55 protein-coding genes (1 of these 55 only partly in view) are annotated in these 56,664 nt (G+C 62.8%); 39 read left to right on the top strand and 16 right to left on the bottom strand.

Features of this window, described 5'->3' with window-relative positions; genetic code table 11:
* From L0U81_RS31985 to L0U81_RS31895, 19 genes are all read left to right on the top strand, one after another.
* A protein-coding gene (locus tag L0U81_RS31985) for an acyl-CoA dehydrogenase family protein (protein ID WP_233809912.1) crosses the window boundary here: on the top strand, window positions 1-1,082 show its 3' portion. Its footprint begins 49 nt before the window's first position; 1,082 of the gene's 1,131 nt are visible here — the last part of the coding sequence; its start codon lies off the left edge, out of view; the stop codon is at window positions 1,080-1,082.
* Between the two features lie 33 nt (window positions 1,083-1,115).
* Complete coding sequence (locus L0U81_RS31980) at window positions 1,116-1,871, top strand: SDR family NAD(P)-dependent oxidoreductase (protein WP_233809910.1); 756 nt, start codon at window positions 1,116-1,118, stop codon at window positions 1,869-1,871.
* 35 nt (window positions 1,872-1,906) lie between these two features.
* Window positions 1,907-4,057, top strand: a complete 2,151-nt coding sequence (locus L0U81_RS31975) for an acetate--CoA ligase family protein (RefSeq protein WP_233809908.1) — start codon at window positions 1,907-1,909, stop codon at window positions 4,055-4,057.
* A gap of 10 nt (window positions 4,058-4,067) precedes the next feature.
* Entirely contained in the window at window positions 4,068-4,502 is a 435-nt protein-coding gene (locus L0U81_RS31970) for an FAS1-like dehydratase domain-containing protein (RefSeq protein WP_233809906.1), read from the top strand.
* Entirely contained in the window at window positions 4,499-4,945 is a 447-nt protein-coding gene (locus L0U81_RS31965) for a MaoC/PaaZ C-terminal domain-containing protein (RefSeq protein WP_233809904.1), read from the top strand. The genes L0U81_RS31970 and L0U81_RS31965 overlap by 4 nt, the downstream gene beginning before the upstream one ends.
* Window positions 4,945-5,322, top strand: a complete 378-nt coding sequence (locus L0U81_RS31960; RefSeq protein ID WP_233809902.1) for a Zn-ribbon domain-containing OB-fold protein — start codon at window positions 4,945-4,947, stop codon at window positions 5,320-5,322. The genes L0U81_RS31965 and L0U81_RS31960 overlap by 1 nt, the downstream gene beginning before the upstream one ends.
* Entirely contained in the window at window positions 5,319-6,485 is a 1,167-nt protein-coding gene (locus L0U81_RS31955) for an acetyl-CoA acetyltransferase (protein WP_233809900.1), read from the top strand. The genes L0U81_RS31960 and L0U81_RS31955 overlap by 4 nt, the downstream gene beginning before the upstream one ends.
* A 23-nt stretch (window positions 6,486-6,508) precedes the next feature.
* The gene (locus L0U81_RS31950; RefSeq protein WP_233809898.1) at window positions 6,509-7,309 is read left to right on the top strand and encodes an enoyl-CoA hydratase/isomerase family protein; all 801 of its coding nucleotides are present in this window, start codon (window positions 6,509-6,511) and stop codon (window positions 7,307-7,309) included.
* Between the two features lie 13 nt (window positions 7,310-7,322).
* Window positions 7,323-8,156: an enoyl-CoA hydratase/isomerase family protein gene (locus L0U81_RS31945; protein WP_233809896.1), complete on the top strand. Its 834-nt coding sequence runs from the start codon at window positions 7,323-7,325 to the stop codon at window positions 8,154-8,156.
* A 141-nt stretch (window positions 8,157-8,297) separates the two neighbouring features.
* Window positions 8,298-9,476: a Rieske 2Fe-2S domain-containing protein gene (locus L0U81_RS31940; RefSeq protein ID WP_233809894.1), complete on the top strand. Its 1,179-nt coding sequence runs from the start codon at window positions 8,298-8,300 to the stop codon at window positions 9,474-9,476.
* A 142-nt stretch (window positions 9,477-9,618) separates the two neighbouring features.
* Window positions 9,619-11,142: an MFS transporter gene (locus L0U81_RS31935; protein ID WP_233809892.1), complete on the top strand. Its 1,524-nt coding sequence runs from the start codon at window positions 9,619-9,621 to the stop codon at window positions 11,140-11,142.
* Between the two features lie 168 nt (window positions 11,143-11,310).
* Window positions 11,311-12,153: an alpha/beta fold hydrolase gene (locus L0U81_RS31930; protein WP_233809890.1), complete on the top strand. Its 843-nt coding sequence runs from the start codon at window positions 11,311-11,313 to the stop codon at window positions 12,151-12,153.
* Between the two features lie 25 nt (window positions 12,154-12,178).
* Window positions 12,179-13,219 (top strand): ferredoxin--NADP reductase, encoded by a 1,041-nt coding sequence (locus L0U81_RS31925; protein WP_233809888.1) that lies wholly within the window; start codon window positions 12,179-12,181, stop codon window positions 13,217-13,219.
* Window positions 13,220-13,293: 74 nt separating this feature from the next.
* Window positions 13,294-14,181, top strand: coding sequence for a VOC family protein (locus tag L0U81_RS31920; RefSeq protein WP_233809886.1), 888 nt, complete (start codon window positions 13,294-13,296; stop codon window positions 14,179-14,181).
* Window positions 14,182-14,231: 50 nt separating this feature from the next.
* Entirely contained in the window at window positions 14,232-15,434 is a 1,203-nt protein-coding gene (locus tag L0U81_RS31915; protein ID WP_233809884.1) for a flavin-dependent monooxygenase, read from the top strand.
* A 16-nt stretch (window positions 15,435-15,450) separates the two neighbouring features.
* Window positions 15,451-16,368, top strand: a complete 918-nt coding sequence (locus L0U81_RS31910; protein ID WP_233809882.1) for an acetaldehyde dehydrogenase (acetylating) — start codon at window positions 15,451-15,453, stop codon at window positions 16,366-16,368.
* A 17-nt stretch (window positions 16,369-16,385) separates the two neighbouring features.
* Window positions 16,386-17,417, top strand: coding sequence for a 4-hydroxy-2-oxovalerate aldolase (dmpG, locus tag L0U81_RS31905; RefSeq protein ID WP_233809880.1), 1,032 nt, complete (start codon window positions 16,386-16,388; stop codon window positions 17,415-17,417).
* Window positions 17,418-17,486: 69 nt separating this feature from the next.
* Window positions 17,487-18,722, top strand: a complete 1,236-nt coding sequence (locus tag L0U81_RS31900) for an NADH:flavin oxidoreductase (RefSeq protein WP_233809878.1) — start codon at window positions 17,487-17,489, stop codon at window positions 18,720-18,722.
* 300 nt (window positions 18,723-19,022) lie between these two features.
* Complete coding sequence (locus tag L0U81_RS31895) at window positions 19,023-19,484, top strand: hypothetical protein (RefSeq protein WP_233809876.1); 462 nt, start codon at window positions 19,023-19,025, stop codon at window positions 19,482-19,484.
* Between the two features lie 31 nt (window positions 19,485-19,515).
* Here the strand turns inward: L0U81_RS31895 and L0U81_RS31890 are convergent, their stop codons facing one another.
* Entirely contained in the window at window positions 19,516-20,235 is a 720-nt protein-coding gene (locus L0U81_RS31890) for a CerR family C-terminal domain-containing protein (protein ID WP_233809874.1), read from the bottom strand.
* A gap of 115 nt (window positions 20,236-20,350) precedes the next feature.
* Here L0U81_RS31890 and L0U81_RS31885 point away from each other — a divergent pair, with 115 nt between their 5' ends.
* From L0U81_RS31885 to L0U81_RS31875, 3 genes are all read left to right on the top strand, one after another.
* Window positions 20,351-21,487 (top strand): HlyD family secretion protein, encoded by a 1,137-nt coding sequence (locus L0U81_RS31885; RefSeq protein WP_442793476.1) that lies wholly within the window; start codon window positions 20,351-20,353, stop codon window positions 21,485-21,487.
* Window positions 21,480-23,075: an MDR family MFS transporter gene (locus L0U81_RS31880; protein ID WP_233809872.1), complete on the top strand. Its 1,596-nt coding sequence runs from the start codon at window positions 21,480-21,482 to the stop codon at window positions 23,073-23,075. The genes L0U81_RS31885 and L0U81_RS31880 overlap by 8 nt, the downstream gene beginning before the upstream one ends.
* 220 nt (window positions 23,076-23,295) lie before the next feature.
* Window positions 23,296-25,041, top strand: coding sequence for an FAD-binding protein (locus tag L0U81_RS31875; RefSeq protein WP_233809870.1), 1,746 nt, complete (start codon window positions 23,296-23,298; stop codon window positions 25,039-25,041).
* Between the two features lie 144 nt (window positions 25,042-25,185).
* Here L0U81_RS31875 and L0U81_RS31870 read toward each other — a convergent pair whose 3' ends face one another.
* The 4 genes from L0U81_RS31870 to L0U81_RS31855 form a co-directional block, all read right to left on the bottom strand.
* Window positions 25,186-25,812 (bottom strand): FCD domain-containing protein, encoded by a 627-nt coding sequence (locus L0U81_RS31870; protein ID WP_233810105.1) that lies wholly within the window; start codon window positions 25,810-25,812, stop codon window positions 25,186-25,188.
* Between the two features lie 118 nt (window positions 25,813-25,930).
* Window positions 25,931-26,278, bottom strand: coding sequence for a carboxymuconolactone decarboxylase family protein (locus L0U81_RS31865; protein ID WP_233810103.1), 348 nt, complete (start codon window positions 26,276-26,278; stop codon window positions 25,931-25,933).
* Between the two features lie 143 nt (window positions 26,279-26,421).
* Window positions 26,422-26,646 (bottom strand): hypothetical protein, encoded by a 225-nt coding sequence (locus L0U81_RS31860; RefSeq protein ID WP_233809868.1) that lies wholly within the window; start codon window positions 26,644-26,646, stop codon window positions 26,422-26,424.
* Between the two features lie 31 nt (window positions 26,647-26,677).
* On the bottom strand, window positions 26,678-27,202 hold the full coding sequence (locus L0U81_RS31855; protein ID WP_233809866.1) for a hypothetical protein: 525 nt from the start codon (window positions 27,200-27,202) through the stop codon (window positions 26,678-26,680).
* A gap of 237 nt (window positions 27,203-27,439) precedes the next feature.
* Here L0U81_RS31855 and L0U81_RS31850 point away from each other — a divergent pair, with 237 nt between their 5' ends.
* The 12 genes from L0U81_RS31850 (at window position 27,440) to L0U81_RS31795 (ending at window position 42,508) form a co-directional block, all read left to right on the top strand.
* Complete coding sequence (locus L0U81_RS31850) at window positions 27,440-28,327, top strand: helix-turn-helix domain-containing protein (protein ID WP_233809864.1); 888 nt, start codon at window positions 27,440-27,442, stop codon at window positions 28,325-28,327.
* A gap of 185 nt (window positions 28,328-28,512) precedes the next feature.
* The gene (locus L0U81_RS31845) at window positions 28,513-29,142 is read left to right on the top strand and encodes a LemA family protein (protein WP_233809862.1); all 630 of its coding nucleotides are present in this window, start codon (window positions 28,513-28,515) and stop codon (window positions 29,140-29,142) included.
* Between the two features lie 200 nt (window positions 29,143-29,342).
* Complete coding sequence (locus L0U81_RS31840) at window positions 29,343-30,851, top strand: sensor histidine kinase (RefSeq protein ID WP_233809860.1); 1,509 nt, start codon at window positions 29,343-29,345, stop codon at window positions 30,849-30,851.
* Entirely contained in the window at window positions 30,848-31,261 is a 414-nt protein-coding gene (locus L0U81_RS31835) for a response regulator (protein ID WP_233809858.1), read from the top strand. Before L0U81_RS31840 ends, L0U81_RS31835 begins: the two co-directional genes overlap by 4 nt.
* A 31-nt stretch (window positions 31,262-31,292) precedes the next feature.
* Window positions 31,293-32,750 carry a response regulator gene (locus tag L0U81_RS31830; RefSeq protein WP_233809856.1) on the top strand — a complete coding sequence of 486 codons (1,458 nt, stop codon included), beginning with the start codon at window positions 31,293-31,295 and terminating at the stop codon, window positions 32,748-32,750.
* A 4-nt stretch (window positions 32,751-32,754) separates the two neighbouring features.
* Window positions 32,755-33,396 carry a response regulator gene (locus tag L0U81_RS31825; protein ID WP_233809854.1) on the top strand — a complete coding sequence of 214 codons (642 nt, stop codon included), beginning with the start codon at window positions 32,755-32,757 and terminating at the stop codon, window positions 33,394-33,396.
* A 244-nt stretch (window positions 33,397-33,640) separates the two neighbouring features.
* Complete coding sequence (locus L0U81_RS31820) at window positions 33,641-35,155, top strand: efflux transporter outer membrane subunit (protein ID WP_442793475.1); 1,515 nt, start codon at window positions 33,641-33,643, stop codon at window positions 35,153-35,155.
* Window positions 35,152-36,225, top strand: a complete 1,074-nt coding sequence (locus L0U81_RS31815; protein ID WP_233809852.1) for an HlyD family secretion protein — start codon at window positions 35,152-35,154, stop codon at window positions 36,223-36,225. Before L0U81_RS31820 ends, L0U81_RS31815 begins: the two co-directional genes overlap by 4 nt.
* Entirely contained in the window at window positions 36,189-39,002 is a 2,814-nt protein-coding gene (gene rbbA / locus L0U81_RS31810; RefSeq protein ID WP_233809850.1) for a ribosome-associated ATPase/putative transporter RbbA, read from the top strand. The genes L0U81_RS31815 and rbbA overlap by 37 nt, the downstream gene beginning before the upstream one ends.
* Window positions 39,003-39,004: 2 nt before the next feature.
* Window positions 39,005-40,129, top strand: coding sequence for an ABC transporter permease (locus L0U81_RS31805; protein ID WP_233809848.1), 1,125 nt, complete (start codon window positions 39,005-39,007; stop codon window positions 40,127-40,129).
* A gap of 55 nt (window positions 40,130-40,184) precedes the next feature.
* Complete coding sequence (locus tag L0U81_RS31800) at window positions 40,185-41,117, top strand: LOG family protein (RefSeq protein WP_233809846.1); 933 nt, start codon at window positions 40,185-40,187, stop codon at window positions 41,115-41,117.
* Window positions 41,118-41,128: 11 nt separating this feature from the next.
* Entirely contained in the window at window positions 41,129-42,508 is a 1,380-nt protein-coding gene (locus L0U81_RS31795) for an MBL fold metallo-hydrolase RNA specificity domain-containing protein (protein ID WP_233809844.1), read from the top strand.
* Between the two features lie 56 nt (window positions 42,509-42,564).
* On the opposite strand, the gene L0U81_RS31790 is transcribed toward L0U81_RS31795, so the two are convergent.
* The 8 genes from L0U81_RS31790 to L0U81_RS31755 all read right to left on the bottom strand — a co-directional run bounded on the left by L0U81_RS31790 (window position 42,565) and on the right by L0U81_RS31755 (window position 48,097).
* Window positions 42,565-43,506 carry a copper resistance D family protein gene (locus tag L0U81_RS31790; protein ID WP_233810099.1) on the bottom strand — a complete coding sequence of 314 codons (942 nt, stop codon included), beginning with the start codon at window positions 43,504-43,506 and terminating at the stop codon, window positions 42,565-42,567.
* Complete coding sequence (gene copC, locus L0U81_RS31785; RefSeq protein ID WP_233809842.1) at window positions 43,506-43,880, bottom strand: copper homeostasis periplasmic binding protein CopC; 375 nt, start codon at window positions 43,878-43,880, stop codon at window positions 43,506-43,508. The genes L0U81_RS31790 and copC overlap by 1 nt, the downstream gene beginning before the upstream one ends.
* Before the next feature lie 67 nt (window positions 43,881-43,947).
* Complete coding sequence (locus L0U81_RS31780; protein WP_233809840.1) at window positions 43,948-44,295, bottom strand: copper-binding protein; 348 nt, start codon at window positions 44,293-44,295, stop codon at window positions 43,948-43,950.
* A 65-nt stretch (window positions 44,296-44,360) separates the two neighbouring features.
* Window positions 44,361-45,656: a copper oxidase gene (locus L0U81_RS31775; protein ID WP_233809838.1), complete on the bottom strand. Its 1,296-nt coding sequence runs from the start codon at window positions 45,654-45,656 to the stop codon at window positions 44,361-44,363.
* Window positions 45,657-45,658: 2 nt separating this feature from the next.
* A complete protein-coding gene (locus L0U81_RS31770) occupies window positions 45,659-47,095 on the bottom strand; it encodes a TolC family protein (protein ID WP_233809836.1) in 1,437 nt (478 codons plus the stop codon).
* The gene (locus L0U81_RS31765; protein ID WP_233809834.1) at window positions 47,092-47,385 is read right to left on the bottom strand and encodes a hypothetical protein; all 294 of its coding nucleotides are present in this window, start codon (window positions 47,383-47,385) and stop codon (window positions 47,092-47,094) included. The genes L0U81_RS31770 and L0U81_RS31765 overlap by 4 nt, the downstream gene beginning before the upstream one ends.
* Before the next feature lie 87 nt (window positions 47,386-47,472).
* Entirely contained in the window at window positions 47,473-47,787 is a 315-nt protein-coding gene (locus L0U81_RS31760) for a hypothetical protein (protein ID WP_326489892.1), read from the bottom strand.
* Between the two features lie 109 nt (window positions 47,788-47,896).
* Window positions 47,897-48,097 (bottom strand): hypothetical protein, encoded by a 201-nt coding sequence (locus L0U81_RS31755; protein ID WP_233809830.1) that lies wholly within the window; start codon window positions 48,095-48,097, stop codon window positions 47,897-47,899.
* 89 nt (window positions 48,098-48,186) lie between these two features.
* Here L0U81_RS31755 and L0U81_RS31750 point away from each other — a divergent pair, with 89 nt between their 5' ends.
* The 3 genes from L0U81_RS31750 to L0U81_RS31740 all read left to right on the top strand — a co-directional run bounded on the left by L0U81_RS31750 (window position 48,187) and on the right by L0U81_RS31740 (window position 51,630).
* Window positions 48,187-48,939 (top strand): short-chain dehydrogenase/reductase, encoded by a 753-nt coding sequence (locus tag L0U81_RS31750; protein ID WP_233809828.1) that lies wholly within the window; start codon window positions 48,187-48,189, stop codon window positions 48,937-48,939.
* 506 nt (window positions 48,940-49,445) lie between these two features.
* On the top strand, window positions 49,446-50,060 hold the full coding sequence (locus tag L0U81_RS31745) for a c-type cytochrome (protein WP_442793474.1): 615 nt from the start codon (window positions 49,446-49,448) through the stop codon (window positions 50,058-50,060).
* Window positions 50,061-50,244: 184 nt separating this feature from the next.
* Window positions 50,245-51,630 carry a cytochrome C gene (locus L0U81_RS31740; RefSeq protein ID WP_233809826.1) on the top strand — a complete coding sequence of 462 codons (1,386 nt, stop codon included), beginning with the start codon at window positions 50,245-50,247 and terminating at the stop codon, window positions 51,628-51,630.
* A gap of 167 nt (window positions 51,631-51,797) precedes the next feature.
* Here L0U81_RS31740 and L0U81_RS31735 read toward each other — a convergent pair whose 3' ends face one another.
* The gene (locus L0U81_RS31735) at window positions 51,798-53,216 is read right to left on the bottom strand and encodes an aldehyde dehydrogenase family protein (RefSeq protein ID WP_233809824.1); all 1,419 of its coding nucleotides are present in this window, start codon (window positions 53,214-53,216) and stop codon (window positions 51,798-51,800) included.
* Window positions 53,217-53,363: 147 nt separating this feature from the next.
* On the opposite strand from L0U81_RS31735, the gene L0U81_RS31730 reads away from it, so the two are divergent.
* Window positions 53,364-54,287, top strand: a complete 924-nt coding sequence (locus L0U81_RS31730) for a LysR family transcriptional regulator (RefSeq protein ID WP_233809822.1) — start codon at window positions 53,364-53,366, stop codon at window positions 54,285-54,287.
* A 43-nt stretch (window positions 54,288-54,330) separates the two neighbouring features.
* On the opposite strand, the gene L0U81_RS31725 is transcribed toward L0U81_RS31730, so the two are convergent.
* Window positions 54,331-54,936: a DUF1571 domain-containing protein gene (locus L0U81_RS31725; protein WP_233809820.1), complete on the bottom strand. Its 606-nt coding sequence runs from the start codon at window positions 54,934-54,936 to the stop codon at window positions 54,331-54,333.
* Between the two features lie 310 nt (window positions 54,937-55,246).
* Here L0U81_RS31725 and L0U81_RS31720 point away from each other — a divergent pair, with 310 nt between their 5' ends.
* Window positions 55,247-55,726, top strand: a complete 480-nt coding sequence (locus L0U81_RS31720; protein ID WP_233809818.1) for an SRPBCC family protein — start codon at window positions 55,247-55,249, stop codon at window positions 55,724-55,726.
* Between the two features lie 58 nt (window positions 55,727-55,784).
* On the opposite strand, the gene L0U81_RS31715 is transcribed toward L0U81_RS31720, so the two are convergent.
* Complete coding sequence (locus L0U81_RS31715) at window positions 55,785-56,630, bottom strand: GNAT family N-acetyltransferase (protein ID WP_233810095.1); 846 nt, start codon at window positions 56,628-56,630, stop codon at window positions 55,785-55,787.
* Between the last annotated feature and the right edge of the window lie 34 nt (window positions 56,631-56,664).

The following is a 56,664-nucleotide window of genomic DNA, read 5'->3' as shown; positions in this document are numbered from 1 at the left end:
GTGAATGGCTCAAGCACAACATCCCCGAGGGTTGGCAGGACGCCAGCACCATCGAAGAGCAGCGCGCGCTTCGCAAGAGCTGGCACCGTTCGCTCTACAACGCCGGCTATATCGGGCTGAGCTGGCCGACCGAATACGGTGGCCGGGGCCTGTCGCCGCTTTACGACGCGATCCTCAACGACGAGGTCGGCCGTGTGGACGCGCCGTATCTGCCGGCCGTCATCAACTTTCTCGGCCGAGCCATCTTCACATACGGCACGGAGGAGCAGAAGCGCACGCACCTCGCGAGGATGCTGAGCGGTGAGGTTCAGTGGTGCCAGGGGTTCAGCGAGCCCGGCGCGGGTTCGGACCTCGCGTCGTTGCGCACGCGGGCCGAGCTGAATGGCGAGCGCTACGTCATCAACGGACAGAAGATGTGGACGAGCGGCGCGCTGACCGCCGAATGGTGCCTCGTGCTGGTACGCACCGATACGCAGGTGCCGAAGCACAAGGGGATCTCCTGCCTCATCACGCCGATGGATGTCCCCGGTATCGAGACGCGCGCGATCTACCTGGCAAACGGTGAGCCGGAGACCTGCGAGGTGTTCTTCACCGACGTCGAGGTGCCGGTGGAAAACCGCATCGGTGCCGAAGGGCAGGGCTGGAACATCGCGATGACGACAGTCTCGTACGAGCGTGGCGCGTCGGACACCGGCAGCATCGCCAGGTTGCGGCAACAGCTGCGCCAGCTCGAGCAGATCGCCGTGCAGCGCGGGCTGGATCGGCAATCGGACATGCGCCGGCGGCTCGCCCGCGCATACGTGGATGTGGAGGTGCTCGCGCAGAACGCGGCATATCAGTTGTCGCGCCGCATCTCCGGGCATCAGGCGGGACCGGAAGGTTCGATCGGCAAGCTGCTGTGGTCGCGCGCGTCTCAGGAACTGATGCATACGGCGCTGGAATTGACGGGGGCCGATGTATTGACGGGCCTGATGCCGGAATGGCTGTCGGACTATTTCCAGTCGCGGCCGGTCAGCGTATATGGCGGATCTTCGCAGATCCAGAAGAACATTCTTGCGCGCATGCTCGAATTGCCGCGCTGAGCATTCAGATACGGAACATCAGGATATCGAACCATGCTATTGAAAGACAAGGTGGCGGTAGTGACGGGCGCGGCACAAGGTATCGGACGTGCCCTTGTCGAGCGCTTCTCGGCCGAGGGCGCGCGCGTCGCGGTCGTGGACATCGACGAGCGCGGCGCGCAGACGGCCGCGCAGATCGAAGCGCAGGGCGGACGCGCGATGTTCGTGCACTGCGACATCACGAGGCGGGCATCGGTCAACGAAGCCGCTGCGGAGATCAAGTCGAAGCTCGGCCCAATCGACATTCTGGTGAACAACGCGGGCAACATCCAGCCGGCAATGCTGCACAAGATGACGGACGAACAATGGGATTCGGTGATTGCCGTGCATCTGAATGGGAGCTTCTACTGGCTGCAGGCCGTTGTCGCCGACATGATGGAGCGCCGGTGGGGCCGCATCATCTTCTCTTCATCGTCGACGGCCCAGAACGGCTCGATCGGCCAGATCAACTACGCGGCGGCGAAGTCGGGGATGCTCGGCATGGTTCGCACCGCGGCGCGTGAGCTCGGCAAGTACAACATTCTCGTGAACGCGGTCGCGCCCGCCGCTACGACCGACATGACGAAGACGATCCGCGAGGATCCGAAATTCGCCGAGCAATACGCGGCCGCGCTGAAGGCGCACCCGCTGCGTCGCTCGGGCGAGCCCGAAGAAGTGGCGAGGGGTTATCTGTTCCTCGCATCCGATCTTTCATCGTTCGTTACCGGGCAAGTGCTGTCGGTGGATGGCGGCAGCATGCTGGTGCGCTGATTCGCGCGCCGCATTCAATTGTGCCAGGGAGTGTCATGTCTAACTCTGTTGCGGGGCGTGCCCCGCTTGACCGACTGTTTTCGCCGCGCTCGATTGCGATGATCGGCGCATCCAATGCCGCAGGCCGGATTGGCGCGTTGATGTTCGCGAACCTGGCCAGGTTCTATAAAGGCCGCCTTTATCCGATCCATCCACGCGAAGCCGAAATCCAGGGCGTACGTGCGTATGCGAGCGTGGCCGACGTGCCCGACCAGATCGATATGGCGGTCATCGCGGTCTCGGCTGAATCCGCGGTCGGGGTTCTCGAAGAAGTGGCCGCGGCGGGTATTGCGGGTGCGGTCGTCGTGACTTCGGGATTCGCCGAAGCCGGCGACGCGGGCAAAGCGCTGCAGGCCCGGCTGATCGAGGTGGCGGAGCGTACCGGTGTGCGCCTGATCGGGCCGAACTGCATCGGTTATCTCAACGTGGCGGAAGCCGTGGCGGCCAACTTCGCGTTGTTGCCCGGTCAGCCGCTGCCCGTGCCTGGGCGCGTTGCATTGATCTCGCAAAGCGGCGGCTTCGGCTCGTACCTGATGTCCAAGGGCCTGGATGCCGGTCTGCAATTGGGCTGGTTCGTGAGCACAGGCAACGAGGCCGATCTCAACCTGTCGCAGGTGCTGCGCTACCTGGTGGAGCGGCCCGAGGTCGGGGTGCTGCTGATGTTCAGCGAAACGCTGCGCGATCCCGAGATCTTTATCGAGGCCGTCGAGCGAGCCTATGCGCTCGGCAAACCGGTGGTGCTGCTCAAGGCCGGCCGCTCGGATGAAGCGGCGCGCGCGGCGATGAGCCACACCGCGTCGATCGTCGGTTCGGCGGATGTGCTCGACGCCGTGTGCAGCCAGTACGGTGTGCTGGTCGCTGAGACGATGGAAGAGATGCTCGACTACGGCCTGATTTTCCAGGATGGACGTCGGCCTGCTGGCTCGCGCGTCGGCATCGTCACGACGTCGGGCGGCGCGGGCGTGCTGCTGTCGGATGAGGCCGCGCGAGCCGGTCTTTCGCTACCCGAGTTGCCGCGTGACGAGCAGGAGCGCCTGATTGCAGTCCTCCCTCAGCCGTTCTATGGAAACGTGTCGAACCCGATCGACACGACGGCGCAAATCACGGCGAAGCCGGGGGCGACGCGCTCGCTCTATGCCGAGCTATCCGGCTCTGAGTCGCTGGATATGCTGACGACGGTGACATGGGCTTCCACCAGTCCGGCTGCGGCGCCCGCGATGCAGGAGCTGATCGACTTCTACAAAGGCACCGGAAAGCCCGTGGCCGTGCTCTCGACCGCGCTGATACCGATGTTGAGAGACGCCGGTGTGCCCACCTACACGGACCCGCGCCGTGTGATGCGTGCGCTGGCGGCGCTGGCACAGGTCGCGCAACGCGAACCCCTCGCGCACTCTGCGCGGCGAGCGCAAGACGCCGCACGAGCGGACCGGGCACGCAAGCATCTGGAGATCCCGCTGCAGGAGCGCGTCCTGATGGAGCATCAGGGCAAGCGCCTGTTTGCCGAGTATGGCATTCCGGTGACGCGCGAGCGGCTCGTGCACAGCGCCGACGCAGCGATCGACGCGGCTTTGCAACTCGGCGGCAAGGTGGCGCTCAAGGTCATGTCCTATGCGTTGCCGCACAAGTCAGACGTCGGCGCGCTGCGGCTAGGGCTCAGCAGCGCGGACGAGATCCGCGACGCGTTCGAATCGATGATGAGCGAGGTGAAGCAGCGCGCGCCGCGGGCGGCAATCGAAGGCGTTCTGGTGCAGGAGATGGTTCCCGCCCGCATGGAGCTCACTTGTGGCGTGCAGCGCGATCCGGTGTTCGGCCCGATGGTCGCGGTTGGCCTCGGTGGAGTGCTGATCGAGCAGATCGCCGAAACGGCGCTGCTTCGACCGCCATTCGATACCGCGACAGCATTGCGCGCCATTCGCGGTTTGCTCGGAGGCCGCCTTGTGAAGGGTCGCCGTGGTCTTTCAGAGCAGGAGCAGGTCCAGATCGCGGAGGTGATGGTGGGCGTGGGCAACCTGGCGCTCGATCTGCCCGAAGTGGCCGAAGTCGACATCAATCCGATTCGCGTGGGTGACGCTCGCGCAGTCGCAGTCGCAGCCGATGCACTCGTGGTGTTGGCGCGTGATGGTGCGGCTGACGCGAACACGCATTGAGAGGGTTCACATGGCAGACGCGTCCCTGATCGGCTATCGATTCCCCTCGTTCAGCTTCCCCGTCGAGGAGGGCAAGCTGCGAGAGTTTTCCCGTGCGGTGCTGTGGGAGGGCGGCGCGAGGCCAGCGCCGACGTTCAGTGCCGCGGCCAGTTTCTGGACCCCGCCCGATACGGGACCGGGATTGAATCTCGACCTCAAGCGCGTGCTGGCCGGCGGCAACGAATGGGAGTACCTGGGCCTCATCGCGGCCGGCGATGTGCTGACGGTGCATGCAAGCATCACAGACGTACGCCACAAAGCCGGCAAGCGCGGTGTCATGTCCATCATTGTTCGAGAGGCGCGCTTCGTCAATCAACGCGGCGAGGAGGTGCTCGTGCAGCGTAGCGACATCATCGAGTTGCCCCCTCGGAATACCGCCGATGAAAGCGCGAAGGAGGGCGTATGAGCGAATCGGGTCACGCATATTGGCGCGTTGGAGCCGAGGCGCCGACACGGCGCGTCGGTCCCGTCACGCGCAGCCATATCGTGCGCTATGCCGGCGCGGGAGGCGATTTCAATCCGGTCCACCATGACGAGACGTTCGCACAGGCTGCGGGCTACCCCAGCGTCTTCGCACACGGCATGTTGACCGCCGGCATTCTGGGCGGGTATGTCGCGGACTGGCTCGGTGACGATCGACTGCGCAAGTATTGCGTGCGGTATGTGGCCCAGGTCTGGCCGGGCGACGAACTGATCCTGAGCGGTCAAGTCGCTTCCGTGCAGGGCACTGCGTCAGGTCTGATCGTGGATTGCCAACTCGCGGTGCACCGGCAAGTTGAGGCGGGTGAACCACAACTGGTGCTGAGCGGCACGGCGCAGGCCGTCGTGCATGACGCTCAGGAGGACTGATGATGCCAAATCCAACTTTTACCGAGCTTGCGCCTTACCGTGGCTACACCGAGGCGATCGGACGCGGGGTGCTCGCGTACCAGCATTGCGAGGCCTGCGAACGCGCGGTCTTTCCGCCGCGCGTGAATTGCCCGCATTGCGGCGCAACGCAATTGCATTGGCGTGACAGTGCCGGTATCGGCACCGTCTATTCAGCGACCGAGGTCGTCGCGAGAGATGGTGCCTACAACGTGGTGCTGGTGGATCTGGACGAGGGTTTTCGCATGATGAGCACGGTGCCCGGCGTGGCGAGTCCCGCTATCGGGCAGCGGGTTCATGCCCATGTCGAGGCGCAGCAGGGCGAGGCTTCACGCGTGGTCTTCGAGGTGTTGCCATGACGCATCCGTTGCGCGGTGTGGCGAGTATCGTCGGCGTCGCGGAGTCCGATCTCGGAGACGTGGGTGCCGACCGTTACCCCCTCGATCTCGCGGCTCAGGCAGCCGTTCGCGCGCTCGCCGAGGCGGGCCTGACCATGCGCGATGTCGATGGCCTCTATAGCAACATCGGTGGCCGTTTCATGGCCAATCTCGATGTTGGCGAGGCGCTCGGCATACGCCCGCGTCTGAGCGGGACGGCCAATGTGGGCGGCAGCAGCTTCGTCTCCAACGTGCTTCACGCGGCGGCCGCGCTGGCCGCCGGCCTCGCGGACACGGTACTCATCGTCTATGGCAGCACCCCGCGCGCCGATCGCCAACGGAACAATCAATCTGGCTTGCGGGAAGTGCCTTCGTATCAGGCACCCTACAAGCCACTCGATCCGGTCACCGGCTATGCGCTAGCTGCGGCGCGCCATATGCACGCGTTCGGTACGACGCGAGAACAACTGGCCGAGGTCGCCGTCGCGGCGCGGCAATGGGCGTTGCTCAATCCGGCGGCTTTCAATCACGCGAAAGGTCCGTTGACCATTGCCGAGGTGCTGTCGAGCCCGATGGTATCGACGCCGCTCGGCGTGCGCGATTGCTGCCTCGTCACCGATGGCGGCGGCGCTGTCGTGATGACACGCACGGAGCGCGCGCGCGATCTGCCCCAACCGCCAGTGGCCGTGCTGGGTGTGGGCGAGGCGCACTGGCATCGCTCGATCTCGCAGATGCCGGAACTCACCACGACGGCGGCGCGCGACTCGGGTGCTCGCGCCTACGCGATGGCCGGGGTTGGGCCATCGGACATCGACGTTCTGCAGTTGTACGACGCGTTCACGATCAACCCGATTCTCTTCCTCGAGGATCTGGGCTTTTGCGCGAAGGGAGAGGGCGGCGCATTCGTGAGCGGCGGACGCATCGCGCCGGGCGGCGCACTGCCTGTCAATACGAACGGCGGAGGACTGTCGTATTGCCACCCGGGGATGTACGGCATCTTCACCTTGATCGAAGCCGTGCGGCAGTTGCGAGGACAAGCCGGTGCGCGCCAGGTGCAGGGTGCTGAACTGGCCATCGCGCATGGCAATGGCGGGCAGTTGTCGAGCCAGGTCACGGCGGTGCTCGGCACGCTTGCGACCCTTTGAACTCTACCTACGACGCGAACATCATGAATCAGCCTGCCGATAAGCGTGAAGTTGTGGCGCCACCCGTGATTCTCGAAGAACACGGCGATGTACTGCTCGTCAGGCTCAATCGCCCGGACCGACTCAACGCGTTCAATCAGGAGCTGCACGAGCATCTGTCGACCGCGTGGTTCGTGGCGTCCCGTCCCGAGGTCCGCGCCGTCGTGCTCACAGGCGTCGGCCGGGGCTTCTGTGCGGGCGCCGATCTGCGGCAGCCGCCCACGCCGGGCGAATTGGGCTACCGCACGCTGCGCCACACATTCAACGCGCACGTACTGGCGATGAACGCGTTGGCGAAGCCCGTCATCGCGGCCATCAATGGCGCCGCCGCGGGCGCGGGACTGTCGTTGGCCTGCGCCGCCGATATCCGTCTGGCCTCGCGTTCCGCGACCTTCGTGCCGGCCTTCGTGGACATCGGACTGGTGCCGGATGCAGGTGGCAGCTACTACCTGACGCGACTCCTCGGGTATGGGCGCGCGTTTGCGTGGCTGGCAGGCGGGGAACGCTGGAGTGCCGACGAGGCCTTGCGCGCAGGCCTCGTCAACGAGGTGCTGGAAGCCGAAGCGCTGCTGCCGCGTGCGATGGCTTATGCAAGCAACCTCGCTTCGAAACCCGGGCTGAGCGTCGGCTTGACGAAGGATCTCCTCGCGAGGGCTGCACGTTTGAGCCTCGCCGAGCAGCTCGAAGCGGAAGTCCATGCGCAGAAACTGGCGATCGAAGACCCGGGCCGCGCGGAAGCGCGCGCGCGGAAGCTGAACGAAATCGCTGCCGGTCGAACTGAATAGGAGGGACCACGCCGTGTCCGATGTCTTGACCATCACAGAACCTGACCGAGGGCGATTCGAGACCCTGCTCATCGAGCGGAGCGAGTCGCTGCTTGTCTTGACACTCAATCGTCCGGATCGCCTGAATGCGGTCGGAGGCGATATGCACGAGGGCCTGGAGACGGTGTTCTCTGAACTGCGCCATGACCGCAGCGTGCGTGCCGTATTGCTGCGTGGTGCCGGTCGCGCGTTTTGCGTCGGCGGGGACATCAAGTCGTTTGCCGCCGAACCCGATGAGCCGCCGTCCGCCGCGCAACGCATCGAGGAGATCACTCAAGGCGCGGCGCGCCTCGTGGATGCGATGCTCAACGTGCCACAGCCGATTGTCGCCGCGGTGCAAGGCTATGCGATGGGTCTGGGCGCGACGTTGGCCCTGATGTGCGACGTGGTGCTGGCGGCCGACAACGCGCAGCTCGCTGATACCCACGTGCCGGTCGGTCTCGTGGCGGGAGACGGCGGCGCATTGGCCTGGCCCCTGTCGATGAGCATGGGCGCGGCCAAGTACTACCTGATGACGGGCGATCGTTTGAGCGGCGTCGAGGCTGCACGGCTCGGTCTGGTGCTCAAGGCCGTTCCGGAAGCGGAGTTGCAGACTGCGGCGCTGGCGGTTGCGAGCAAGCTCGCCGGACTCCCGCCGCTTGCCGTGCAAGGCACCAAATCCACGCTCAATCGTGTGCTGAGGCACCGCGCCGAGATGTTGATCGATCACGGCCTGTTGCTTGAAGGCGCGACATTCCTCAGCGATGACCACAAGGAAGCCGCGAGCGCGTTCATTGAAAAACGCCGTGGGGTTTTCAGGGGACGATGACCCGGGGGGATCGTCAATGGTCCGCGTTACCCAGGCAGTTTCGATCAAGCATTTTGCTTCGCGTGTATATGGTCCGCCCGGACGATACGCGAACGCCTCGAAAAACTTACTATCGTCACACCGGAGACAAGGAGGTACGACATGAACTTGCGTGAAGACGGCGCTTCGGCCGTTCCATACGTAGTGCAGAGCAATGTGCCGCAACGCATGGCGCGCGGCTGGCACTGCCTGGGATTGGCCGACCAGTACAAGGATGGAAAACCACACGGCGTATTCGCATTCAATACCAAGCTGGTGGTGTTTCAAAACCAGCAGGGCGCACTGTCGGTGCTGGATGCTTATTGCCCCCACATGGGTGGCGATCTTTCGCAGGGCACAGTCAGGGGCGACTCCGTTGCTTGCCCATTTCACGACTGGCGGTGGGGCGACAATGGCCGCTGCACCGCGATCCCGTACGCCAAACACATTCCGGTGCGCGCCCGTACCCGAAAATGGCACGCACTTGAGGAAAACCGGCTGCTGTTCATCTGGCATGACCCTGAGGGTAAGGCACCGCCGCCCGAAGTGGCGATCCCGCGGATCGATGGGCTGTTTGACGACACCTGGTCGCAATGGGACATGAGTGTTCACAAACTGGCGACGACAGGGCGCGAGTTGGTGGATAACCTCGTCGATGCGGCGCATTTTTTCTACGTACATGGCGAAGGCAAGGGCGCCGGCGCGAGCTACTTCAAGAACGTGTTCGACGGCCATGTCGCGTGGCAGTTTCTGGAGATGGGTACCGACCCGGATGCGCCCGCGACCTATCCGAAGGACAAGCCCGGCGTCCCGGCTGAGGAGATCGCCGGGTGGATGCGTGGCGAAACGCGCTACTACGGCCCGGCCTATCTGCATTCCCATCTGATGAACCGGTTTCCCGGCGACACCGTCGAGTTCATCGAGATTCTCGCCCAGGTTCCCGTGACGCCGGAAACCTTCCGGCTGTACATGGGCTTCAGCGTCAAGAAGCGGCCCGATCTGAGCGAAGAGCAAAACGCGGCGCGTACCAGGGCGGTTGCGGAGCGCAACCGCATCGGGACGTTGCAGGACGTCCATATCTGGGAGCACAAGACCCGCGTCGACAACCCGCTACTGTGCGACACCGACGGGCCTGTCTATCAGCTTCGCCGCTGGTACGAGCAATTCTTCGTCGACGTCGCTGACATCAAGCCGGAGATGACGGCCCGGCTCGAGATCGAAACAGACACGCGGCATGCGTTGCCGGTCTGGGATCGTCAAGCCGCCGAGAAGATTGCCGAGGAACAAGGCAACGGCGCCTGATCGCCAGGACCACAGGGTAAGCAACGGGGAGGAAGCGCAAGCATGCGTTGGCGCGACGTGCGCCACGCATGCGAGTGCTTCTATTTTTTTGCCCGGATCCCGGCCCTTCGCAGTGAAACAACATCCAGCCTGTGGGGAAGTGATGGCAACAACCGGCGAACGTGCTAATTCAGATCACCTGCTGCATGAGCGTAACGACACGCGACATCGATGGTTGCTGTTGTTGGCCATCATGGTCGCCCTGGTGGCTGCTGTGATGGCGTCCGTGGACTTCAATGTTGCCGTGCCGGTTTTGAGCCGCCACTTCGAGATCGGTCAGGATCGCGTGCAATGGGTCGTCTCCGGTTTCATGGCGGCAAACACCGCAGCCATGCTGACCACGCCCTGGCTGCTCTCGCGCTTCGGCTACCGCTATGTGTGTTACGGCTGCATGTTGATGCAGGTGGCCGGTGGGGCGTTGGGCGGTCTCGCCTGGAACTTTCCCGTTGTGCTGATCGCGCGCGTGGTGCAAGGCATCGCGGCGGGAGCCGTGATGCCTATCGCGCCCGTGGTCGTCATGCGGGCGTTTCAGCCCCACGAGCAAGGGCGCGTCTCGGCTGTCTACATCGCCGGCACCGTGTTGGTGCCGGCCTTGTCGCCGATCGTCGGCGGGCTGCTGATCCAGGCAATCGGATGGCGTGCGCCGTTTTTCTTCTCGGCCCCTGTCTGCCTGCTCGCCGTCTGGCTGGCACGACGCTACGTACCGGATGTCATGCCAGGCGGCACGGCTTCGGAACTCGACGATGGCTCATCGCTGGATTGGCTGGGGTTGTTGCTCGCTAGCGCGGGCACCGTGCTCATACTCAACGGACTGGTCGCCGTGCAAAGCCGGCAGCTGGCAATGGCCGCTGCACTGCTCGGTGGCGCACTGGCCGTGCTCGCCAGCTTCCTCGCATGGCAAGCGCGTCTGAAACGGCGGATGTCGGCCACGAGCGTCAAGCCGTTGCTGGACCTTGGTCTCTTCCGGTATCGCCAGTTTGCGATGGGTTGCTTCGTCGCATGCACCTATGGCGCTGCGCTATACGGCTCGACCTACCTGCTGCCCGTGTATCTGCAGGTTGCCCTCGGACTCTCGCCATCGTTCACGGGCTCCGTGCTTCTGCCTTCGAGCCTGCTTCTGATGGTGACGCTTGCCGTCGCGGGCCGGATTGCCGATCGCCAGCCGCCATACAGGATGGTCAGCCTGGGACTCCTCGTGATGGCAGCGTCGTTCGCGCTGATGATACGGCTCGATGTCAGCACACCGCTTTGGTGGTTGATCGCCATCACCATGTTCGGGCGAGTCGGATTGGGATTTGTGCTGCCATCGCTGAATCTGGGGGCGATGCGCGAGCTGCCGCCAGAGTCGCTGTCCTACGCGTCGAGCTCGATCAGCTTCCTGACCCTGATGGGCGGCTCGATTGGCGTCAGCCTGTGCGGAGTCGTCCTGCAATGGCGGTTGTCCGCGCACGGCGTGCAGCTCGGCGGTGCCGCGCACTCCGCCGCGCGGCTCGCCTCGTTCAATGACGTGTTCCTCATGGTCTGCGGCTTGTGCCTGTTGGCCATGTGCGCTGCATGGCGATTGCGCCCGCTGGCCGCCGGGTCGACGAGGCAGCGCCCGCGCAGGGGCACAGCGGGCGCGCGCTGATTCTCGGCAACGCGGCTCACGCGCTAGTGCCAGGAGTCGGTACCTCTAGTCTAAGCAGACCATGCGGGTTCGCGGATCACCTGGCATAGTTTGATCCAGCCTCACGCGATTGCGAACTCAACGCCAGCAATGGCCAGCAATAGTCAGGAATATTCAGGAAAACAAGCCATGTCGAACGCAACGCCTATCCCGGTCGGTCACTATGTGACCGTGCGCGGTAACCTGAAACTGCACCTGCACGAGCTTGGCAGCGTACGTGACGATCGCCCGTCGTTGATGTTTCTCCACGGCAGTGGCGTCGGTGCGAGCGGCTACTCGAACTTCAAGCTGAACATCGACTACTTCGCGAGGCAAGGCTGGCACGTTCTCGTGCCTGACTACCTTGGCTATGGGTTATCGGACAAGCCGCGCGACCTCGCCTACACATCGACCCTGCACGTCGAAGTGCTGAATGACCTGCTGATCCAGAAGGAAGTGCGTTCCGTGATCCCTGTCGGAAACTCGCTGGGAGGCGCAATCGCGTTCGAGTTTGCGCTCACCCACCCTGACAAGGTGGACCGGCTCGTCGTGATGGGCCCGGGCGGCGTGGAGGATCCCGCGCTCTGGGCCGCCGACATGCCGGGCCTGAAGGCATTGGGCGGCATGGTGGCTCAGCGCCTCACGGATCGGGACTCCATGCGCAAAGTGCTGCACCTGATCGTTGCCGACCCGGCCACCATCACGGAGGAAGCGATCGACGAGCGCCTGCCGGTATGGATCGAGCAGCCCCCTGAAGTTTTCAGCACGATGCGAGTCGGTGTCTACGCGGATCGCCTGCACGAATTGAAGATGCCTGTGTTGTGCTTCTGGGGCGCGAAAGACCAGTTCCTGCCGGTACGGCATGCGCTGGTGGTTGCGCAGCGCGTGCCCAATGCGCGCGTCGTCATCTCCACCGATGCGGGCCACTGGTTCATGCTCGAGCAGCCAGGGTACTTCAATCGCGAGATTGACGACTTCCTGAGTCACGCGTGACCGATTGCTGAATGGATTGTGCACCATGACTGTTGAAGCCTCCCAATTCCACACGTTGCGCGTGAGTGCTGTAATCGATGAGACAGACGACGCGAAATCCATCGTCTTTGCACGGCCTGACGACGCTGCGCGATTCGATTACCGTCCGGGTCAGTTCCTGACCTTGCGCATACCGGGCGACGGCGGTGAAGTCATGCGCTGTTATTCACTCGCGAGCTCGCCGGCGTTGGGCGAAGCGATGAAGGTGACGGTCAAGCGCGTGAAGGGCGGCGTCGCGTCGAACTGGATCTGCGACAACCTGCGGGCCGGGGATGATGTGCAGGTGCTGCCGCCGGTCGGCGCATTTACGCCGCGCCAGCTTGACGGCGACTTCCTGCTCTTCGCCGGTGGGAGCGGCGTCACGCCGGTCATGTCGATTCTCAAATTGGCCTTGCACGAAGGCACGGGTCGCGTCGTGCTCGTCTATGCCAACCGCGACGAGCGCTCGGTCATTTTCGCGCAGGAACTCCGTACGTTGGCAAGCCAATATGCCGGGCGCTTGGTGGTGTATCACTGGCTGGAAAGCGTGCAGGGCTTGCCGCGTGTCGATTTGCTCACCGCCCTCGCGCGGCCGTATGCCAGCTTCGAGGCATTCATTTGCGGCCCCGAGCCGTATATGGACTGCGCGCTGGCGGCGCTCGCGAGCCTCGGCGTGACGAAGAAACGTGTGCACGTCGAGCGCTTCGTCTCGCTGGCGAGCGCTCCGCAAGACACGCCTCGCCAACCGATCGCGCAAGCATCCGGCGAGCCGGACAGCAAGCTGGAAGTCAGCCTGAATGGGGCGACCTGCACGGTTGATTGGGCACGTGACGAAACGTTGCTCGACGCGATGCTGGGCGCGCGGCTCGCAGCGCCGCATTCGTGTCGCGAAGGCAGGTGCGGCGCCTGTGTTTGCAAAGTGATCGACGGCAAGGTTTCGATGCTCGGCAACTTCCTGCTCGACGACAATGATTTGGCCGAGGGCTATGTCCTTGCCTGCCAGGCGGTACCGGATACGAGCGTGGTTCGCATCAGTTTCGACGGATAGAGCGGCCATCTCATCCAGCCCCGTTGCGCGTACCTGCGTGTTCACGTTTTACGAAACCATCAATAGGAGAGGGCATGAAGATTGACCAACTTGGCTACCTGGTCGTGCAAACGACCGATCTCGGGAAGTGGCGGCACTTCGCCACTCAGGTCGTAGGCATGGCTGCTGCCGATGGCCCGGATGGGTCGTTGTATCTGAAGATCGATGGCCGGGAGCACCGCGTGCTCGTCGTCGAGGGCGATCGCGACGGCCTGGTTGCCTCGGGCTGGGAGATGCGCAGCGAGGCGGACTTTGTCGCGCTGCGCAGCAAGCTCGTCAATGCGAACGTGGAGGTTTCCGCAGGGAATCCGTCGCAGTGCGCACTTCGCAAGGTGACCGACATGTTCACCTGCACCGATCCGTCCGGCAATCGCATCGAGGTGTACTGGGGACCGATCTCCGACTTTACCCGTTTTGTTTCGCCGATCGGGGTGTCTGCCTTCGTGACGGGTTCGATGGGGATGGGGCACGTGGTGTTGCCTAGCCTGAACTTCGACGCAACCAAAGAGTTCTGGACGCAAACGATGGGCTTCGGGATGTCGGATATTCTGCACGTCCCCTTCGGCCCGGACAAAGTCGGGCGTATCCATTTCCTGCACTGCAATCCGCGGCAGCACAGCCTGGCGCTGGCGGAGATGCCGAGCCCGGCGAACTGCATTCACATGATGCTCGAGGTGCCCGACATGGACGAGGTTGGGCGGGCGCTTGACCGTGTCGCGGCTCACCAGGTGCCGCTGGCGGCATCGCTCGGACGACACGTGAACGACGACATGACGTCCTTCTACGTTTGGACCCCGGGCGGCTTCGCGTTGGAATTCGGCTGTGGCGGCCTGGTGAAGGATTGGGAGAAAGAACACACAGTGTTTGAAACGACGCGCGGCAGCCACTGGGGCCATCACTGGCAGGCGCCGCCGAGCGCGTAATCGAGCGCTAACCCATCTTGGCAAGGACGAAATACTATTTAGGAGTCTATATGAACAAACCACTCAGGTTGGATCAAGTCGGTGAGGCCTCTCCTACTCCGGAGGAGCTCGTCGCGCGCGCGAGGGCATTGATTCCGACGCTGCGGGAACGGGCAAAGCTTGGGGAAAGCGGCCGGCAGATCCCCCCCGAGACCATCGCCGACTTCAAGGAGGCGGGACTTTTCCGGGTGCTGCAGCCGAAGCGTTGGGGCGGCTACGAGATGCATCCGAACGTCTTTTTCGACATCGTGATGGCCCTGGGTGAGGGCGACATGTCCTCCGCGTGGGTCTATAGCGTCGTGGCGGTGCACCCCTGGCAGATCGCCTGCTATGACGAACGTGCGCAGCAGGAGGTGTGGGGCGAAGACGACAGCACCCTCGCATCTTCGACATACATGCCCGGAGGCAAGGCGACGCCGGTCGAAGGCGGATTCCGTTTCAGCGGACGCTGGGGTTACTCGAGCGGTTCGGCCCACTGCAAGTGGGTGCTGCTTGGCGGGATGATCCTCAATCCTGACGGTCAGCCGACTCAAGGCACGTTCCTGCTGCCGCGCAGCGACTACGAAATCGTGGACGCCTGGGACACGCCCGGGTTGCGGGGGACGGGAAGCGACGACATCGTCGTCAACGATGTGTTCGTGCCGGACTACCGCGTGATGTCCGGGATGGGCGGGTTCCTGTGTGAGCATCCGGGCCACGCGGTGAACGATGGGGCGCTCTATCGTCTTCCGTACGGACAGGTGTTTTGCCGGGCCGTGTCGACGCCGGCCATCGGTGCGCTGCAAGGGATGATCGACCAGATGCAGGAAACCGCGAAGACGCGCGCCAACCTGTTTGGCATGCGCACCACGCAGGACCCGATCGCGACGCTGGCGATTGCTGAAGCACAAAACGAGGTCGATCAGCTCAAGCTGATCCTGCAGCGCAACTTCGACGTGCTGTGGTCCTATGCCGAGCGTCGTGAATTGCCTCCGGTCGAATTGCGCTCGCAATACCGGTTCCAGGCGAGCCTTCCCCCGGAACGCGTGTCGATTGCCGCCGCGCGCCTTTTCAAGGCCGTGGGCGGCGCGGCGGTCTACAACAAGAACCCCTATGGCCGGATCATGAACGACATCATGGTCGGTCGACAACACATTGCCAACCAGTTCGAAATCTATGGACGGGGGTGGGGCTCCGTGTTGATGGGCCAGGAAAACAAGGACTACTTTCTCTGACTGGAGCGTACTGACCATGGAAAAAATCAGATGCGCGATCATCGGTCCCGGAAACATCGGCACCGATTTGCTGGCCAAGCTAAAGCGCAGCGCAGTGCTGGAGCCGGTCTGGATGGTCGGGATCGATCCGGATTCCGACGGGCTCAGGCGTGCGAGCGAGTTGGGTATCAAGACGAGCGCGGCTGGCGTGGACGGGCTGCTGCCGCATGTGCTGGCCGATGGCGTGCAGATCGCCTTCGACGCTACCAGCGCTTACGTGCATGCCGAGAATTCACGCAAGCTGAATGCGCTAGGCGTGCTGATGATCGACCTCACGCCGGCGGCCATCGGTCCGTATTGCGTGCCGCCGGTCAACCTCTCCGAACATCTGGGCAAGCGTGAGATGAACGTGAACATGGTGACCTGCGGCGGCCAGGCCACCATTCCGATGGTGGCCGCGGTCTCCCGCGTGCAGAAGGTGAAGTATGCGGAGATCGTTGCTTCGGTATCGTCGCGCTCGGTCGGTCCGGGTACGCGCAAGAACATCGATGAATTCACGCGGACCACGGCCAGTGCGATCGAAACCGTGGGCGGCGCGGATGAGGGCAAGGCGATCATCGTCATCAATCCGGCCGAGCCGCCGCTCATCATGCGCGACACGATTTACTGCCTCACCGAGGACGCCCCCCGGGCGGCCGAGATCGAGGCGTCCGTGCACGCGATGATCACCGAGGTGCAGAAGTACGTGCCCGGCTACAAGCTGGTGAATGGCCCTGTCATCGATCCGGAGACACATCGTGTGTCGGTCTTCATGGAGGTCGAGGGTCTGGGCGATTATTTGCCGAAATATGCCGGCAATCTCGACATCATGACGGCAGCAGCGGCGCGTACCGGGGAAATGTTCGCGGAGGAAATCCTCGCCGGGAAACTCACGCTTGAACGCGTTTGCGCCTAAGCCGAAGGAGACAAGACATGAACCTCAAGGGCAAGAAGGTCACCCTCCACGACAACACGCTGCGCGACGGCATGCATCCCAAACGCCATCAGATCACCGTCGAGCAGATGGTCTCGGTGGCGAAGGGACTCGATGAGGCCGGCATGCCGCTCATCGAAGTCACGCATGGCGACGGTCTGGGCGGCGCTTCGTTGAATTACGGCTTTCCGCGCCATACCGACGAGGAGTACCTCAAGGCGGTGGTGCCGGCCATGAAGCGCGCGAAGATTTCCGCGCTGCTGCTGCCGGGAATCGGCACCGTCGATCACCTTCGCATGGCGCGCGATCTCGGGGTGCACACCATCCGTATCTGTACCCACTGCACCGAAGCCGACGTGTCGGAGCAACACGTCACGCTCGCACGCAAGCTCGAGATGGACACGGGCACGTTTCTGATGATGGCGCACATGAATTCGCCCGAGAAGCTGGCGGACCAGGCGAAGCTGATGGAGAGCTATGGCGCGAACTGCGTCTACATTACCGATTCAGCAGGCTATCTGCTGCCCGATGACGTAACGGACCGGGTGCAGGCGTTGCGAGCGGCGCTCAGGCCTGAGACCGAGATTGGCTTTCATGGCCACCACAATCTCGCGATGGGCGTGGCGAACTCGCTTGCCGCGATCGAAGCGGGCGCGACACGCATCGATGGCTCGACCAATGGACTGGGCGCGGGAGCGGGCAACACGCCGCTCGAAGTGTTCGTCGCGGTGGCTAATCGGATGGGCATCGAGACTGGCGTCGATCTATACAAGATCATGGACGTGGCCGAGGATCTGGTGCTGCCGATGATGGACCACCCGGTGCGCATCGACCGCGACGCGCTCACGCTCGGCTATGCCGGCGTGTACTCTTCCTTCCTTCTCTTTGCCAAGCGTGCCGAGAAGAAATACGGCATCCCGGCGCGCGACCTGCTGGTCGATCTGGGCCGCCGGGGCATGGTGGGCGGCCAGGAGGACATGATCGAAGACACCGCGATGACCATGGCGAGGGCGCGCGGGTTGTTGCAGTAGCGTGCCACGCCGCCTCGCAAGCACCCGACGCTGAATTTGCGATTCCATAATTGAAGAGGAGACAACAATATGTCGCAAGTACCGAGCCCTTTCGATCCGATCAAGATCGGCCCGATCACATTGCGTAACCGCTTCGTCAGGTCAGGGGCGAACGAGGCGATGACCGTGGACGGGGCACCGTCGAAGGCGCTGGTGAAGCACCATGGTGACGTGGCTGCCGGTGGCGTCGGCATGACGACTGTCGCATACGGTGCGGTGAGCAAAGTCGGCCGGACGTTGGCCAACCAGCTCGTACTCCAGAAAGAGAATCTGCCGGACCTTCGCGTGCTCGCAGACGCCATTCACGCGGGAGGCGCGAAAGCCTCGATGCAGATCACTCACGGTGGCTCCTTTGTCACGAGCCTGAAGCTGGACCAACGTGCGATGAGCGCATCCGGGGGGATCAACAAGGCAGGGCTGTTCGCCGGCAACTACCTGCGTCGGGCCATGAACGAGGCTGACATGCGCCAGGTCATCCAGGAGTTCGTGCAGGCGGCCAAATTATGTCGCGAGGCAGGCTTCGATGTGGCCGAAATTCATATGGGCCACGGTTATCTGCTGAACCAGTTCATCTCCCCGCTGGACAACAAGCGCACCGACGTCTACGGCGGCAACGCGGTGAACCGCGTGCGCTTTCCCGCGCGGCTGCTTGCAGCTGTCAAGGATGCCGTAGGAAAGGACATGGCGGTGATCGCGAAGATCAACGTGTCCGATGGTGTGCCCAAAGGTGCCACCGCCGAGGACGGCGTGGTCACCGCCCGCGCGCTCGAGCAGGCCGGTGCCGACATGCTGGTGCTGTCCGGTGGCCGCAATGTCGACTCACCTTGGTACATCTTCGGCGGCAACCTGAATCAGAAGGCGATGGAAGAGGTCATGGCGCAGAAGAAGTTCAGCCTCGGGGCTATGGCGTTCAAGCTCGCCGGCCTCGGTGCTCCAAAGATCGACTTCCATGAGATGTATTTTCTGGAGCATTCGCGCAAGATCCGCGCAGCGGTGCGCTTGCCGCTGGCTTTTCTTGGCGGGGTGCATTCGATGGCCAGTGTGGAAAAAGCAATGGCAGAGGGGTTTGACTGCGTGGTGATGGCGCGGCCCTTGATTCACGACCCCGATCTGGTCAACAAGTTCAGGAGCGGGGCGCTCACTCGGTCGGGATGCACGGCTTGCAACTCCTGCGTGGCGTACATTTATCACCCGGCGGGTGTGCGGTGCGTGCTGAATCCACCCAACGACCTGCTTCTGAATCAGCGACGGGCGTCGGAGCAGTGACAAGCGGAGAGATCGGTTGAAGCGTTCATCCAGAACCAGCGACGCCGCTGGTTCTCGGCGACGGTTACCAGTACATCTTCATTTTTTGCGGAGAGCAATAGTGAAGTCTATTGACGAGCGCGCTAAGCGATTCACGAAGACGCTGGAAAAGCGTATTGACGCAAATTAGTCAGAGCCGCGTTGCCAGATAACGGAGTTCCCTCACGTCGCCGGGATTCGTCCATCAGAATCAAGCAATCCTCCAGAAACGGACTATAGTCAAATCCGTCTATGGCGAGTGCTTGATGAAGGAGGTCGGCGATGAAAGGGATATCCTTGCCGACGTTGGCAATCGTTTGCGCGTTGACATCGGGTTGGAGCACGGCAATAGCAAGCCCCCCGAGTGAGCGGATCAGTATTCCGCTCACCGCCACATCGCAAAATGCGGGAAAGATTGCGCAAGCGACATTGGTGCCGGTGGGCGACGCAACGGAAATTGTGCTCTTTGTGGGCGGCGTACCCTCGAACGTGGCACAACCCCCGCATCTCTATACCTACATCTATCCGGGCATGTGTGGCGACCTCGGGCCCAAACCTGTGATTGCAATGAATGACCAGGTTGTCCTCGGCGATCGTCTCCCGCAGCTCAGCAGGTGGATGTCCAAGAGGGTGCCTATTGCACTGAACGAATTGCGTTCAGGAGACTACGCGCTCGTCGTGCGAACCAGCCCCGCCGACGGCTTCGTCAATATCTTCTGCGGCAACCTCAAGAAGACCGCGTAAGTTTGGGCTCGGTATCGAACCGCGGCGGCGCTCACTTCGCGCGCCGCGCGTCGCGCTCATGCGCCCAGTGCTGGAGCATCACCCGGGACTGTTCGCAGATTGCCTTCTTCAGGAAGTCGGCCTTCTTCGCATCGATGTCATCCCAGCGGAGCAAGGTCTGCACCGACCGGCGTGCGAAGTTGAACAGCAGCGACTGCCCGTGCAGGCTGATCATGCGCACGATCGTGAGCGGATCGTCGGCGCGGCGGCCACTGATGCGTGCAAGCAGTGCCGCGTTGACCTCGTTGAGCGGCGCGCGCAGACGCTCGTCCAGAACGTTCGAACCGATCTCGGGCTCGCTGCCGGATTGCTCACGCGCAATGAAGAGCCGTGAGTCCGGGTTGCTGCGCTTCACGATGGTGCGGTCCGCCACGGCTTCGAGGATGCCGATGAACGCATCAATCAACGCCTCGGTGCCGGCATTGCGCGCGAGTGCCTCGCGTGCGCGCAGCACCGCCGGTTCGAAGACCTGCCAGGACTCGTCGGCGAGCGATTCGGCGCAGGCGCGGTACAGCCCCTCCTTGTTCTCGAAGTAGTACTGCAGCGCGGGTGCGTTCACGCCGGCGCGCGCGGCAATGTCGCGCGTGGAAGCGCCGTCGAAGCCATGCTGCCCAAAGAGGTGGATCGCCGCGTCGATGATCTTGCGGCGCGTTTCGTCGCCGCGCGCATAGCCCCCCTCCGGCGGGCGACGCAATGGTTTGCTCTTGCTCATGTGATCCCCCTCAGTGTTGCCGCGTTGCGGTTTCGCCGCCAGAAATATATCACTTGACATATTTGTTCCGGATGGAATAAATATTCCGACTGGAATATTTCTGAGGCAAACAAATATGTCAACGACTGCAGGCGCGCCGACGCGCGACATGCCCGGCGAGACGGCGCGCCCAGCGCGCCGCGGGACCAGGCGCTTCGTGCTGATCGGCATTGTGCTGGCGGCGCTGGTGGCCGCGGCCGCGTTGCTCGCACACTGGTGGCTCGTCGGGCGTTTCATCGAATCGACCGACGACGCGTATCTGCAGACTGACAGCGTGACCGTCGCGCCGAAGGTGAGCGGCTATGTCACGGACGTCTACGTGGACGACAATCAGAGCGTCAAGGCGGGCGATCCGCTCATGAAGCTCGACGCGCGCCAGTACCAGGTCGCGCTCGACGAGGCCAATGCCAATATCGATGCGCGCAACGCCGACATCCAGAACGCGCAGGCGCAGATCGAGCAGCAGCGCGCAAAAATCGCGCAGGCCGAGGCACAGCAGCAGGTGTCACGCGTGAGCCTGCGGCACGCGCGCGACGAGGTGACTCGCTACGCGCCGGTCGTCGCCGCCGGTGCGGAAACGGGCGAGCGCCTTGCCGCTTTGACGAGCACACGCGACGAGGCGCAGGCCACGCTCGCCGCGGACACCGCCGCGCTCGCGGCCGCGCGCACGCAGATCACGGCGCTCACGGCGCAGCTCGCGCAGGCGCGTGCGCAGCTCGAGGCCGCGCGTGCGAGTGCCGCGCAGTCGCAGCTCGATCTGGACCACACGGTAGTGAGGAGCGCGCTCGCGGGGCGTGTGGGCGACCGCACGGTGCGCGTGGGCCAGTACGTGCAACCCGGCACCCGCGTGCTGACCGTCGTGCCGGTGCAGCGCACCTACCTCGAGGCGAACTTCAAGGAAACGCAGATTGGCCGCATGCGCGCGGGCCAGCCCGTGGATATTCGCGTCGATGCACTGCCGGACCACACGTTGCATGGCGTCGTGGAAAGCTTCTCGCCAGGCACCGGCTCGCAATTCGCGCTGCTGCCGCCTGAGAACGCGACCGGCAACTTCACGAAGATCGTGCAGCGCGTGCCCGTGCGCATCCGCATCGACACGGGTCCTGAGACCCGCGGGGTGCTGCTGCCGGGGATGTCGGTGACCGCGGAGGTCGACACGCGCTCGGCGCGCGAGCTCGATCGCCGTATCGACGCCGAGAATCATCGTGAGTGACACAGCAACCCACGCGACGCACATGGCGCCACCCCACGAGGCGCGCGCGAGCACGGCCGACTGGATCGCCGTCGCCGCGGGCGGGCTCGGCGCGCTGATGGCGACGCTCGACATCTCGATCACCAACTCGGCGCTACCGCAGATCCAGGGCGAGATTGGCGCGACCGGCACCGAGGGGACGTGGATTTCGACCGGCTACCTGATGAGCGAGATCGTGATGATCCCGCTCGCCGCGTGGCTCACGCGCGTGTTCGGCGTGCGCAATTTCCTGCTCGCGAACTCGGCGCTTTTCGTTGCGTTCTCGATGATGTGCGGCTGGTCCAACTCGCTCGGCATGATGATCGCGGGACGCATCGGCCAGGGCTTCACCGGCGGCGCGATGATCCCGACGGGGCAGACCATCATCCGCACGCGGCTGCCGCTCTCGCAGCTGCCCGTGGGCATGACCGTGTTCGGCTTGATCGTGTTGCTCGGCCCGCTGCTCGGCCCCGTGGTGGGTGGCTGGCTCGCGGAGAACATCGGCTGGAAGTGGTGCTTCTTCATCAATCTGCCGGTGAGCATTGCGCTCGTCACACTGCTCGTGGTCGGGCTAAAACCCGATCGGCCGCACTGGGAGGCGTTCCTCAAGGCGGACTGGCCCGGCATCGCGGGCCTTGCGATCGGGCTCAGCTCGCTCACGGTGGTGCTCGAGGAGGGCCAGCGCGAGCGCTGGTTCGAGTCGCAGATGATCGTCACGCTGACAGGGGTCTCGCTCGCGGGCATGGCGCTGATCGCGCTCTCACAGTTCACCGCGAAAAGGCCGATCCTGCGCCTCTCGCTGATGCGCAATCCGCGCTATGCGAGTGTGATCATCATTGTGACCGCCGTCGGCGCCGGGATCTATGGCATCTCCTATCTGCTGCCGCAATTCCTCAGTCTGGTCGCGGGCTACAACGCGCTGCAGTCGGGCTCGATCATGTTGTTCTCGGGATTGCCCGCCTTCCTGATGATGCCGATCCTGCCGCGACTGCTCGGCAAGGTGGACTTTCGCATGCTGGTCGTGAGCGGCCTGCTGCTCTTCACGCTGAGCTGCATGCTCGACATTTCGCTGACGGCGCAAAGTGTCGGCCACGACTTCATGGCGTCCCAGCTGATTCGCGGCGCGGCGCAGGTGCTCGCGATGATGCCGCTCAATCAGGCGTCGATGGCAGCCGTCGCGCGCGAGGACTCGGCGGACGCGGCCGGGCTCTACAACATGGCGCGCAATCTCGGTGGCTCGATGGGCCTCGCGATCATCGGCACGCTGATCGAGCGACGCGAAACCTTCCATGCCGCGGTGCTGCGCGAGGCGGTCAGCGCCAACTCGCTGATCGGCCAGGAGCGCATCGCCACCAGCGCGGCCGGCTGGTACGAGCGCACTGGTGACATGGCGTACTCACAGATGCGCGCACTCGGCCAATTCGCTGAACAGATCCAGCAGCAGGCGATGGTCATGACCTTCTCGGAGACGTTCTGGCTGCTCGGCATTGCGCTCGCTTTGTGTGTGCCGCTCGCGCTGCTGCTCAAGAAGCCGCAACCCGGTGCGACTGGGTCCTCCGCGGGCCACTGACGCCGTGTTCGGCTCATCGACGCGCGCGTGACGGCGTTCCGCCGTCCGCGTGTCAGTCTCACGTCGCTCGCCTAGTCCAGGCGGACCATGCGGACCTCGGGTCCGGGCGTCAAAGTCCAGGTATGACCACACCTACAGAGCAGCCGCGAGCAGGACGTGAGCCGCCCGGTGTTGGTTGGAGTGGGATGCCTGCCAATAACTACTTTGACGGAGACACGATATGCCGCACGAATTCGGCCCGGATTCGCCCAACTGGTTCAGTCGCGTGGAAGCGGCCGAGCGCGTTGCTGCGCCCGACCAGGTGGCTTGGGACATTAGCGCTGATTTCGTCGTGGTCGGCTATGGTGGCGCCGGCGTGAGTGCCGCGCTCCAGGCGGCGGAGAACGGCCTGAAAGTATTGGCCGTGGACGCCTTCGGCGGCGGCGGGGCGACGGCGATGAACGGCGGCATCTTCTACTCCGGCGGCGGGACCGTCGTCCAGCGCAAGGCTGGTGTGGAGGACACCGTCGACAACATGTACCGGTACCTGCGCGAGGAGGTCAAGGACGTCGTCAGTCCCAGTACCCTTCAACGCTTCTGCGCGGGGAGCTCGGGCGACCTGGACTGGCTGATCGGCCACGGTGTCCGCTTTGACAGCAGCTACTATCCGCACAAGACTTTCTATCCCCCGTCGGGCTATTTCCTGTACCACCCGGACAGCACCCTGGCGGCCGTCTACCAGAACGTAGCCCGGCCGGCGCCGCGAGGACACAAGTACTGGCATCCTCCGGTCAACCAGGCAGTGGGCTTCGGCATTCATCTGACCGAGCCGCTGCAGCGGCGCGCCGCGAGTCTCGGGGTCGAGTTCTGGCCGCGCACGGAAGCACGTCGGATGATCGTATCGACAGAGGGCGAAATTCTCGGTGTGGCTGTCATGCGCATACCGCCTGATTCCCCATACGCCCGGGAGTTCGCCACCGTGCAGGAAACCGCGCGGACACTCATGCAAAAGCTGCCGAGCTCGATGCCTGGGTACGCCCGACACGAGCGCAAAGCCAACCGCTACTGGCGCAAGGCCGACGAGTTGCTGCGCATGCACGGCGTTCTGCAGCGCATTCGTGCTACGCGAGGCGTGTGCCTGAGTGCCGGCGGATTCATCTGGAACCGCCAGATGGTGGCGAGCTATGCGCCGAAGTATGTCGCCGGTATGGCAATGGGCTCGCCGGGAGGGGATAACGGCAGCGGCATACGTCTGGGCCAGACTGCAGGTGGCAAAGCGGACTTGATGGAAAGGGTCAGCAGTTGGCGCTTCATCAACCCGCCGACTCAATGGCCCAAAGGTATCCTCGTGAATGCAACGGGTCGGCGCTATGTCAATGAGGCGCTGTATGGCGCGACCATTGGACGGGCAATGAACGAGCATAACAACGGCAAGGGCTACATCATTCTCGACCGGGCGCTCTACCGGGGAGCCTGGCGCGAAGCCGCTCTCGAAAACCTCTTTCCCTTCATGCGCATTCCGCTCGTGCTGGCACTGGGGTTCCAGACCCGCAAGGGACGTACCCTGGCGGACCTCGCGAGAAAGTTGAACATCCCCGAGGCCGAGCTTTCAGCGACGGTCGCTCGCTACAACCGCATCGCAGACGGCCTGGAGGACGACGAGTTTGGCAAAGGCCGGGCGGAATGCCACGCGCTGCGTGAAGGGCCTTTCTATGCGGTCGACGTCTCGGTATCGAGCAAGCTGTTTCCCTGCTGTTGCATGTCGGTCGGCGGGCTGCGGGTGAACGAGGACAGCGGACAGGTGTTGCGCGAGGATGGTTCTCCCGTTTCAGGCCTCTACGCAGCAGGCAGAACTGCCATCGGGTTGCCGTCCAACCTTTATGTCAGTGGCTTGTCCGCGGCTGATTGCGTGTTCTCGGGGCGTCGAGCGGCCAACCATGCGAGTCGGCGCAGTTTTGAAGTCAGCGCGGAGGCGACGCTGGGCTGATTCAACCTTTAAGGCGCACGCGGAAACCAGTCCGCGGCCGGCAACGGCTTCAGGCGGCGAGGAGGATCTCAACGCCATGCCGGGGGCAAAGCGTTCGATGGCGCCCCGCGCAAGGGCGGCCCGCCGGCGTCCAATGAGCGACGCCTACGCAGATTTCTTTTTCGATGCCGTTGCTGTGCGGCGCTTTGCCGGTGCCTTGGCGGCGGGGGTGGCCTTGGCAGCGGCAGGCGCCTTGGCCCGGCTGGTGCGCGATCCCGTTGCAGCGCGCTTGGGCGAGGCGGCGGTGGAGGCTTTGGGCACCGCACTGTCCGACAACGCGCGGATGATGCCTTCGGTCGTGCGGTTGATGTGATCGTGCATCAGGCGTGCGGCTGTGGCCACGTCGCGGGCGATTGCGGCTTCGGCGAACTGGCGATGTTCGTTGGCGACGTCACGGTTCCTCTGCGGAACGTTGAGTTCGAGGCGGCGGTAGCGCTCGGTCTGCTCATAGAGCGTGGTGCGGATCTGCATTAGCCGCGGGCTGCCACGAGTACTGACAAGCGCTTCGTGAAAGGCGAAATGCACGTCGATGCGCTGCTGGCTCCTCTCGTCGCTTCGGACAATGACACTCGACGCATCATGCAGATGCTGACGGGCGGCATGCGTCCGGGCGCTTGAGAGATGGCCGCGCAGTTGCGGACGGCCGGATAAGTGGAACGTCCGGGGCCTGAGCCAGCGATGGTGCAGGCAAAGGACGAAGAGAATCCGACAGAGGCACTCAGCGGCGTTCAAAGCGAAGGTGGCGCTGGCAGCGGTCAAAGGCGAGCGGACGCTGGCCGAGCTGGCGCAACAGTTCGATTGGCACCCGAACCAGAAATTGCGGCGCATTGTCGACCACCCGCTTCACCTGTCAGGAGGAGAACTCTTCGAACGCTGCTAGCGCATGGGTGGCGTACATCATCGACGGGCCGCCGCCCATATAGACTGCTGTAGCCATCGCATCTTCGAGTTCCTGCCGTGTCATGCCAAGTTTCACCAGCGTCTGAACGTGGAAGCCAATGCAATCATCGCACCGGCCGGCCACGGCGATACCCAGTGCGATCAGTTCCCGCGTTTTCCTGTCCAGAGCACTGTCCCTCGTGCCAGCAGTCGCGAGCTGACTGAAAGCAGTCATCAGGTCCGGCTGCGTTTCACGCAGGGCTCGCATCTGGTTGGAGACTCCACGTACGACGTCTTTAAATGCGGGAAATCCGCTCATAGCTGTTCCTCCAATTATCAAAGGTGATTGCGTCACGGAGTTCATGCGTTTGCTCCTGGCGCGCTGTCCCGTCGCGTGGCTTGCTATCGCCCGCGATGAAGGTCGCCTCTCTGGAACACCGCACGCACTCGCGTCTTGCTGGCCTAGCTCGACTTCCCGGCATCCGGTTGCGGCCAGTCGACAAATGCAAGCACCCAGAGCCCCAGCAGGTTCAGCAACGGTACCAGTGCCAGAATCGACCAGAGAGGGGACAAGCCGATTCGCCTCAGGATCCGGCCGATCGGGTAAAGCAGCACCACCGCCATGACAAGAAAGGCGATCCAGTGTGCCAGCCCGTATCCGGCCATCCCGGTCCAGTGATACATCATGTTGCATCTCCTCAGTTGTAACGGGGCGCATTTACTGCACGGCGGCCGGCGCTTTCTGTTGCTTGAGCATCTGTTCCATCATCATCTGCATCACGTCCATGCGCTTTTCCATCATGTCGATGCGTTCGTTTACGCCCGATCCGCGCTTGCCGCTCTGAGTCTTGTTGGGGACACCGCCCATGCCTTGCTGTCCCATCATGTCCATCATCATCGGGCCACCCATTGCATGCATCGATTGCATCGTGTCCTGCATGGTGCGCATGTGTTCGTCCATCAGACGCTGCCGTTCGGCCGGATCCTTCGTTTGATGGATCTGGTCCATCTGCGCCAGCATCTTCTGCATCTGTGCACGCGCCTCTTCGAAACGCTCGCTGGACTGCACTGATGGTGCTGCTTGCGTGGCGCTGGCAGGATGCTGCGCGTCGTTGGCCTGAACGTTCGTCCCGGCAACGAGTGCCGCACTCGCAATCAGTAAAGCGATTTTCATTTTCACGCTATCTGCTCCGGTAAAGGGGAGATTCCATTGTGCAGAGTTGCCATCGGGTGCGATTGACAAGGATCAATCGGATGGCGGAGGGGGGCATTGCGAGCCAGCTCCTCTCCCTCTTCGCGTCCTAGGCCTTTCGACGTGCCGACATGTAGGGGATCGCCTACAAGTTCTCGCATCGATCCCCGATAGTTGCCATGATCTCGCCGGCGGAGAATGTGGATATTGGAAGTTTGGCAGCTATCACACGCTTAACTTCCAGGAGCCACCGCTGGTGGTGACCCATCCCTTTGCTGGAGCATGAACATGAACGGCGCCGCGATCGCACAAAGTAGACTAAGTGAACCCCGTATCGGAAATCGACCGGTGCACTTGCTCGTCGATTCGGACCCTCCGACCCTCCGTCAGGAATCGAGAACGCAGGCTACGGTGCCGATTACATGGCACGGCTCGGAACGCGCACCGATGCAGGAAATGATGGCCGCCGCCAGCGGCGCCGGCTGCACAAGTTGCCACGCTCGCCGATTCTGCATGCCCGCAGGTTACGACGCGAAGATGGCGTCGGCGCTGAAAGGGGTGTTTGGACAAAGCCGCAAGGTAAAACGCGGAAGCGCGATATTTCGTACCGGCGAGCGATTCCGGAATCTATATGTCGTCAAGGTTGGGGCGTCGAAGACTGTCGCCGTCAATAACGACGGTCGCGAGCACATCACCGGCTTCCAGATCGCCGGTGAGTTCATCGGAATGGAAGGAATCAGTACGGGGCGGCACGAGCTTGACGCAGTTGCCCTTGAAGACAGTGTCGTCTGTTCCGTGCCGTTCGACGCCCTCTCCAGATTGGGCGAACGCGACTTCGGATTGCGGAACCATCTCCATAAGCTCATGAGCCGCGAGCTCTTGCGTGAGTCCGCTCTGCTGATGCTAATGGGAAGGATGAATGCTGTCGAAAAACTAGTCGCCTTCCTTCTCAATCTGTCGAAGCGGTATGCCGACCGCGGCTACTCTGCTCATGAATTCAACTTGCGCATGACGCGTGAGGAGATCGGGTGCCACTTGGGCCTGACGCTTGAGACTGTCAGCCGCCTGTTTTCCCGGCTGAGTTCCCTGGGGCTGATCCAGTGCTCGGGAAAGCAAATTTCGATCACAGATATGGCCGGGCTCGAACAAATTCACCGGCACTGCATTCCCGAATAAGCCTGCGGTGCAACCTGTTTCCACTATCGCCACATATTGTGGAACGGGCGCCGCATATGTAGTTATGGCCTGGAGGGGTACCACTCGTGACCTTTCTGCGACTAACTCCGCACTTTCATCGGCCGCTGCTCTCGCTCGATAACGGCAGGCGAGCGTGCCGACATTCGACGCCCAGTCCAAACGCCATGAGAGTCCATGCATGGCGTCGCCGTTTGGGGCTTGTTGTCAGGTTTTTGGCCTTCTCTCTGCTGCTAGTGATCGGCGAGGGGTTGACGGCTCGGAAAACCGCAGTCGATAGCGTCGATGCAGCGCTTGCTCGGGCGGTTGCCACCTACTCGCAACGAGCAGCGATCGTCATGGAGTTGAACCAGGTAGTAAAAGACGATGCTCTCAGGACAGGTGACTCACCGTCCAGCGCCCGACCCGCATTCCAGAGTTGCATGACGGTGCCAAACCCTGCAGCAATTGAAGACGCCGCTACGTTCCGTCAATTTGACTCGATGCAGTATCGATGCAGCGCCGAACTGGCGTCTTTTCTGGCTGCCTCTGACCGCTTGCCGCGTGTGAAAGTCGACGCGAGGTATCGCGCACTAAAGCGACGCCTGAAGGATACGATGCTCGCGATCGCGGAGGCACAAGACGACTATGACAATCTCGCCTCCCGCTATGATGCTCAGGTACGATCCGCTCGAATTCTCTTTCTGTCTCGCACGCATGCATTTCGCGAACGGCCGACATTTGCCGACTACTATCACTCAATGCTGGCACCTCACGCCAGGCTTTTCCAGCCCGCCGGTAAAGTGCCCCCTGTTTGATTCGTACTTCACGGAGCCGCCGTCGGGACTCCGATTAGCGCAATTAGAAAAATAGATAATCAACGGGCTCGCTCGAGTCCCGCGAGAGGAAAGGGAGTGTCCGCGGATCTTTTCATCTGCCAGATTGCGGAGATTATGTCCGATAATCTCTTTTTTTGGGATAATTCAAGGTTATCCCTCGTCCCGCCCAACCTCGCCACATGAAAGAGCATATTCTCGAAGGCCAGACGCTCGAATGGCTGCTGGCTTCGGCCGCCGAAGCGATGCTCATTGTTAACCGTGACGGCCGGATCGTGCTCGCCAACCCTCCGGTTGAACAGCTATTCGGCTACACGTCGGCCGAACTGATCGGACAGCCGGTCGAAATCCTGATGCCGGAGGGCATCCGTGCAGCTCACGGCGGCATGCGCGACAGCTTCTTTGCCGATCCGCGCACGCGGCCCATGGGTATTGGGCGAGAGCTTTACGCGCGCCGACGCGACGGCGACGAATTTCCGGTCGAGGTGAGCCTGTCGCCGCTGCGAACCGACGGCGGCCTGAGGCTCGTGATGGCGACGATCCACGACATCACACGGCGCAAGCGGGCCGAAGAAGCGCTACTCGAGAGCGAGGCACGGATGCGTGCGATCGTGGACACGGCCGTCGATGCAATCATCACGATCGACGAAGCGGGGACAATCGATCAGGTGAACCCGCGAGCCGAGGAGCTATTCGGCTACACGGCCGCCGAGATGACTGGCCGCAACGTGTCGATGCTGATGCCGCAGCCGTACCGGGACCAGCACGACAGCTACCTCGCACGCTATCGTGAGACCGACGAGAAACGAATCATCGGCTTGGGGCGTGAGGTGACCGGCCAGCGCAAGGACGGCAGCACTTTCCCCATGGATCTGGCGGTCGCGCAGATGCAGATTGGCCAGCGCCGGATGTTCACCGGCGTCGTCCGCGATATCACCGAGCGGCGCCGAGCCGAAGAGCAGCGTCAGCGGCTGCTGCATGAGGTGAGCGCCGCGAACGAGGAGCTGACGAACTTTGCGTATGTGGTGTCGCATGACCTGAAAGCACCACTGCGTGGAATCGGTTCGCTCGCGAACTGGCTTTCGACCGACTATGCGGACAAAGTCGACGACGAGGGGCGCGAGCACATGCGCTTGCTGATAGGACGCGTGCACCGGATGAGCGCGCTGATTGACGGCATCCTGCAGTACTCCCGCGTCGGTCGCGTCAAAGAGGCGACGGTGAAGATCGACCTGAACGTGATGGTGCCCGAGGTGATCGATTTGCTCGCGCCATCGCCACACATCAAGGTGAGCATCGCGCGGTCGCTGCCGACGCTCGTGGGTGAGCGCACGCGGATTCAGCAAGTTTTCCAGAACCTGATATCCAATGCCATCAAGTACATCGACAAGCCGGCCGGCGACATCCGCGTCGATTGCGTCCGCGAAGATGATCGCTGGAAATTCTCAGTCGCCGACAACGGAGTCGGTATCGAATCCCGGCACTTCGAGCGCATTTTCCAGCTGTTTCAGACGCTCGTGCCGCGCGACCGCGTCGAGAGCACCGGCGTCGGCCTGACGCTTGTGCGCAAGATCGTCGAGATGTATGGCGGCAGAGTCTGGGTCGAATCAACGGTCGGCGTCGGAAGCACGTTTTACTTTACCTTTCCCGTTACCCCCGGTATGCATTCCGGTCAGGAGACTCCCGCATGAAAGTGGCGCACCAGCCGATCCTCGTAGTAGAAGATGACGAGGTTGACGTAATGACCATCCGTCGCGCGTTGAAAGAAATTCACGTGACGAACCCCGTCGTCCAGCAGGAGAATGGCGAGTGCGCGCTGGCCTGGCTACGCGACCCGGCGAACGAGAAGCCGTGCATTATCCTGCTCGACCTGAATATGCCTGTGATGAACGGCATCGAGTTTCTGCAGGCCGCGAAGAACGACGAGCAGCTGCGCCGCTTCCCGATCATCGTGCTCACTACGTCCGAAGAACAGCAGGACAAGGTGGACAGCTTCAATTTCAGCGTCGCGGGCTACATGGCGAAGCCGGTGGACTACCGGCAGTTCGTTGAGGTGATGCGTTCGATCGACCTGTATTGGTCGATCAGCGAAATGCCGTGACGGGTTGATGAGAGCGGCCACGAAAAGAACGATGACCAAACCGCAGATTCACGCACTTCTCGTCGATGACGACAGCGTCGACCGGATGGCGTGTCGCCGCGCCCTTGCTGCCGACGATACCTACGATTTTGTGCTGATCGAAGCGGAAACCGGCGGCGATGGACTGCGCGTGGTCGCGGAGCATAAACCCGACTGTGTGCTGCTTGACTATCATCTGCCTGACCAGACCGGCCTTGATTTCCTCGCAGCCCTTGCGAACGAGGCCGGCGAGATCTCGGTGCCGGTGATGGTATTGACGGGGGGCGACAGCGCTGCCGTCGCAGCGGAGCTGATGCGACGCGGCGCGCGCGACTACCTCGGTAAGGACGCGGATCAGCTGTATCTGAGGCAGTTGCCCGCCGCGATTCATCGGATGCTCCACGCTCAGCAGATGCTCGACGCGAAACATCGGGCAGAGGCGAAGTTCCGCACGCTGGTTGAGCAGATTCATGCGATTACGTACCTGGCGTCGTCAGATCAGCCTGCGCGGCTGGAATATGTGAGCCCGCAGATCGCTACGCTTGGCTTTTCCGCGGACGAGTGGCTTGCCAACGGACTACACGAGGAACGGGTGCATCCGGACGACCGCGAACGCGTGCGTGAAGCGCGCGCGGCGGGTGAAGGCGGGATGCGCATTGAGTACCGGCTCGTTGCGCGCAATGGCGACGTACTGTGGTTCCGGGATGAGGCGCAACCGGTGCGCAACGAGACTGGGCGGCGGTTGTTCGTGCAGGGCATTCTCGTCGATATCACGCAGAACAAGCTTGCGGAGGAAGTGCTTCGTCAGTCGAGTGAGGCAGTGCGCTCTCTAGCCGCCCACCAGGAAACAATCAAGGAGTACGAGCGCAAACGGATCGCCCAGGAAATCCACGACGAGCTCGGCAGCCTTCTGACGGGGATCAAGGCGCATGTGTCGGTGTCGATGGAGCGCGCCGCGCGCGCAGGGCAGTCACCGGACGCGCTTCTCGCTGACGCGGCCCGCCTTGCTGACGACGCCATTGCTGCAGTGCGCCGCGTAATCACTGATCTGCGTCCGAGCGTGCTCGACCAGCTAGGCGTCTGGGAGGCGCTTGCATGGTACGCGAACCAGATCGAAATGCGCGGGGACCTTGTCTGCGAATGCGTGATCGATGCCGCTGCGGAGGCGGTCGATCTGGACCCGGACCGCAATACGATGTTGTTTCGCATCGTTCAGGAGACGCTAACCAACGTGCTGCGGCACGCGGATGCGTCACATGTGTCGATCTGCGCAAGTTGCGACGCGGGCAGTCTCATTGTCGAGGTCCGCGACGACGGCAAGGGAATCGAGCTTGAAAGCAACCCGAAGCGGCAGTCGTGGGGAATCATCGGGATGCGCGAGCGCGCGCTTCATTTTGGCGGCGAACTGTCGATTACCGGCCAGCCCGGCATCGGCACGACCGTTGTGTTGCGTTTGCCATTGGAAAACTGACCAAGTGGAAACAGAACAGATCAAAGTCCTGCTCGTTGACGACCATACGGTCGCGCGCAACGGTGTGCGGTTGATGTTGAGTGCGGCGAGCGACATTCGCGTCGACGGCGAGGCAGGGACCGCGCCCGATGCGCTGCAGATCGTGAAGACGCAGCACTTTGACGTCGCGCTCGTTGACATCGCGTTGCCGGGCAAGAACGGGCTGGACCTGCTGAAGTCGCTTCGTGCCGACCATCCGGGCCTCGCGGTGCTGATTCTCAGCACGTACTCGGAAGAGATCTATGCGATGCGGGCGCTGAAGCTGGGCGCGTCGGGCTATCTGACGAAGGATAGCCCGACCACGACGCTCATAGAGGCGGTGCGCAAGGCGGCGACCGGCGCGAAGTATGTCAGTCCCTCGCTCGCCGAGAGGTTCGCGGTCATGCTCGGCGGCCGAACTGCTGCATCGCATGAGGCGCTGTCCAATCGCGAGCTTGAAGTACTGAAGTTGATTGCGAAGGGCGAAAGCCTGATCGGCATCGGCGAGCTTCTGCATTTGAGCCCGAAGACTGTCACCACCTATCGGGCACGTATCTTCGACAAGCTCGGCATCGGCAGCAATGCGGAACTGGCGCGCTATGCGGTTGAGCACGGCCTGCTCGTTTGAAGTGTGCGATTCGCACACATCGCTTCATTTTCTCGAACACCTTCTTCTCCAGCATCCTGGTAGCGACGTAGTCACTTGCGGCGTTGGTCGCGAGATGTCACACATTTGAAGCCGCCGCGGTCTCTCCAATTCCTTGCGCGGCGATTGTAGGCGAAGCCCTACAGGAATCTGTATTGGTCCACTGATAGCGGGCGGTGCGTCGCGTCGCAGACAATTCTCTGCAGATCGATACACCGACGAATCAATGCGCAATCAGATTTCTCTTCACGGGACTCCCGGAACGCGGAACAGTCACCGGACGTACACGCTTGGTACCGTGCTGGTGGCGCTCGGTGTAGCCCTGTCCGGCTGCATGTCGCTCGCTCCGCATTACGAACGCCCGTCCTTGCCGGTTTCCGATGCGTGGCCGGCCGATGCGCTGGACAGGGGCACCGGAGCGGTGACCCGGACTCCCTGGCGTGACTACTTTCCCGACCCGCAACTGCAGGCGTTGATCGAGCAGGCACTTGCTCATAATCGCGACCTGCGCATCGCCGTGCAGCGGGTCGAGCAGGCGCGCGCCGGCTATGGCATCCGACGAGCTGACCAGTTTCCGTCGATATCCGCAGGCGCTTCGTACGCACGTTTGCGCACGCCGGGTGGTTTTCTGGCAAATCAGCCGATGATCAGCAGCCTGTACAACGTTGACCTCGTCGAAAGCAACTGGGAGCTCGATTTCTGGGGGCGCGTGCGTAGCCTCAAAGACGCGGCGCTCGAAGATTTCCTCGCGAGCGAGGCATCTCAACGTGCTGCAACCGTCAGCCTGATCGGACAGGTCGCGGACAGTTATCTGGTGATTCGCCAGTACGACGAACGAATTGCGCTGACGCGCGAAACGATTGCGAGCCGCGCGGAGTCGCTGCGCATTTTTCGCAGGCGCTTCGAGGTTGGGGCGATCTCCCGGCTGGATCTCGAGCAGTCGGAAATCCTGCTGCAGCAGGCGCAGACGCTGGATGCACAGCTCGAACAGGCACGCGCCACCGAAGCCCACGCGCTCGAACTGCTGGTCGGCGCGCCGCCGCGCCTGTCGCCCGAGCCGCAGGCGCTCGACGACGCGAGCGTGCGCAACGATCTGGGCGCGGGGCTGCCATCGGCGCTACTGGAAAACCGCCCCGATATCGTCGCCGCCGAGCACCAGTTGCGCGCAGCCAATTCAAACATCGGTGCAGCACGAGCAGCATTCTTTCCGCGAATCTCGTTGACTGGTTCGTTCGGCACGAGCAGTACGGAGCTGCGCAACCTGTTCGCGTCAGGCACGGGTACGTGGCTGTTCCTGCCGGATCTCTCGCTGCCGATCTTCGATGCCGGACGCAACCTGGCCAACCTGAAACTGGCGCAGGCGCAGCGCGAAGAGGCAGTCGCGCAATACGAAAGGTCCATCCAGGCCGCGTTCCGCGACGTCGCCGATGCATTGTCGGCCCGCGACTGGCTGACATCCCAGGTCAGCATCTCGCGTAAAACGCTCGCGGCGCAGACGGAGCGGGCACGACTCGCCAGACTGAGGTACGACAGCGGCGCGACACCGTTTCTCGAAGTCCTCGATGCGCAGCGCGACCTGCTCGCCGCGCAGCAGCAACTTGTGCAGACCCGCGGCGAGCTGCTGTCGAGCCGCGTCGCGCTCTATGCGGCGCTCGGCGGCGGCTCGCTGCCGCTGTCCGGCGCGCCGTCTGCGTCGCCGGCAAACGCGGAGCCTTCTACACCACAGGATCAGACACCATGAACGTTCCGACGAAGAAACTGATACCTGCCGCTGCATTGGCCCTCGTCATTGCGGCTGCGGGCTACTACGCGTGGGCCCGTCTGCGCGACACGGGGCCGGGCGAGGGTTTCGCGAGCGGCAACGGACGCATCGAGGCCACGGAGATCGACGTGGACACGAAACTTGCCGGCCGGGTGGACAGCATCGATGTCGATGAGGGCGACTTCGTGAAGGCCGGGCAGCCGCTCGCGAAGATGCAGGTGCAGGTGCTTGAGGCGCAGCTCGACGAAGCGCAGGCCCAGCGCCAGCAAGCGGTCAATAACGCGGCGAGCGTCGAGGCCCAGGTCGCGCAGCGCGAGAGCGACAAGGCCGCTGCGCAGGCGCTCGTCATCGAGCGAGAGGCCGAGCTGGACGCCGCGCAACGCAAGCTCGCGCGCTCGGAAACGCTGTCGCGCGAAGGCGCTTCGTCGATGCAGGAACTCGACGACGATCGCGCGCGCGAGCGCAGCGCGCTGGCCGCTGTGAGCGCCGCGAGAGCGCAGGTGGCCGCCGGCAACGCCGCGATCAACGCCACCCGCGCGCAACTGGTCGCCGCACGCTCGATGATCGCCGCCGCCGGGGCGACGTTCGCCCGCGTGAATGCGGACATCACGGACAGTCAGCTCACCGCGCCGCGTGACGGGCGGGTCCAGTACCGCGTGGCCGAGCCAGGCGAAGTGCTTCCCGCCGGTGGCAAGGTCCTGAACATGGTCGATCTGTCCGACGTCTACATGACGTTCTTCCTGCCCGAGGAGGCCGCCGGCAAGGTGGCGCTCGGCACCGAGGTCCGCATCGTGCTCGACGCGGCGCCGCAATATGTCATTCCCGCCTCCGTCTCGTTCGTCGCGAGCACCGCGCAGTTCACGCCGAAGACCGTGGAGACTGTCAGCGAGCGGCAAAAGTTGATGTTCCGCGTCAAGGCCCGGATCAGCCGCGAACTGCTTCTCCAGCATCTGAAGCTCGTCAAGACCGGACTACCCGGCGTGGCGTGGGTCAGGATCGACCCGGCGGCCAGATGGCCCGCGAATCTGGCGATCCGGGTGCTGCAGTGAACACGGCGACACCAGCCGCGCCAGGCGCCGCGCCGGCAGTCGTCCGCCTGCGTGGTGTGAGCCTGCGCTACGGCAAGATCAGCGCGCTTGACGACGTGACGCTCGATGTTCCCGCTGGTTGCATGGTCGGGCTGATCGGGCCCGACGGCGTTGGCAAATCGAGCCTGCTTGCGCTCGCTGCCGGCGCCCGCGCGATCCAGCACGGCGAAGTCAGAGTGCTCGGCGCAAACATGGTGTCAGCGCGCCACCGCGACGAAGTCTGTCCACGCATCGCTTACATGCCGCAAGGGCTTGGCAAGAACCTGTATCCGACGCTGTCCGTCGAGGAAAACCTGCAGTTCTTTGCCCGCCTGTTCGGTCACGATGCCCGCGAGCGTCGCCGCCGCATCGACGAACTGACGCGCAGCACAGGCCTCTATCCGTTTCTTGCGCGCCCCGCAGGCAAGCTCTCTGGCGGCATGAAGCAGAAGCTCGGACTCTGCTGCGCCCTGATTCACGATCCGGACCTGCTGATTCTCGACGAGCCGACCACGGGCGTCGATCCGCTCGCGCGCGCGCAGTTCTGGAGCCTCATCACGCGCATTCGCGAGGCTCGCCCGGGCATGAGCGTGATCGTCGCCACCGCCTATATGGATGAAGCGCAGCGATTCGACTGGCTCGTGGCGATGGACGCCGGCCGCGTACTCGCCACGGGTACGCCGGCCGCGCTGCTCAGACGCACCGGTTGCGAGACGCTGGAAGCGGCCTTCATCGCACTGTTGCCCGAAGACAAACGGCGCGGCCACCAGCCCATCAGGATCACACCGCTTCAGGACGGCGCGGATACCGACATCGCGATCGAGGCGCACGACCTGACGATGCGCTTTGGCGACTTCGTCGCGGTCGATCACGTCAGTTTCCGGATCCGCAGGGGGGAAATTTTCGGCTTTCTCGGCTCGAACGGCTGCGGCAAGTCGACCACGATGAAGATGCTCACCGGCCTGCTGCCAGCCAGCGAGGGAGTGGCCACGTTGTTCGGCCGTGCCGTTGATCCGCGCGACACGGACACCCGCCGCCGGGTCGGCTACATGTCGCAGGCGTTCTCACTGTATGGCGAACTGACGGTTCACCAGAACCTTGTGCTGCACGCGCGCCTCTTTCATGTTCCCGAGCACGACATTCCGGCGCGGGTGAGCGAGATGGTCAGCCGCTTCGGTCTTGCCGACTCGCTCGACGCGCTACCCGAAAGTCTGCCGCTCGGCATCCGGCAGCGGCTTTCGCTCGCGGTTGCGATGGTGCATCGGCCCGAGCTGCTGATCCTCGATGAGCCGACCTCCGGTGTAGATCCGATCGCGCGCGACACGTTCTGGCAGCTGATGCTCGACCTCGCGCGCCGCGATCGGGTGACGATCTTCATCTCCACGCACTTCATGAACGAGGCCGAGCGCTGCGACCGGATCTCACTGATGCACGCGGGCCGCGTGCTCGCAAGCGATACCCCCGCTGCGCTCGTTCAGGCGCGCGGCGCCGCGACGCTGGAGCAGGCCTTCATCGGCTATCTGATCGACGCTGGCGGAGAGGCGCACGAAGCGGGGGAGAATCCGGCAACCGATCCGGTGTCCGCGGCAAAAACGCTGCCGTCCGAAGCCGGTGCCCGCGTGCAACCGCATGGCTCATTCAGTCTGCGCCGCGCGCTCAGCTACATGTGGCGCGAGGGGCTGGAGCTGCGCCGCGACCCGGTGCGGGCAGCTCTCGCGTTGCTGGGCTCGCTGGTACTGATGTGCGTGATGGGCTTCGGCGTCAGCCTCGACGTGGAAAACCTCAGCTTTGCGGTCCTTGATCGAGACCAGAGCGGGTTGAGCGAGGATTACGCGTTGAACATCGCGGGGTCCCGCTACTTTACGCAGCAGGCACCGCTTGCCGATTACGCCGATCTGGACCGGCGCATGCGCAGTGGCGCGCTGTCGCTCGCGATCGAGATTCCGCCCAACTTCGCGCGCGACGTCGAACGCGGTAACCCCGCGCAGGTCGGTGTGTGGATCGACGGCGCCATGCCGCAGCGCGCCGAGACGATACGCGGCTACGTCCAGGGTATGCACGCCGCCTGGCTGGCCGAACTTGCGCGGCAACGGCTCGGTGCGGCGCCCGACGCGCAGGTCGACATCGAGGCGCGTTTTCGCTACAACCCGGATGTGAAGAGTCTTCCGGCGATGGTGCCCGCGATCATCCCGCTGCTGCTACTGATGCTGCCGGCGATGCTCACCGCGCTCGCAGTCGTACGCGAGCGCGAGCTCGGCTCCATCATCAACCTGTACGTCACGCCTGTCACACGAGCCGAATTCCTGATCGGCAAGCAGGTGCCGTACATCCTGCTGGCGGTGCTCAACTTCCTGCTCATGACGCTGCTGGCGGGGATCGCATTCGGTGTGCCGGTCAAGGGCAGCTTCACGACGGTGCTGGCGGCGGTGCTGATCTATAGCGTCGTGTCGAGCGGAATAGGCCTGCTGGCTTCCACCTTCACGCGCAGCCAGATCGCAGCGATGTTCTTCACGCTGATCGGCACATTGATTCCGGCGGTGCAGTTTGCCGGGCTCATCAATCCGCTGTCTTCGCTGACCGGCACCGGTCGGCTGATCGGCGAGATCTATCCGGCGACCTACATGGTCACGATCAGCCGCGGCGTGTTCAACAAGGCCTTGGGCTTTTCCGATCTGCGCGCCCAGTTCTGGCCGCTCGTCGTCGCGATACCCGTGATCCTGGGCGCGACCCTGATGCTGCTACGCAAGCAGGAGAATTGACGATGATGTCGTTCCAGAACGTTTACCGCCTCGGTGTCAAGGAACTGTGGAGCCTGATGCGCGACCCGATCATGCTGATGCTGATCGTCTTCACGTTTACCGTCTCGGTCTATTCAGCCGCCACGGCATTGTCCGACACGCTGCACATGGCGCCGATCGCAGTCGTCGACGAGGACGGATCACCCCTGTCGGCGCGAATCATCTCGGCGTTCCTGTCGCCGCAATTCGGCACGCCGGTGCTGATCAGTGACGCGCAGGTCGACCACGGGCTCGACTCCGGCGCATACACCTTTTCGCTCAGCATTCCTCCCAACTTTCAGCGAGACGTTCTCGCTGGGCGGCACGCGGGGATCCAGCTCAATGTCGACGCTACACGGATGAGCCAGGCATTCACCGGCAGCGGCTACGTCCAGCAGATCGCGAGCGGCGAGATCAGCGATTTCGTGCAGCGCTACGGGGGCAGCACGCCCCCGGCGGTCGACCTCGAAACGCACATGCGGTTCAACCCGAACCTCGAACAGTCATGGTTCGGCGCGCTCATGGAGATCATCAACAACGTCACGATGCTGTCGATCATCCTGACCGGCGCAGCGCTGATTCGCGAACGTGAGCACGGCACGATCGAGCACCTGCTCGTGATGCCGGTCACGCCTGCGGAAATCATGTTGGCCAAGGTCTGGGCGATGGGGTTGGTGGTGCTGATTGCGGCCGCGTTCTCGCTGACTTTCGTCGTACGCGGCGCGTTGCACGTGCCGATCGAAGGGTCGGTTGCGCTGTTCATGGCCGGTGCCGCGCTGCACCTCTTTGCAACGACGTCGATGGGGATTTTTCTCGCGACAATCGCTCGCAGCATGCCGCAGTTCGGCATGTTGATGGTGCTCGTGCTGCTGCCGTTGCAGATGCTGTCGGGCAGCCTGACACCGCGCGAGAGCATGCCCAGGATCGTGCAGGACATCATGCTTGCCGCGCCGACGACGCACTTCGTTGAACTGGGGCAGGCGATCCTTTACCGCGGCGCCGGGATCGACGTCGTGTGGAAACCGTTCGTCGCGCTGAGCGCGATCGGTGCGGTGCTGTTCGCGCTGTCGCTGCGCCGCTTCCGCAATACGATCAGCCAGATGGCGTAAGGCAACAACGACAACCGGGAGCGGACGACTCCCAGTCTGGCACAGGACATAACTCTTGAACTCAAATGACGATCGCCTGGTCCCGGCCTCTCCTGGCCAGATGGCGCATCCTGGGGCGAAGCCCGGCGAAGAAGAAGGGTGGATCAACGAACGCCTGCGCGCGATCATGCAAAGCCCATCGTATTCAGAAGCAGACCGCGATGCGGACTTCCTTCAGGAAGACGAAGCGCGCGGTGTGCGTCTGCAGCTGGACTACATGAAGGCGGAACATGTGCTGCGTGCGCATGGGATCGACAAGACAATTGTCATCTTCGGCAGCACGCGTCTGCGCGAGCCTGCCGCTGCGCGACGCGAGCTTGCGCAGGCGCAGTGCGATGCAGCCGCGCATCGGGGCAACGCGGTCCTTCGCCGCGCGTTACGCGTCGCTGAGCATCGCGTCGCACTGTCGCGCTACTACGACGTTGGGCGTGAGCTTGGGCGCCTCGTCGGCCTCTGTGGTAATCCACGGCTCGCTGTCCTCACGGGGGGCGGCCCAGGCGGCATGGAAGCGGCGAATCGCGGCGCGTTCGACGTCGGTGCAACGAGCATTGGCCTGAACATCACGCTCCCGCGAGAGCAGCATCCGAATCCCTATCTGACTCCGGGCCTGTGCATGCAATTTCACTACTTCGCAATGCGCAAGCTGCACTTTATCAAGCGGGCCGCGGCACTTGTTGCCTTGCCGGGCGGCTTTGGCACGCTGGATGAGCTGTTCTGTGCGCTGACGCTGATACAGACGCACAAAGCCGCGCGGATTCCTGTCGTGCTCATTGGCGAAGCCTATTGGCGCAGGATTTTCGACGCCGATTACCTCACAGAGGTCGGCAGCATCGACGAGAAAGACCGCGAACTGTTCTGGTACGCGGAGTCAGCCGGGCAAGCGTGGACGGATATTCTCGCGTGGCATCGCCAGAATGGCAGTCCGTTGCTCGACCCCCATGAACCCTAAGAGGACAACGCATGAAGATTTCATTCCATGGCGCGGATCGCGAAGTGACCGGTTCGTGCCACCTCGTCGAAGCCAAAGACAAACGCATCCTGATCGACTGCGGCATGTATCAGGGAAGCAGCGATCTCGACGATGCAAATGCGGACAGTTTCGGCTTCGATCCAGGCTCGATCGACTTTCTGCTACTCACTCATGCGCACCTGGACCATTGTGGGCGCATCCCGCTGCTGGTCAAACACGGGTTTACCGGTGAGATCATCACGACGGCGGCCACCCGGGAACTGGCGCGGCTCGTGATGCTCGACGCAGCGCACCTGCACGAAGAGGAAGCGGAACACCACGCACGCCACGCGCATCGTGGCGGCGATACCGCGCGCAGGCCGCTCTACGACACGGCCGATGCATTCAACGCGCTCGGGCATTTCGGACGCACTGCCGTCTACGGCGAACCGGTTATGCTGACGCCGACACTGCACGCAACCTTCTACGACGCCGGCCACATTCTCGGATCGGCGAGTATCCGTATTGAATGCACGCAAGAACCGAATCGCTCGGTGATCTTCTCTGGCGATCTCGGCACAAGCGGCCGCGCTATCCTTCGTGATCCGCAAATACCTCCGCCAGCGAACGTCGTGGTGATGGAGACTACCTATGGCGACCGTGTGCACAAGGAGCTTGCCCTGTCGGTCGGAGAGCTGTATGCGGCGATTAACGATACGTTCGCTCGTGGTGGCAATGTTGTGATACCGACCTTCGCTCTGGAGCGTGCGCAGGAAATCCTCTACTACCTGCGCGAAGGCATCGAGTCCGGGCGGCTACCGCACTCGATGCCGGTGTACCTGGATTCCCCCATGGCGGTCTCCGCAACCGAAGTGTTCCGCCGACATCCGGAATGTTTCTCGCCGAAAGAACGTGCGCTGTTCGAGGACGGCAAAGACCCGTTCTCATTGCCGGGCCTGCACTTCACGCGCGACACCGCGGATTCGATCGCGCTCAATATGCTCGATGGCGGCGCGGTCATCATGGCCGGGTCGGGCATGTGCACGGGCGGGCGTGTCCGCCACCACCTGCTCCATAACCTTGCGCGTCACGATTCGAGCGTCATTTTCGTCGGCTACGCAGCGCGCGGCACGCTTGCACGCGTGCTGATTGACGGCGCGAAGCAGGTGACATTGTTCGGCGAGAGTGTGCCCGTGCGTGCCCGGCTTCACACGATCAACGGCTTTTCGGCGCACGCCGATCGTGATGAGCTGCTTGCCTGGCATCGTGCGCTCAAGCCGGCCCGGACAGTGCTCGTACACGGCGACGAAGATGTGATGCAGCAGTTTGCGTCGTCGCTTGAAGACACCGAAGTGCACATGCCTCGCCGAGGCGACGAGTTCCTTGTCTGATCCCTGTCCAACCCACACCTCCCTTACGCTATCGCCGATGCCCGAAACCGCCGCCCTTACGTGGTCCCGGGCAGCGGACTGGACGCAAGCACCGCAGCCGCGACAAGTACACCAGCGAGCACAGCTGACTCGACCTGTAGAACAGCGGCAAACCGTTTCAATGGCCGGGCGGTGGGTTCCGACGGTGCTTGTCTTAAGAAGGCAAGCAATCGGGGCATCTCGAAGATCCGGTTATGTCCGCCAAGCGCGGCGGCAATGAGTACGAGCGTCAATTTGAGCAGCAGCACTTGCCCGTATGTGGACGTCACCATGCTCTCTGGCGTATTCACTCCGCGCCAGCCGCTATAGGTGCCGGTGACGAAGAGGATGACCAGCGCGAATGTGGCGGCGTCAGAGAGCGACTGAACAAACGCCGCACTGTTCGCACGCGCTGGGACTGGTGCACTGAACATGCGTGGCAAAACGATAAAGCTCGCCACGAAGACGATTCCGACCCATACGCTGATAGCGAGCAGGTGCACCCAATCTACCCACACCGGAAGGCTAAGTACGCCCGCATCGACGGGGTGACCTGCATGGCTGCGTGACAGTGCGACGCCCGCGAGCGCGAGCCAGATGACCGGCTTGAGGCGTATCGAAGGTCCAGACTGCACCAGCGACAGAATCACCACGATCAGCATGAAAGCCGCACCGGCCAGCCATGCATGGCCAAAACCGGTTTCCACCAGCATCGAGCGGACGGCGGGACCGGCCTCCCCGAGCGTTGATTCGCTCATCAGCGCGCAATGAATCCAGAAGGCGATTGCACTGGAGACAAGCGTGGTGAACGCACCAGTACGCAAGGTGAGAAGCAGGTGCCAGCTGACTCTCGCCTGCCATCGTGACGTGCTGCGAGACAGCCATGTGTCGCTCAGCAATGTGCCCACCAGAACGGCAAAACTGATGTTCTGAAGCGCCACAAATGCCAGCCGCGAAATGCCGAGGAAACCGTCGTTTATCACTTCACCGCAAATGTGTAGGTGCCCTTTGTCTTGTGAGCATCACGTGTCATGACGGCCCATTGCACGGTGTATGAACCGGAAGCAAGCTTCGGAACCACAACCGTCAACACGCGCGGGTTCGTGGAGTCGACTTTGGCTTTTTCTTTGGTCGCGGGTGCACCGGATGCATCCGCCACCTTGATCGTGCTGAACGACGATTCGAGTTCTTCATTGAACGTCAGGCGGAGTGATTCCGGCGAGGTATTGACCGTGCTGCCGACCGCCGGCGTCGCGCTTTCCAGTTTGCCGTGGGCAAACGCGAGCGCCGGGGAAAGTACGAAAGTGGTGGTTGCCACCGCACGAACAAGAAATTTGCGCATCTTGGTGTTCATGACTGTCGTCTCCGTGGTTTAAAGCGGGGCGCTTCGCGTGCTGTATCGCTGGCGCCCCATTGCACACTCACTGCTTCTGTAGTTTCGCCACCGTCAATACGCCATTGACTTCTTCTGCGACGAAGTCAATCTTGTCGCCGACCTTCACCTGGGACAGCATGGCCGGGTCCTTGACCTTGAACACCATCGTCATCGCTTCCATGCCGAGGTTTTCGAGCGGACCGTGCTTGATGGTCAGCTTTCCGGCGGCGACATCCACTTTCTTCACCTCGCCATGTGACATGCTGTTCTTCGCGTCTGCGCCCTGTTGCGCGCCACCTGCCGTATTCGTGTTGCCGGTATCGCCGGCCGCATAGGCGGTCGCCGAAACGGCCACAGCACAACCCATCACAATCGAAATCACTACGTTCTTCATGAGGCTTTCTCCACAGTTAAAGTCACACATATCTGGCCGGGCGAACGCACCGGCTCCAAAAGGAATCAGCTATCGGGCAGTTCGCCGGTGTATTCGTACGCAACGGTCCCCTTCGGATGTCTGAACCAGCCCGGGTCGCGGTAATCGTTGCGGCCGAGCCCCTCACGCACCTTCACGACGCTGAACATGCCGCCCATTTCCAGCGCGCCGAACGGCCCGGTCCCCGTCATCATTGGGAGTGTGTTGTCAGGTAGCGGCATTTCCATCTCGCTCATCGAACCACCTGCGCTGCCCATTGCCATGTAGTCCGGCACGAGCTTGTTGATGCGCTTCGCGAGGTCTTTTTGCGGCACGCCAATCAGATTCGGCACCTGATGCCCCATCGCATTCATCGTGTGGTGCGACTTGTGGCAGTGAAAAGCCCAGTCACCGGGACGGTCGGCCGTGAACTCGATGGCCCGCATCTGACCGACTGCGACATCGGCGGTCACTTCCGGCCAGCGTGCGGAGGGAGGAATCCATCCGCCGTCGGTCCCTGTGACCTCGAAGCTGTACCCATGCAGATGAATCGGGTGATTGGTCATCGTCAGATTGCCGAAGCGGATGCGTACGCGGTCTCCGGCTCGTACGGGCAGCGGGTCGATGCCCGGAAAGACCCGGGCGTTCCATGTCCACATGTTGAAGTCCGTCATTTCGTTGACGCGCGGCGTGAAGCTGCCCGGGTCGATGTCATACGCGGACATCAGGAACACGAAGTCGCGGTCCACCGGCATGACGGTACGGTCCTTCGGGTGCACGATGAACGTGCCCATCATCCCCATCGCCATCTGCACCATCTCGTCGGCATGCGGGTGATACATGAACGTGCCGTGCTTCTCGAGCTGGAACTCATAGACGAACGTCTTGCCCGGCGGGATGTGCGGTTGCGTCAGCCCGCCCACGCCGTCCATGCCGGACGGCACGAGCATCCCGTGCCAGTGAACCGTGGTGTGTTCGGGCAACCTGTTGGTCACGAAGATGCGGACCTTGTCGCCTTCGACGGCTTCGATGGTCGGGCCAGGTGCCTGGCCGTTGTAGCCCCACAGGTTCGCCTTCATGCCGGGCGCCATTTCACGGACCACAGGCTCGGCAATCAGATGGAACTCCTTCCAGCCGTTCTTCATGCGCCACGGCAACGTCCAGCCGTTGAGTGTCGCCACGGGCGCATAGGGTCGACCATTGGGCGGCACCAGCGGCGACTGGGTGGCGGTCTTATCCATCGTTGGCGCTTCGGGAAGTGCAGCCGCGCCAGCCTTGCTGACCAACGCAGCGCCAAGGAGTGCGGCGCCCGAACCGCCGAGAAAATTTCGACGTGAAACCATGTTCATTGACCTTCTGAATTCGTCGGCGACGCCGGTTGCGTCGCGGGAGCCGGCAGCGGCGAATCCTGCGCCGTCGCAAGCGGCGGAAGCCGGCCGCCAAGCGACTGTTGCAGGTCCGTCTGCGCAAGCCAGTAGTCTTTCAGCGCATCGATGTAGCCGTTGACGGCAGCGACCTGGTCGCGCGAATCGGCAAGCAGCTCGAACACGCTTGCCAGCATGCCGTTGTAGCGCAGCAGCATTTCATCGGAGATGGTCTTGCGTATCGGCACGACCTCATCCCGATAGTGCTTGGCGACGTCGTAGCTCGTCACGTAGGCGGAGTACGACTCACGTACTTCGGAGCGGGCGTCGATTGCCGTCTGCGCGAGCCGGTTCACCGACTGCATATAGATGGCTTCGGCGCGTGCGACTTTTGCGCTTCCCCAGTTGAAAAGGGGAATCTCGACACTGATTTCGTAGCCGTGCTCATGGCCCTTGTCGGTCTCGAAGTTGTCGAGATAGCCGACGTCGAGCGCATTGATGAAGCGGGTTGCCTTGGTGAGCCCCAGAGAGGTCGCAACGCTTTGTGTTCTCAACTTCGCCGCCTGTATGTCGAGGCGGTTCTGCATCGCGAAGCTTTCGAGGTCGTTGAGTTGCGGCCTGTCTTTTGGCAGGTCAGGCAGACGCTCCGGCAGCTCGTACTGGGTTGCTGAACCCCATAGGCCCATCGTGCGCGTGAGCTTTTCCCGGGCCATGACCGATTGCTGCCGGACCCTTGCCAACTGCGCGACCGACTCCGCGTAAAAAGCCTGCTCGCGCGCATAGTCGAGCTGGCTGAAATTGCCCGCCTGGCGCATTCGCAACGCGAGTTCCGCACCGGCCTCGGCTGAGTCCTTGACCTGCGCCGCATACGACGCCGCCTGCTGCGCAGCCACCGCATTCACGTACGCCTTGCGGGCGTCGGCGGCCACCGCAAGCATCGCATCGGCGGTCTCGAGCTTCGTCTGTTCAAACCGTTGGCTCTCGATGCGCGTCGCGACGGGCAGCGTCAGCACACCCAGTACGCCCATCGAAAACGTCCGGCTGATGCCGAAGCCATCGCTCCAGTGTGTCCGGCTGAAGGTGAAGCCCGGATTGGGCAGACGGCCCGCCTGGACGAGGTCGGCTTCGGAAATGCCGAGTTCACCGTACGATGCCTGGAGCCCTCGGTTGTTGAGCAAGGCGACCTGGACGGCGTCGTCCATGCCGAGCGGCTTCGACAGCAGTTCCTGCGTACGCTTGAAGGCCGCGTCGCGGTCCGCGTCGGTTTTCACATAGACGGCATCTTTGCCGAGGCGCTCAGACGCGGCCGTCGATACGGCGTTGAATCCGCCGTCCTTCGAGAAGGTCGTGCAGCCGGCCAGCAACACCATCGCAACGGTTATGCCCGTCACGCGGTGTTGCGCGAGGTATCGCATCATCGCGTCTCGCCTCCGTGTTCGTGACCGCGGTTCCCGTCGGAGGTCTCGCCTGGTTGCTGGGCGTGCCTCATCCCCGTCATTGCACGGCTCGGGGTAACGGCGCGGTTCAGCTGTTGCCAGCTCGGGGCTTGCCCATCCCGGTAGGACCGGTAGCCGTCGAGCGCGGATGACACCGGGGCGACCGGCACGGACGCCCCCGCGTCCGTCGGGTCGGGCGCTGTCGTCGCGGCATGCGCGAGCAACGGCAACGCCGCGACTGCGCTGATGAGCGCCGCAGAAATTGTTCGCATGAAATGTTCTCGTCGTGAATCATCCGGAGTCCGTGACGGACTCCAGAAAAACCTGCTGGTCGTAGCGAATGGCTACGCGTGCGAGGATTAGACGAGAATCGACCGGGGAGGCCGTTCAATGCCGCCGGTCAGGAACGACACGACACTGGCAGCCGGGGGCAAGGGGACAGGGAATTGAGCTGGGTCGGCTGCAGCGAAAAATGCAGGCACAACCGGTGGCACTGCACCAACACAGCAGGACGCGCAGGTCACGCACGCGTGATCATGGTGGCCGCCGTGATGGTGGTGGCCCTGGTGGTCACCATCGTCGGCCACAACATCATGTTCGTTTGCCGGTCCGGATTGATGGTGCTGGTGGACGGTCGCTTCCACATCGACCGCTTCCGAGGCGGCACAAACCATCGAGGCGACCGCAAACGACTGAACCGGAAGGCTCAGTGCCAGCAGCACGACAAGAAAGAGTTTGCGCCAGTAGGACATGGGTGCGAAGTCTAGCATTTACCGCTTACGATTAGTGGCCCGGCTGAAAGAGCTTTTCCTGAAAGCCCGTGACACTGACCTTCACAGTGACCGGTGCGTTGCCCCGGTTGAGCCAGTACCAGCCGTGCACACCGGCAAACGGCGCCGTCAGGCTTCCGGCGCCCTCGCGCTGAGCCCCGCCGATCCAGTAGCTGGTGTATTCGTCCCTGGCCGAAGGCTGCTCTCCATGCATGAAGACCCGATCTCCTTCAAGATCCTCTATGTTTTCATCAACGACCACGGCGCCTGGAAGCTGCTGGCCCGCCAGGCACTGAAGAACCCATGACCGACATTCTGAATGGCAAGTCCGCGCTGGTGACCGGCGCCTCCAATGGCATCGGCAAGGCGATCGCGCTGAAGCTCCTCGACGCGGGTGCCCATGTGCACTTCGCGGCACGCAATGGTGCTGCACTGGCGGATCTGGTGCAGACACTCGGCCCCGCGGCTTCGCGGGTCACTCTGCACCCGGTGGATCTGTCGACGCGCGAGGGCATTGCTCAACTGGTGCAGGGCTGCGGCAATCCCGACATCCTGGTGAACAACGCCGGCGCCATTGCGGGCGGCGATATCGAGAAGATCGACGACGAGACCTGGCTCAATGCCTGGAATCTCAAGGTGTTCGGCTACATCCGCCTCGCCCGCGCGCTGCTGCCCGGCATGTATGGGCGCGGCTCGGGGGTCATCCTGAACGTCATCGGCATGGCGGGTCTGGGGCATGACTACAACTACATCTGCGGCTCGACCGGCAACGCCGCGCTCATCGCTTTCACCGACGCGTTGGGTGCGCGTAGCACGGACAAGGGTGTCCGGGTCGTCGGCATCAATCCAGGGGGAACAAAGACTGAGCGCATCGAGCGCCTCAAGCGCAGTGAAGCCGAGCGCAAGCTCGGTGACCCGGAGCGCTGGCGCGAGCTGCTCACCGATATGCCCTTCGGACGGCTGCTCGAGCCCAAGGAGATCGCCAACCTGGCGCTGTTCCTGGTCTCCGACCAGGCGTCCTACCTGAGCGGCACAGAAGGTTCTGTACGACCCTGAACTGCTCTTCGACCGGGTGCAGTTCCACCGGCCGGTTCCAAAGGAACTACGGCCATTTGCTCCAACTCACTAGACGCCTGATGCTCGACCGTTGTGATCAATCGCGGGGTACTGCATGGCACCTCCGCAAATGACTGCTTCCGCGGAAGCGCTCTGCTAGTGCCCGGACCCACTGGGGCGACTCAGCCGACGTTCACGGCCGTCCGTTGAGCACACATGAGACAGGCGGGCACTTGTTGCTGCGCCGCGAAAACGAAGAAACTGAGCCTGTTTCGCGGGAAGTGCCATGCCAAAGCGCTTCACGGACCGGCCCGATCGTGATCGAGGCACCCGTGTTTCGCCACTCAGGCGCCGCTGCTTGTTGCACCGTACCCGCACCGGTCGCATGTGCGGCACAACACGTCCGCCCTCAACTTTCCCTCTGCGTCGGGTTTAAAAATATTCTATCCTGCCTGCGCGGGTTGACATCTTCCATCCGTTCGACTTGAAGACGACGCTGACAAAAAATGATCCTCGGTCCTGGAATGCCGGTGATTGTGTTGCTTGCTGCCGCGGGCCTCACCTTGACGCCAGCCCTCGCACAAAGCGAGGATGGCGCCCGCATTGCCATGCAGATTTGTTCCGGTTGCCACGGTGTAGGCGGGCGTAGCGAGTCGCCGATGTTTCCGAAGCTCAATGCGCAGACCCCCGAATACATCGAAGCCCAGTTGAAGGGATTCCGCGAGCACGCGCGCGGCGAAAACACCGCCCGCGATTACATGTGGGGCATGGCCGCACTGCTGGACGCCGCCGCCGTCAAGTCGCTGGCCGACTATTTCTCGCACCAGCCAGCAACGCGAGGCGCGACTGGCGATGCCGCCTTGACGGCCAAGGGGCAGGAAATCTTCGAACACGGCGTGCCGGATAAGGGTGTGCCAGCTTGCGCAACATGTCACGGCGCGGAGGCCCAGGGCGCCGGCGCATTCCCGCGGCTGGCCGGACAGCACAAGGAGTATCTATTGCATCAGATCGAGGTTTTCAAAAACGGCACGCGTGGCAACGCGCCCGTGATGAGCGCAGTGGCGCATACCTTGAATGACGAGCAGGCCAAGGCCGTGGCCGTGTATCTGCAATCCAGATGAGATTTTCCCCACATGGCTGGGCGGCGCACTCTGAAAAAGCTATTCCGTACGCCAGTTGATCTCGATCAATGTGCCGCTGTCCAGACAGAGCGAGATTTACTGATGGCTAAATGACTCGCCTTCGCTACCGGCGCCGTTAAGCAAGAGTGCGACGCGTTGCGACACCGCAGAGGGAGAAACGATCATGACGTTCGCTCTTGCCGGCGACCGAACATCCTGCCGTCTGCTTCGCAGCACCTGGATTGCTGTCCTGGCGGCGCTTTGCCTGTTCCAGGCCTCTGCAGCCCATGCATTGCCTATATTCGCACGACAGACGGGGCAAAGTTGCGTGGCGTGTCACGCCGGCGGGCAATTTCCTGAACTGACACCCTACGGGCGCATGTTCAAGTTAAGTGGCTATACCCTCGGCGAACGCACCATTCCGCTGGCCGCTATGGCCACTGTCGATCTGAGCAAGACAAGGAACAACCTGGACTCCAGCGGGATGCCCATCAATCCCAAAGATGGCCTCCCGATATTCGATTCGGCCAGCATTTTCCTTGCAGGGAAAATCACCGACCATATCGGCGGATTCGCCCAGTTCACGTACTCGAATTACGATCACCAGAACGGTGACGGCCAGTGGCAGGGTCGTTGGGGATCGGACAACACCGACTTCCGTTTCGTGGACCGGATTATTGGGGACGCCAGCGACCTTGTGCTCGGCCTGACCCTGCACAACAATCCGACCGTGCAAGATGTCTGGAATAGCGCGCCGGCATGGAGCTATCCCTACATTTCCTCGACGATTAGCCCGGTCGCGCGCATTCAGAACCTGCCGATCATCGAGGGGGCATTGGCCCAACAGGTCGTCGGCATGGGTGGCTACCTGTACTGGGACAAGACGATTTACGCGGAAGTATCGGCATACAGCACGGCCGATGGCATCTGGTCGTTCCTGAGCCATGGCAACAGTGCGGGTGACCCGGCCCATCCGCAGATCTATCTGCGCGGGTACAACCCGTACGCGCGGATCGCCCTTACCCACGACTGGGGTCCACATAGCATCATGCTAGGCACGTTCGGCTTAAACGTGAACGTCTATCCCAACGACGCAAACGCTTTCCCGATATTCGTGCAAGGCGTAACCCGCTATCGGGATATTGGTGTCGATGGGCAGTATGAGTACCTCCTCGATCCGCATACGATCACTGCACAGGCACTCTATGTACACGAGAACATCCACGATCCGAACAATTTCGTTCTGGCCGACAGCACGTCGGGGAATCTGAACAGCCTGCGGCTTAAGGCCTCGTACGTCTATCAGTCCAAATACGGCATAAGCCTTTCCTTCTTCAATACGACGGGCAGTTCCGACAGCGGCGCTTACTCCGGCAGCGCGAATTTCTCCCCTAACACGCAAGGCTGGACGCCCGAGATTTTCTGGATCCCGGTGCAATACCTTCGCGTTGGCTTGCAGTACACGCATTTCACCAAATACCTTGGCGCGACCACCAACTACGATGGTAACGGGCGAAACGCAAGATCCAACGACACGTTGTTTCTATATTTGTGGGCTGCGTCCTGGTGATGCCGGTTTCGCTCCGGCACGCCGCGCGGCACAAAAAACATCGCTTTGACGATAGCGGGACAAGCGTCAGCGTCAAGCAGCCCTTGCATGAGGTGGACTTGCCCCTGCAGTACTCTCAGGCTGATTCGCGTACCAAGGTCCGCTATCCGGTGCGGCTGCCCCCCGGCTTATGCCCTCAGCAGGGTCTTGGGTTCCAGATACGCGCTCATGCCCCATTTGCCCATTTCGCGGCCAAGCCCCGAGTGCTTGAAACCACCGAACGGCGCGCGTGGCTCATGCGCGAGCGTATTGATCAGCACCCGGCCTGAATCGATCTGACGCGCCACGCGCTCGCAACGCTCGACATCCTGACCCAGCACCATCGCGTTCAGACCGTAGCGCGTGTCGTTGGCGATCGCAATCGCATCAGCTTCATCCTCGTAGGCAATTACGGTGAGCACCGGACCGAAGATTTCCTCGCGCGCAATGCGCATCTGGTTGGTGGCGTTCGTGAAGATCGTCGGCTTGACGAACCAGCCAGCCTGCAATCCATCTGGTCGGCCTTCGCCGCCCGCGAGCACGGTCGCGCCTTCGGCGATGCCGATCCGAATATAGTTCTGCACGCGTTCCCATTGCTTCGCACTGACCATCGGGCCGATAGCGGTCTGTGGATCGCGCGGATCACCGGACTTGAACTGCGCGATCGCCTCTTTGGCGACCTGCTCGAATTCGGCGAGCCGGCCGCGCGGCACCAGAATGCGGGTGCCGGCGATACAGGCCTGACCGCTGTTCATGAAGCCGGCATTCAGCACCAGCGGCATGATGCTGGCGAAATCGGCATCGTCGAGTACCAGGGTCGGCGACTTGCCGCCGAGTTCCAGCGTGACGCGCTTCATGGTGGCCGCACCGGTCGTCACCAGATGCTGGCCGACCGCGGATGAACCCGTGAACGAGATCTTGGCGACATCCGGATGGCGCGCGATTTCCTCACCGACCACGTCGCCGCGGCCATTGACGATATTGAATACCCCCTTGGGCAGGCCAGCCTCGTGCAGCGCTTCGATCACGATCTGCGTCTGCAGGGCGCTCATCTCGCTGGGCTTGATGACGGCAGTGCAACCGGCTGCCAGCGCGGCGGAAAGCTTGTTGCAGATGAAGCCCGCATTGCTGTTCCACGGCGTGATCAGGCCGGCCACGCCCACCGGCGCCAGGACCACGCGCGCGATCCCGACCTCTTCCTCGAATTCGAACGATTCCAGCGTCTCGATGGCCTGGGCAATCACCTCAGCCGGATAAGTCGCCATCCAGCGTCCGCGTACCGTAGGCGCACCGTACTCCTTGACGATCGCTTCCATCAGATCATCCTCACGCGCGGCGATGGCCTGATGCATACGCCGCAGTGCCGCCAGACGTTCCTCGCGCGTGGTGCGTGACCAGACCGGCAGGGCGGCCTTGGCGGCTGCGATGGCGCGCTGCGCGTCGTGTGCATCGCCGAGCCGTACCCGACCAATGACTTCCTCGGTGCTCGGGTTGTAAAGATCGAACCACTCCTCGCCGTGCGGCGTCACGAATTCGCCGTCGATGTAAATATGTTCAATGCGCTGCATGTCGACTCCTTTGAGGGGGATCCGCGTTTGCCCGTCAGCAGGCGGTGCGTGACCTTGGGTGGTGATGGAAAGAAGTCTACGGATGGTTTATTGTTCTGATAAGCCACCTTATGGTGTATGAGATATGCCGAAAATCAGGACAATCAAATGCATCGCACAGGGATGACGGAGCTTGAAGTGGTGCTGGCCGTCGCGCGTCGCAGCAGTTTCCGTGGCGCGGCGCAGGAACTCGGCATGTCCACCACGGCGGTGAGCAGCGCAGTGGCCGGGCTGGAGGCACGCCTCAAGGTGCGCCTGTTCAACCGTTCGACACGCAGCGTCGCGCTGACCGATGCCGGGCAGCGTTATGTGGAGCGAATCGCGCCGGCGCTGGACGAAATCCGCAGTGCCGGCGAAGAGGCGGGCAGCGGACCTGATACGCCGAGCGGCACACTAAGGATCAATACACCGCAAGGCACGGCGCTTTTGCTGATGGAACCCTTGATCAGCCAGTACGCGTGGCGTTACCCGCAGGTGCGAGTGGATATCGTGGGTGAGTCGCGTCTGATTGATATTGTCGCCGAGGGCTTCGACGCGGGAATCCGCCTGGCCGAGTCGGTGCCGCAGGACATGATTGCGGTGCCGCTGACCGGCGACTTCCGCATGCTGGTGGTGGCGACGCCCGAGTACCTGAAGCGTCATGGCACGCCTGAACATCCGCGCGATCTGCTCGGGCATCAGAGCATCGGCATGCGCATGTCGCACGGTGGCATCTACCATTGGGAACTGGAGCGCGACGGCGAGAAGCTGCAGATGGATTTGCCGGTGCGCATGGCGTTCAACGAGCTGCCGGGCATCAAGGAGGCAGTGCTGCAGGGGCTCGGGATCGGCTTTATCACCGAATGGTTTATCGAGCGGGAGCTGGCTTCAGGCGCGCTGGTGCCGGTACTGACGCCATGGTGTCAGCCTTTTGGCGGATTGCGGCTTTACTATCCGGGACATCGCTTCGTGCCCGCGCGTCTGCGTGCGCTGATCGAACTGATTCACGAATTGCGTCCTGCGGGGGCAGTGCGCACGCACGAAATGCGCTGAGCACCCGGGCAATTCATGGCCGAGTGCCCGCTCGCCCGCGCGACTAGCCGAACGGCCTGAGCTGTGCGGCCGGCACGTCGATGCGCAGATCCTCCATCAGTACCGTTTCGATCGGCTCACGTGACGCGCCCTCGCTCGCGACCTTGACGGGTAGCCCGTGGCTCAGACTGAACCACAACTCATAGCGGAAAACGCCCGTCGCTACGTGTCCGGGCCAGCACGTCACGATCACATGCGACGCTCGGTGCATGCCGATGGTCTCAGCGCCGACGACCCGCGTGTCGCCATGCTGTTGAAGCGCACGGACATTGACGAGCAGCGCGCCGATGTCGGACTGGTCGATGCGATGACCCTGCGGGCTCTGGATCATGCGACTGTCGGGGCTCAGCACGAGCCTCGGAAACGTGCCGAAGCCGAATGGCCAAAGCTGGACCTTCCCCGATGCAGGGCTATAGGTGAGTGTCGCGCCGGCATGCGGACGGATGAAGTCCATCCGCACGAAGCCCGGCTTGCGGTAGCCATAGAGCACTTCGACCGGTTCCGCTCCCGCCGATGTCGATTTCAGTGTGACCTGATAGTTTGCGAGCGCATCGAAGCGTGCCTGCGCATCGGCAACGAAATCCCGGTCCGGAAGCGGCGCGTCCGTCATCGCACAGGTTTGCGCTGCCGCGGACTCAACGCGGCAGACACGCCTCCATCCGTATCACGCCCCGTCGCCTTCACGGTCTCGGCTACCCAGCCCTGGCTCACCGCATTGCCCGGAAGCCCTGTGCCCCCGATTACCGGTATGCGCATCGCCGCCTCCTATACTCGAAAGTACTCGAACGTACCCGGACGTGGATGATGGCTGATTTTGGAGCACTGTCTCGCACCACGCAACGCGCGCGCGAGTCCGCCTGCATGCGCGGGTCGGCCTGTGTACACGCGTAGTCGTATCGCATGCAAGGAGGAGTCGAACGATGGCGGAATTCCGTCTGACCACCTTGTGGTGCGTCGAGGCACCGTTGCAGCCAGTGTGGGACGCGATCCACGACTCAACCAATTGGCCGAGGTGGTGGAAGAATGTCGAAGCGGTGCGCGAGTTGCAGGCGGGCGGGACCGACGGTCTGGGCGCCGTGCATCGTTACACATGGAAGGGCGTGCTCCCGTATCGTGTGATCATCGACGTGCGCGTCACGCGCGTCGCGCCGCTTGTCGCGCTGGAGGGAGAGGCCAGCGGCGCGCTGGAAGGCATGGGGCGCTGGCATTTCGCAGCCGACGGCAGCCGTACTGTAGTGCGCTACGACTGGCACGTCAGCACTGCCAGTGCCTGGATGAGCGCGGTCGCGTTCTCGCCGCTAGCGCGGCTGGCATTCCGCTGGAATCACGATTCCATCATGCGCGAAGGCGGCGTGGCGCTCGCGCGCTTGCTCAAGGCACGTCTTATCGATATCGAATAGCGAGAGAAAAGCCTGTCTCGGGCGACCCACCAGGAATTCAGATGCGTCCGCCCCTCTTTCACCCCAGCTCAAACGACGTCACCCCAAACACGTGATCGATCGCAATCGCGGGCGCGTCTTTCGTGTACATCCGCGCGGTTTCGAAGACGCTCGTCATGCCATGCCGTTCCGCCAATGCGACTGCCGCAGGATTCGTTTCCGGCACGTCGAGCACGATGGACTCGCCGGGCATGCTCGCCGCCAGCGCGCGCAACAGCCCAGTGGCGACGCCCGCGTCATCGGCGAAGAGCGGGCCGATCTTGCAGCCCGCCTTGCAGCGGCGCACGACGCCGTATCCGGCGACACGGCCTGCGTCGACTGTAGCGAGCGCAACGGCATCCGGCTGCGCGATCCACGCGGAGACGAAACGCTCGCGCGCCGCGGGAAAACATTGGCGATCATAGATAAGCAACTGCTCGAACGGCACGTCGGCCGCCGCCACCACGTGCGCGCACCCGATGCCTTCCACGCGCCCCTGATAGCGGATGTTGCGGTAGGCAAGCCCGAATCCGGACTTTCGGTAGTTCGCCTGCTGGGCAACGACGCCATCGAGACCGACGTTGCGGTCTCCCAGGTAACGCAGGCCGTGCTGCCAGATGCGCATGCCGAAGCCTTTACCGCGAAACCCGGGTTTCACGATGTAGAGGCCGATGAAGCCAAAGCGTTCGTCATAGGCGACGGCGGCGAGGCACGCGACCGGCTCGCCGCGCCAGACGCCGACGAAGAAACCGTCCGGGTCCGCTTCTCTGAAACAGTGCGGGTCATGCCGGCCGGGGTTCCATCCCTCTGCGGCCGCCCATTCGACCGACATGGCCACCTCGTCAGCCGACATGGTGCGCACGACGAAGTCTTCGCTTTGATCCATGGTTCGTCCCAGTCGTGGCGCTCGAGATTGTCGC

Origin of the sequence: Paraburkholderia sp. HP33-1 (genome assembly GCF_021390595.1) — a bacterium.
GTDB lineage: Bacteria > Pseudomonadota > Gammaproteobacteria > Burkholderiales > Burkholderiaceae > Paraburkholderia.
Note: the sequence above shows the minus strand (reverse complement) of the source record. Positions and strands in the feature narration are given on the sequence as shown.

Excerpts from the sequence above, each read along its gene's own strand:
- L0U81_RS31980 (WP_233809910.1), top strand. The coding sequence starts at position 1,116 with ATGCTATTGAAAGACAAGGTGGCGGTAGTGACGGGCGCGGCACAAGGT.
- L0U81_RS31975 (WP_233809908.1), top strand. The coding sequence starts at position 1,907 with ATGTCTAACTCTGTTGCGGGGCGTGCCCCGCTTGACCGACTGTTTTCG.
- L0U81_RS31970 (WP_233809906.1), top strand. The coding sequence starts at position 4,068 with ATGGCAGACGCGTCCCTGATCGGCTATCGATTCCCCTCGTTCAGCTTC.
- L0U81_RS31965 (WP_233809904.1), top strand. The coding sequence starts at position 4,499 with ATGAGCGAATCGGGTCACGCATATTGGCGCGTTGGAGCCGAGGCGCCG.
- L0U81_RS31960 (WP_233809902.1), top strand. The coding sequence starts at position 4,945 with ATGATGCCAAATCCAACTTTTACCGAGCTTGCGCCTTACCGTGGCTAC.
- L0U81_RS31955 (WP_233809900.1), top strand. The coding sequence starts at position 5,319 with ATGACGCATCCGTTGCGCGGTGTGGCGAGTATCGTCGGCGTCGCGGAG.
- L0U81_RS31950 (WP_233809898.1), top strand. The coding sequence starts at position 6,509 with ATGAATCAGCCTGCCGATAAGCGTGAAGTTGTGGCGCCACCCGTGATT.
- L0U81_RS31940 (WP_233809894.1), top strand. The coding sequence starts at position 8,298 with ATGAACTTGCGTGAAGACGGCGCTTCGGCCGTTCCATACGTAGTGCAG.
- L0U81_RS31935 (WP_233809892.1), top strand. The coding sequence starts at position 9,619 with ATGGCAACAACCGGCGAACGTGCTAATTCAGATCACCTGCTGCATGAG.
- L0U81_RS31930 (WP_233809890.1), top strand. The coding sequence starts at position 11,311 with ATGTCGAACGCAACGCCTATCCCGGTCGGTCACTATGTGACCGTGCGC.
- L0U81_RS31925 (WP_233809888.1), top strand. The coding sequence starts at position 12,179 with ATGACTGTTGAAGCCTCCCAATTCCACACGTTGCGCGTGAGTGCTGTA.
- L0U81_RS31920 (WP_233809886.1), top strand. The coding sequence starts at position 13,294 with ATGAAGATTGACCAACTTGGCTACCTGGTCGTGCAAACGACCGATCTC.
- L0U81_RS31915 (WP_233809884.1), top strand. The coding sequence starts at position 14,232 with ATGAACAAACCACTCAGGTTGGATCAAGTCGGTGAGGCCTCTCCTACT.
- L0U81_RS31910 (WP_233809882.1), top strand. The coding sequence starts at position 15,451 with ATGGAAAAAATCAGATGCGCGATCATCGGTCCCGGAAACATCGGCACC.
- dmpG (WP_233809880.1), top strand. The coding sequence starts at position 16,386 with ATGAACCTCAAGGGCAAGAAGGTCACCCTCCACGACAACACGCTGCGC.
- L0U81_RS31900 (WP_233809878.1), top strand. The coding sequence starts at position 17,487 with ATGTCGCAAGTACCGAGCCCTTTCGATCCGATCAAGATCGGCCCGATC.
- L0U81_RS31895 (WP_233809876.1), top strand. The coding sequence starts at position 19,023 with ATGAAAGGGATATCCTTGCCGACGTTGGCAATCGTTTGCGCGTTGACA.
- L0U81_RS31890 (WP_233809874.1), bottom strand. The coding sequence starts at position 20,235 with ATGAGCAAGAGCAAACCATTGCGTCGCCCGCCGGAGGGGGGCTATGCG.
- L0U81_RS31885 (WP_442793476.1), top strand. The coding sequence starts at position 20,351 with ATGTCAACGACTGCAGGCGCGCCGACGCGCGACATGCCCGGCGAGACG.
- L0U81_RS31875 (WP_233809870.1), top strand. The coding sequence starts at position 23,296 with ATGCCGCACGAATTCGGCCCGGATTCGCCCAACTGGTTCAGTCGCGTG.
- L0U81_RS31865 (WP_233810103.1), bottom strand. The coding sequence starts at position 26,278 with ATGAGCGGATTTCCCGCATTTAAAGACGTCGTACGTGGAGTCTCCAAC.
- L0U81_RS31860 (WP_233809868.1), bottom strand. The coding sequence starts at position 26,646 with ATGATGTATCACTGGACCGGGATGGCCGGATACGGGCTGGCACACTGG.
- L0U81_RS31850 (WP_233809864.1), top strand. The coding sequence starts at position 27,440 with ATGAACGGCGCCGCGATCGCACAAAGTAGACTAAGTGAACCCCGTATC.
- L0U81_RS31845 (WP_233809862.1), top strand. The coding sequence starts at position 28,513 with ATGAGAGTCCATGCATGGCGTCGCCGTTTGGGGCTTGTTGTCAGGTTT.
- L0U81_RS31840 (WP_233809860.1), top strand. The coding sequence starts at position 29,343 with ATGAAAGAGCATATTCTCGAAGGCCAGACGCTCGAATGGCTGCTGGCT.
- L0U81_RS31835 (WP_233809858.1), top strand. The coding sequence starts at position 30,848 with ATGAAAGTGGCGCACCAGCCGATCCTCGTAGTAGAAGATGACGAGGTT.
- L0U81_RS31830 (WP_233809856.1), top strand. The coding sequence starts at position 31,293 with ATGACCAAACCGCAGATTCACGCACTTCTCGTCGATGACGACAGCGTC.
- L0U81_RS31820 (WP_442793475.1), top strand. The coding sequence starts at position 33,641 with ATGCGCAATCAGATTTCTCTTCACGGGACTCCCGGAACGCGGAACAGT.
- L0U81_RS31815 (WP_233809852.1), top strand. The coding sequence starts at position 35,152 with ATGAACGTTCCGACGAAGAAACTGATACCTGCCGCTGCATTGGCCCTC.
- rbbA (WP_233809850.1), top strand. The coding sequence starts at position 36,189 with ATGGCCCGCGAATCTGGCGATCCGGGTGCTGCAGTGAACACGGCGACA.
- L0U81_RS31805 (WP_233809848.1), top strand. The coding sequence starts at position 39,005 with ATGATGTCGTTCCAGAACGTTTACCGCCTCGGTGTCAAGGAACTGTGG.
- L0U81_RS31795 (WP_233809844.1), top strand. The coding sequence starts at position 41,129 with ATGAAGATTTCATTCCATGGCGCGGATCGCGAAGTGACCGGTTCGTGC.
- copC (WP_233809842.1), bottom strand. The coding sequence starts at position 43,880 with ATGAACACCAAGATGCGCAAATTTCTTGTTCGTGCGGTGGCAACCACC.
- L0U81_RS31780 (WP_233809840.1), bottom strand. The coding sequence starts at position 44,295 with ATGAAGAACGTAGTGATTTCGATTGTGATGGGTTGTGCTGTGGCCGTT.
- L0U81_RS31775 (WP_233809838.1), bottom strand. The coding sequence starts at position 45,656 with ATGGTTTCACGTCGAAATTTTCTCGGCGGTTCGGGCGCCGCACTCCTT.
- L0U81_RS31770 (WP_233809836.1), bottom strand. The coding sequence starts at position 47,095 with ATGATGCGATACCTCGCGCAACACCGCGTGACGGGCATAACCGTTGCG.
- L0U81_RS31765 (WP_233809834.1), bottom strand. The coding sequence starts at position 47,385 with ATGCGAACAATTTCTGCGGCGCTCATCAGCGCAGTCGCGGCGTTGCCG.
- L0U81_RS31760 (WP_326489892.1), bottom strand. The coding sequence starts at position 47,787 with ATGGTTTGTGCCGCCTCGGAAGCGGTCGATGTGGAAGCGACCGTCCAC.
- L0U81_RS31755 (WP_233809830.1), bottom strand. The coding sequence starts at position 48,097 with ATGCATGGAGAGCAGCCTTCGGCCAGGGACGAATACACCAGCTACTGG.
- L0U81_RS31750 (WP_233809828.1), top strand. The coding sequence starts at position 48,187 with ATGACCGACATTCTGAATGGCAAGTCCGCGCTGGTGACCGGCGCCTCC.
- L0U81_RS31745 (WP_442793474.1), top strand. The coding sequence starts at position 49,446 with ATGATCCTCGGTCCTGGAATGCCGGTGATTGTGTTGCTTGCTGCCGCG.
- L0U81_RS31740 (WP_233809826.1), top strand. The coding sequence starts at position 50,245 with ATGACGTTCGCTCTTGCCGGCGACCGAACATCCTGCCGTCTGCTTCGC.
- L0U81_RS31735 (WP_233809824.1), bottom strand. The coding sequence starts at position 53,216 with ATGCAGCGCATTGAACATATTTACATCGACGGCGAATTCGTGACGCCG.
- L0U81_RS31730 (WP_233809822.1), top strand. The coding sequence starts at position 53,364 with ATGCATCGCACAGGGATGACGGAGCTTGAAGTGGTGCTGGCCGTCGCG.
- L0U81_RS31725 (WP_233809820.1), bottom strand. The coding sequence starts at position 54,936 with ATGACGGACGCGCCGCTTCCGGACCGGGATTTCGTTGCCGATGCGCAG.
- L0U81_RS31720 (WP_233809818.1), top strand. The coding sequence starts at position 55,247 with ATGGCGGAATTCCGTCTGACCACCTTGTGGTGCGTCGAGGCACCGTTG.
- L0U81_RS31715 (WP_233810095.1), bottom strand. The coding sequence starts at position 56,630 with ATGGATCAAAGCGAAGACTTCGTCGTGCGCACCATGTCGGCTGACGAG.